At 67.6% G+C, this 56,933-nt stretch carries 50 protein-coding genes and 2 tRNA genes; 14 read left to right on the top strand and 38 right to left on the bottom strand.

Translation table 11 applies throughout. The features are described 5' to 3' along the window. Window positions 1–228: 228 nt before the first annotated feature. The 10 genes from H9634_RS12935 to mfd all read right to left on the bottom strand — a co-directional run bounded on the left by H9634_RS12935 (window position 229) and on the right by mfd (window position 12,368). Window positions 229–305: transfer RNA gene (locus tag H9634_RS12935), tRNA-Leu, on the bottom strand. Window positions 306–542: 237 nt separating this feature from the next. Beyond that, window positions 543–1,916 carry an NAD(P)/FAD-dependent oxidoreductase gene (locus tag H9634_RS12930; RefSeq protein WP_191727192.1) on the bottom strand — a complete coding sequence of 458 codons (1,374 nt, stop codon included), beginning with the start codon at window positions 1,914–1,916 and terminating at the stop codon, window positions 543–545. A 46-nt stretch (window positions 1,917–1,962) separates the two neighbouring features. After that, window positions 1,963–3,324: a S8 family peptidase gene (locus H9634_RS12925; RefSeq protein WP_191727190.1), complete on the bottom strand. Its 1,362-nt coding sequence runs from the start codon at window positions 3,322–3,324 to the stop codon at window positions 1,963–1,965. A gap of 11 nt (window positions 3,325–3,335) precedes the next feature. Then, window positions 3,336–4,325: a Ppx/GppA phosphatase family protein gene (locus tag H9634_RS12920; RefSeq protein WP_191727188.1), complete on the bottom strand. Its 990-nt coding sequence runs from the start codon at window positions 4,323–4,325 to the stop codon at window positions 3,336–3,338. A 46-nt stretch (window positions 4,326–4,371) separates the two neighbouring features. Beyond that, window positions 4,372–4,875, bottom strand: a complete 504-nt coding sequence (locus H9634_RS12915; RefSeq protein ID WP_191727186.1) for a DUF501 domain-containing protein — start codon at window positions 4,873–4,875, stop codon at window positions 4,372–4,374. After that, window positions 4,872–5,441 (bottom strand): FtsB family cell division protein, encoded by a 570-nt coding sequence (locus H9634_RS12910; RefSeq protein WP_191727184.1) that lies wholly within the window; start codon window positions 5,439–5,441, stop codon window positions 4,872–4,874. The genes H9634_RS12915 and H9634_RS12910 overlap by 4 nt, the downstream gene beginning before the upstream one ends. A gap of 300 nt (window positions 5,442–5,741) precedes the next feature. Then, window positions 5,742–7,022, bottom strand: coding sequence for a phosphopyruvate hydratase (gene eno, locus H9634_RS12905; RefSeq protein ID WP_191727182.1), 1,281 nt, complete (start codon window positions 7,020–7,022; stop codon window positions 5,742–5,744). A 63-nt stretch (window positions 7,023–7,085) separates the two neighbouring features. Beyond that, a complete protein-coding gene (locus H9634_RS12900) occupies window positions 7,086–7,859 on the bottom strand; it encodes a tyrosine-protein phosphatase (protein ID WP_225210942.1) in 774 nt (257 codons plus the stop codon). Next, complete coding sequence (locus H9634_RS12895; protein ID WP_191727167.1) at window positions 7,834–8,736, bottom strand: MazG nucleotide pyrophosphohydrolase domain-containing protein; 903 nt, start codon at window positions 8,734–8,736, stop codon at window positions 7,834–7,836. The genes H9634_RS12900 and H9634_RS12895 overlap by 26 nt, the downstream gene beginning before the upstream one ends. Further along, window positions 8,733–12,368: a transcription-repair coupling factor gene (gene mfd / locus H9634_RS12890; protein ID WP_191727165.1), complete on the bottom strand. Its 3,636-nt coding sequence runs from the start codon at window positions 12,366–12,368 to the stop codon at window positions 8,733–8,735. The genes H9634_RS12895 and mfd overlap by 4 nt, the downstream gene beginning before the upstream one ends. A 140-nt stretch (window positions 12,369–12,508) precedes the next feature. Between mfd and H9634_RS12885 the strand changes: the two genes are divergently transcribed. Then, a complete protein-coding gene (locus H9634_RS12885; protein WP_191727163.1) occupies window positions 12,509–13,207 on the top strand; it encodes a rhomboid family intramembrane serine protease in 699 nt (232 codons plus the stop codon). Between the two features lie 23 nt (window positions 13,208–13,230). On the opposite strand, the gene H9634_RS12880 is transcribed toward H9634_RS12885, so the two are convergent. The 10 genes from H9634_RS12880 to H9634_RS12835 form a co-directional block, all read right to left on the bottom strand. Then, window positions 13,231–14,718, bottom strand: coding sequence for an aldehyde dehydrogenase family protein (locus tag H9634_RS12880; RefSeq protein ID WP_225210941.1), 1,488 nt, complete (start codon window positions 14,716–14,718; stop codon window positions 13,231–13,233). Next, window positions 14,711–15,616 carry an NAD(P)-dependent oxidoreductase gene (locus H9634_RS12875; protein WP_191727161.1) on the bottom strand — a complete coding sequence of 302 codons (906 nt, stop codon included), beginning with the start codon at window positions 15,614–15,616 and terminating at the stop codon, window positions 14,711–14,713. Before H9634_RS12875 ends, H9634_RS12880 begins: the two co-directional genes overlap by 8 nt. Continuing rightward, window positions 15,613–16,095 carry a hypothetical protein gene (locus H9634_RS12870; protein WP_191727159.1) on the bottom strand — a complete coding sequence of 161 codons (483 nt, stop codon included), beginning with the start codon at window positions 16,093–16,095 and terminating at the stop codon, window positions 15,613–15,615. The genes H9634_RS12875 and H9634_RS12870 overlap by 4 nt, the downstream gene beginning before the upstream one ends. Then, window positions 16,092–16,907, bottom strand: coding sequence for a DUF3100 domain-containing protein (locus H9634_RS12865; protein ID WP_191727158.1), 816 nt, complete (start codon window positions 16,905–16,907; stop codon window positions 16,092–16,094). The genes H9634_RS12870 and H9634_RS12865 overlap by 4 nt, the downstream gene beginning before the upstream one ends. Before the next feature lie 137 nt (window positions 16,908–17,044). Further along, window positions 17,045–17,956: a LysR family transcriptional regulator gene (locus H9634_RS12860; protein WP_191727156.1), complete on the bottom strand. Its 912-nt coding sequence runs from the start codon at window positions 17,954–17,956 to the stop codon at window positions 17,045–17,047. Window positions 17,957–18,540: 584 nt separating this feature from the next. Then, window positions 18,541–19,134 carry an aminoacyl-tRNA hydrolase gene (gene pth / locus H9634_RS12855; RefSeq protein WP_191727154.1) on the bottom strand — a complete coding sequence of 198 codons (594 nt, stop codon included), beginning with the start codon at window positions 19,132–19,134 and terminating at the stop codon, window positions 18,541–18,543. Between the two features lie 225 nt (window positions 19,135–19,359). Beyond that, window positions 19,360–20,037 (bottom strand): 50S ribosomal protein L25/general stress protein Ctc, encoded by a 678-nt coding sequence (locus tag H9634_RS12850; RefSeq protein ID WP_191727152.1) that lies wholly within the window; start codon window positions 20,035–20,037, stop codon window positions 19,360–19,362. A gap of 278 nt (window positions 20,038–20,315) precedes the next feature. Further along, on the bottom strand, window positions 20,316–21,290 hold the full coding sequence (locus H9634_RS12845) for a ribose-phosphate diphosphokinase (RefSeq protein WP_102163142.1): 975 nt from the start codon (window positions 21,288–21,290) through the stop codon (window positions 20,316–20,318). Next, window positions 21,290–22,747 carry a bifunctional UDP-N-acetylglucosamine diphosphorylase/glucosamine-1-phosphate N-acetyltransferase GlmU gene (gene glmU, locus H9634_RS12840; protein ID WP_191727150.1) on the bottom strand — a complete coding sequence of 486 codons (1,458 nt, stop codon included), beginning with the start codon at window positions 22,745–22,747 and terminating at the stop codon, window positions 21,290–21,292. Before glmU ends, H9634_RS12845 begins: the two co-directional genes overlap by 1 nt. A 38-nt stretch (window positions 22,748–22,785) precedes the next feature. After that, window positions 22,786–22,857: transfer RNA gene (locus H9634_RS12835), tRNA-Gln, on the bottom strand. Between the two features lie 75 nt (window positions 22,858–22,932). Between H9634_RS12835 and H9634_RS12830 the strand changes: the two genes are divergently transcribed. Both H9634_RS12830 and pcrA read left to right on the top strand, forming a co-directional pair. Further along, entirely contained in the window at window positions 22,933–23,334 is a 402-nt protein-coding gene (locus H9634_RS12830) for a hypothetical protein (protein ID WP_191727149.1), read from the top strand. 126 nt (window positions 23,335–23,460) lie between these two features. Then, window positions 23,461–25,941 carry a DNA helicase PcrA gene (gene pcrA, locus H9634_RS12825; RefSeq protein ID WP_191727147.1) on the top strand — a complete coding sequence of 827 codons (2,481 nt, stop codon included), beginning with the start codon at window positions 23,461–23,463 and terminating at the stop codon, window positions 25,939–25,941. Between the two features lie 142 nt (window positions 25,942–26,083). Here pcrA and H9634_RS12820 read toward each other — a convergent pair whose 3' ends face one another. The 4 genes from H9634_RS12820 to purN form a co-directional block, all read right to left on the bottom strand. After that, window positions 26,084–26,266 carry an antitoxin gene (locus H9634_RS12820; RefSeq protein ID WP_191727145.1) on the bottom strand — a complete coding sequence of 61 codons (183 nt, stop codon included), beginning with the start codon at window positions 26,264–26,266 and terminating at the stop codon, window positions 26,084–26,086. Window positions 26,267–26,422: 156 nt separating this feature from the next. Next, window positions 26,423–26,656 carry a hypothetical protein gene (locus tag H9634_RS12815; RefSeq protein WP_225210940.1) on the bottom strand — a complete coding sequence of 78 codons (234 nt, stop codon included), beginning with the start codon at window positions 26,654–26,656 and terminating at the stop codon, window positions 26,423–26,425. A 181-nt stretch (window positions 26,657–26,837) separates the two neighbouring features. Then, entirely contained in the window at window positions 26,838–28,385 is a 1,548-nt protein-coding gene (gene purH / locus H9634_RS12810; RefSeq protein ID WP_191727143.1) for a bifunctional phosphoribosylaminoimidazolecarboxamide formyltransferase/IMP cyclohydrolase, read from the bottom strand. 78 nt (window positions 28,386–28,463) lie between these two features. Next, a complete protein-coding gene (gene purN / locus H9634_RS12805) occupies window positions 28,464–29,090 on the bottom strand; it encodes a phosphoribosylglycinamide formyltransferase (RefSeq protein ID WP_318245114.1) in 627 nt (208 codons plus the stop codon). A gap of 28 nt (window positions 29,091–29,118) precedes the next feature. Between purN and H9634_RS12800 the strand changes: the two genes are divergently transcribed. After that, the gene (locus H9634_RS12800; protein WP_175294304.1) at window positions 29,119–29,571 is read left to right on the top strand and encodes a hypothetical protein; all 453 of its coding nucleotides are present in this window, start codon (window positions 29,119–29,121) and stop codon (window positions 29,569–29,571) included. Window positions 29,572–29,611: 40 nt separating this feature from the next. Here the strand turns inward: H9634_RS12800 and H9634_RS12795 are convergent, their stop codons facing one another. Then, window positions 29,612–30,823: a cell division protein PerM gene (locus H9634_RS12795; protein ID WP_191727140.1), complete on the bottom strand. Its 1,212-nt coding sequence runs from the start codon at window positions 30,821–30,823 to the stop codon at window positions 29,612–29,614. A gap of 161 nt (window positions 30,824–30,984) precedes the next feature. Here H9634_RS12795 and H9634_RS12790 point away from each other — a divergent pair, with 161 nt between their 5' ends. From H9634_RS12790 to H9634_RS12760, 7 genes are all read left to right on the top strand, one after another. Further along, window positions 30,985–32,367, top strand: coding sequence for a proline-rich domain-containing protein (locus H9634_RS12790; protein ID WP_191727139.1), 1,383 nt, complete (start codon window positions 30,985–30,987; stop codon window positions 32,365–32,367). Window positions 32,368–32,469: 102 nt separating this feature from the next. Further along, on the top strand, window positions 32,470–33,432 hold the full coding sequence (locus H9634_RS12785) for an ABC transporter ATP-binding protein (protein WP_318245113.1): 963 nt from the start codon (window positions 32,470–32,472) through the stop codon (window positions 33,430–33,432). Beyond that, window positions 33,429–34,268 carry an ABC transporter permease gene (locus H9634_RS12780; RefSeq protein WP_191727137.1) on the top strand — a complete coding sequence of 280 codons (840 nt, stop codon included), beginning with the start codon at window positions 33,429–33,431 and terminating at the stop codon, window positions 34,266–34,268. The genes H9634_RS12785 and H9634_RS12780 overlap by 4 nt, the downstream gene beginning before the upstream one ends. Beyond that, window positions 34,265–35,179, top strand: coding sequence for an ABC transporter permease (locus tag H9634_RS12775; protein ID WP_191727135.1), 915 nt, complete (start codon window positions 34,265–34,267; stop codon window positions 35,177–35,179). The genes H9634_RS12780 and H9634_RS12775 overlap by 4 nt, the downstream gene beginning before the upstream one ends. 184 nt (window positions 35,180–35,363) lie before the next feature. Further along, on the top strand, window positions 35,364–37,229 hold the full coding sequence (locus H9634_RS12770) for an ABC transporter ATP-binding protein (RefSeq protein WP_191727133.1): 1,866 nt from the start codon (window positions 35,364–35,366) through the stop codon (window positions 37,227–37,229). Further along, window positions 37,226–38,983, top strand: a complete 1,758-nt coding sequence (locus tag H9634_RS12765; protein WP_191727132.1) for an ABC transporter ATP-binding protein — start codon at window positions 37,226–37,228, stop codon at window positions 38,981–38,983. The genes H9634_RS12770 and H9634_RS12765 overlap by 4 nt, the downstream gene beginning before the upstream one ends. 79 nt (window positions 38,984–39,062) lie before the next feature. Continuing rightward, a complete protein-coding gene (locus H9634_RS12760) occupies window positions 39,063–39,671 on the top strand; it encodes a TetR/AcrR family transcriptional regulator (RefSeq protein ID WP_191727130.1) in 609 nt (202 codons plus the stop codon). 9 nt (window positions 39,672–39,680) lie between these two features. On the opposite strand, the gene H9634_RS12755 is transcribed toward H9634_RS12760, so the two are convergent. From H9634_RS12755 to H9634_RS12735, 5 genes are all read right to left on the bottom strand, one after another. Beyond that, window positions 39,681–41,075, bottom strand: coding sequence for an amidase (locus H9634_RS12755; protein WP_191727128.1), 1,395 nt, complete (start codon window positions 41,073–41,075; stop codon window positions 39,681–39,683). A gap of 18 nt (window positions 41,076–41,093) precedes the next feature. Further along, window positions 41,094–42,884, bottom strand: coding sequence for a dipeptide ABC transporter ATP-binding protein (locus H9634_RS12750; RefSeq protein WP_191727202.1), 1,791 nt, complete (start codon window positions 42,882–42,884; stop codon window positions 41,094–41,096). Window position 42,885: 1 nt separating this feature from the next. Beyond that, window positions 42,886–43,731, bottom strand: a complete 846-nt coding sequence (locus H9634_RS12745) for an ABC transporter permease (protein WP_191727126.1) — start codon at window positions 43,729–43,731, stop codon at window positions 42,886–42,888. Continuing rightward, window positions 43,728–44,675, bottom strand: a complete 948-nt coding sequence (locus tag H9634_RS12740; RefSeq protein WP_191727124.1) for an ABC transporter permease — start codon at window positions 44,673–44,675, stop codon at window positions 43,728–43,730. The genes H9634_RS12745 and H9634_RS12740 overlap by 4 nt, the downstream gene beginning before the upstream one ends. 86 nt (window positions 44,676–44,761) lie before the next feature. Then, the gene (locus H9634_RS12735; protein ID WP_191727122.1) at window positions 44,762–46,273 is read right to left on the bottom strand and encodes an ABC transporter substrate-binding protein; all 1,512 of its coding nucleotides are present in this window, start codon (window positions 46,271–46,273) and stop codon (window positions 44,762–44,764) included. Between the two features lie 212 nt (window positions 46,274–46,485). On the opposite strand from H9634_RS12735, the gene H9634_RS12730 reads away from it, so the two are divergent. Beyond that, window positions 46,486–47,397 carry a CPBP family intramembrane glutamic endopeptidase gene (locus tag H9634_RS12730; protein WP_225210938.1) on the top strand — a complete coding sequence of 304 codons (912 nt, stop codon included), beginning with the start codon at window positions 46,486–46,488 and terminating at the stop codon, window positions 47,395–47,397. Here H9634_RS12730 and rdgB read toward each other — a convergent pair. The 5 genes from rdgB to clpS form a co-directional block, all read right to left on the bottom strand. Continuing rightward, window positions 47,364–47,987, bottom strand: a complete 624-nt coding sequence (gene rdgB / locus H9634_RS12725) for an RdgB/HAM1 family non-canonical purine NTP pyrophosphatase (RefSeq protein ID WP_191727118.1) — start codon at window positions 47,985–47,987, stop codon at window positions 47,364–47,366. The two genes, H9634_RS12730 and rdgB, sit on opposite strands and share 34 nt — an antisense overlap. A 68-nt stretch (window positions 47,988–48,055) precedes the next feature. Further along, complete coding sequence (gene rph / locus H9634_RS12720; RefSeq protein ID WP_191727116.1) at window positions 48,056–48,790, bottom strand: ribonuclease PH; 735 nt, start codon at window positions 48,788–48,790, stop codon at window positions 48,056–48,058. 74 nt (window positions 48,791–48,864) lie between these two features. After that, entirely contained in the window at window positions 48,865–49,698 is an 834-nt protein-coding gene (locus H9634_RS12715; protein ID WP_318245112.1) for an MBL fold metallo-hydrolase, read from the bottom strand. Between the two features lie 19 nt (window positions 49,699–49,717). Continuing rightward, entirely contained in the window at window positions 49,718–50,371 is a 654-nt protein-coding gene (locus tag H9634_RS12710) for a DUF2017 family protein (protein ID WP_175294290.1), read from the bottom strand. 16 nt (window positions 50,372–50,387) lie between these two features. After that, on the bottom strand, window positions 50,388–50,705 hold the full coding sequence (gene clpS / locus H9634_RS12705) for an ATP-dependent Clp protease adapter ClpS (RefSeq protein WP_175294998.1): 318 nt from the start codon (window positions 50,703–50,705) through the stop codon (window positions 50,388–50,390). 67 nt (window positions 50,706–50,772) lie between these two features. Between clpS and H9634_RS12700 the strand changes: the two genes are divergently transcribed. After that, on the top strand, window positions 50,773–52,122 hold the full coding sequence (locus H9634_RS12700; RefSeq protein ID WP_191727114.1) for a nicotinate phosphoribosyltransferase: 1,350 nt from the start codon (window positions 50,773–50,775) through the stop codon (window positions 52,120–52,122). Window positions 52,123–52,222: 100 nt separating this feature from the next. Here the strand turns inward: H9634_RS12700 and H9634_RS12695 are convergent, their stop codons facing one another. Both H9634_RS12695 and H9634_RS12690 read right to left on the bottom strand, forming a co-directional pair. Then, window positions 52,223–54,022 carry a DEAD/DEAH box helicase gene (locus tag H9634_RS12695; RefSeq protein WP_191727112.1) on the bottom strand — a complete coding sequence of 600 codons (1,800 nt, stop codon included), beginning with the start codon at window positions 54,020–54,022 and terminating at the stop codon, window positions 52,223–52,225. After that, window positions 54,023–54,283: a DUF3039 domain-containing protein gene (locus H9634_RS12690; RefSeq protein ID WP_165883404.1), complete on the bottom strand. Its 261-nt coding sequence runs from the start codon at window positions 54,281–54,283 to the stop codon at window positions 54,023–54,025. Between the two features lie 41 nt (window positions 54,284–54,324). On the opposite strand from H9634_RS12690, the gene H9634_RS12685 reads away from it, so the two are divergent. Beyond that, the gene (locus tag H9634_RS12685; RefSeq protein ID WP_191727110.1) at window positions 54,325–54,867 is read left to right on the top strand and encodes a flavin reductase family protein; all 543 of its coding nucleotides are present in this window, start codon (window positions 54,325–54,327) and stop codon (window positions 54,865–54,867) included. Between the two features lie 88 nt (window positions 54,868–54,955). On the opposite strand, the gene gdhA is transcribed toward H9634_RS12685, so the two are convergent. Beyond that, entirely contained in the window at window positions 54,956–56,293 is a 1,338-nt protein-coding gene (gdhA, locus tag H9634_RS12680) for an NADP-specific glutamate dehydrogenase (RefSeq protein WP_225210943.1), read from the bottom strand. Between the last annotated feature and the right edge of the window lie 640 nt (window positions 56,294–56,933).

Below are 56,933 nucleotides of genomic sequence, written 5' to 3'. Positions count from 1 at the left end.
GACGATTCCGTCTTCGCCCGGTGCGTGTTCGCTCCTTCGGGCCTGACAAGACACGGTGGAGCGCCCTGCTGCTGGAGTTCAGATTCCTGCGGAAGCTCGCGACGCGAGGTGAACCCTCAGACGACCGTCCCGGCCGCTGAATCACGAAGGCCCGGAATCAAAAAGACTCCGGGCCTTCTGTCGCCGATGTCAAGACTCATCTGTCAACGATGTCCCGACTCAGGACATTGGTGCCCCCAGTGGGACTCGAACCCACACTGAATCGATTTTAAGTCGACTGCCTCTGCCGATTGGGCTATAGGGGCGACGGCTGACAGTCTAACCGAGTCAGCGCCGCCCAACGCCCTCCGCCCCCAGCGTGTATCCCCTGCGCACTGCCATCACCTTCCCCGCGAGCCTGTGCCCTCGATTCGATCCTAGCCGCAGCCCCACCACCTCGGACGCGGAGGAGCACAGGTGCAGACAGCTGCAGACGAAAACACTCGTGGGGACCCCAATGGGATCCCCACGAGTGCTGACGTCAGCTCAGGTGAGCGTCATGGTCAGGCCTTGGCCGGCTCCTTCTTGGGAGCGGGCTTCGAGTGTGCAGCGTCGACGAACGACTTGCGCGGCACATCGAGGTCCTTGAGCGGCATGACGTCGCGGCCGAGGACGAAGTTGAGCGCCCAGTTGCCGAACACCCGGACCTTGCGGTCGATGGTCGGGATGGCGTAGCCGTGGTAGCCGCGGTGCATGAGCCAGGCGAGCACGCCGCGGGCTTCGAAGTCGCCCATCTGCGAGACACCCTGGTACAGGCCCAGACCGGCGACCGAGCCGATGGTCTTGTGGAAGTACTGGCGGAACTCGGTCTCACCGCGCAGCGCGGCGAGCACATTGGCGGCCAGCACCGGGGCCTGGCGCACAGCGTGCTGCGCGTTAGGCACGCAGTAGCCGCCCACGCCACCACCGGAGAGGTCGGGCACTGCGGCGTTGTCGCCTGCTGCCCAGGCGCCTTCGACAACACCCTCATCGCCTTCGACGCGCAGGTCGGCGCGCACGGTCACGCGGCCGCGCTCATCAAGCGGCAGGTCGGAGTCGACGAGCAGCGGGTTGGCCTTGACGCCGGCGCTCCACACGACGGTGTCGCAGTCGAACTCTTCGCCGTTGGACAGCTGGATGTGCTTATTGGTGCAGTCCTGCAGGAAGGTCTCGAGGTAGACGTCGATGCCGCGCTCGCGCATGTGCTCGACGACCCAGCGGGCCTGTGCCTCGCCGACCTCAGGCATGACGCGGCCCATCGCCTCGACGAGGACGAAGCGCAGATCGGCTTCGGTCAGCGTCTCGTACTGGGCGACGGCCGCGCGGGCGAGGTCCTCGAGTTCGGTGAGGATCTCGATGCCGGCGAAGCCGCCGCCGACGAAGACGAAGGTGAGCAGCCGGCGGCGCTCTTCGTCGTCTTCGAGCAGGGAGGCCTCGGAGATGTTGTTGAGCACGTGATCGCGCAGGGCGACGGCCTCTTCGATCCGCTTGAGCCCGATGGCCTCTTCGGCCAGACCCGGGATCGGAAGGGTGCGGGCCACCGAGCCTGCGGCGAGGATGATCTGGTCGTAGTCGAGCTCGAAGGGCTCATCGCCTTCGGGTTCGACGGTGACGAACTTGTCGGAGTGGTTGATCGACCGGACGTAGCCGGTGACGACCTCCGCGCCTTTGAGGTTGCGGCGCAGCGGCACGACGGCGTGACGCGGCTCGATCGAGCCGGCTGCCACCTCGGGCAGGAACGGCTGATAGGTCATGTAGGGGTTGGGGTCGACGACAGTGACCGTCGCTTCGCCGCGACCCAGGTTCTTCAGCAGATTCTGGGCGGTGACGAGGCCGAGGTAGCCGCCTCCGACGATGAGAATACGAGGACGCAGTTTGCTGTTTCGAATCAGTGCCATGACCCCATACTAGCGACCGCCCCAAGGTTTGTGAAAACTTTCACTTTCACTCCGGGGGTGCTGGCGGATCCGCATCAGACCGCGGTGTGCGCCGCATCCGGGCGATCCCGGCGGCGATGAGCCCACCACCTGCCAGGCCCCCGATGATGAGCACGGCCGGGCCCGCCGCCGAGGCGGTGGCCGGTGTGACCTGCGCCTGGCCTTCGCGGGAGGTTTCCTTGCCGGAATCGTCCCCGGGTTCGGCCTGCTCGGAGGTCGCCGGTGCCCGGCGGTGCATCGTCACCCAGTCGGCGAGCTGCTGCCTGGCCTGCGGGACGTCTGCGGGCACCTCGGCGTTGAGCGCTGCGAGAGGAGCGAGGCGGCCGTGGCCGACGACCGGGTCGGGTTGCCCGGGAGTCGTCACGCCTGTGTGCCCGTCGACAGGGGTGGCTGTGGTGTAGAGCTTGGCGACGACCTCATCGGCGGACAGGTCCGGGTCGTCGCTGCGGATGAGGGCTGCGACTCCGGCGACGACCGGGGCTGCGAAGGAGCAGCCGTCGCCGGTGCCGTATTCGCCGCCGGGCAGCGGGACGGGGATGTCCTCGGCTGGTCCCATGAGATCGACGGCAATGCCGGGGGCTGTCGATTCGGCGCGCACCTGCCCGTTGGCGCCCAGTCCCCCGACCCCGACGACGCCGGGCACGGTCGAGGGCGCCCAGGCCTTGCGCGCACCCTGGGAGCGGTTGCCGACACAGGCGATGACGACGACGTCGTGCTCGAATGCATACGCGAAGGCCTCGTCCCAGTCGGGATCCCAGGTCGGGTCGTCCCAGCCGAGGGACATGTTGACGACATCCGCGCCCTCGTCGACGGCCCAGCGCAGCGCGGCTGCGGCCTGCTGCCGGGATGGTGGAGAGCTCTCCGGCCGGTTGCTGCCCAGCCACATCGAGGCGGAGAGGAGGTCGGCGTCCGGAGCCACGCCCATCGGCCCTGGCCCGGAACCGTTGCCGGCGATCACGCCTGCGACGGCGGTGCCGTGGTGGATGATCGACCCGTCGCCGAGAGGGGTGGTGCCGTCCGCACCGGTTTCGGAGAAGTCCTTGGCCTTGACGACGGTGTCGGTGAGGTTCTCGTGCGTGGCTTCGACGCCGGAGTCGATGACGGCGACCGTCGTGCCCTTCCCGGTCGTCGTCTGCCACATCTCGTCGATGCCGTAGTCGTCGATGAACCATTGGCCGGGTCCTGCCTCGGGTTCGGCCGCGCTGGCCGGGCCCGAGGTGAGGGTCGCCTCGGCCAGTGCCGCACCGGTGGCCAGCGCGAGAGCCGCGGCACCGGCGGCGAGCTTCTGCCCGGCAGCCCCTCCAGCCCAGGCAGCCCTGACTCCCCGGGCACGCGGGTGGCCCGTGGCGTCTCGGTCGACGGTGGTCATGACAGCTACCTTCAGGTGCCGGCTCGCTGGATGAGGCCGATAGCGATGCCGTCGAGAATGTCGGTCTCGCTTGCAAAGATCGCCGGAGGCTGCTGGGCATCGGCGGTGATGCGGGCGATGAGCGTGGCGAAGATGAGCGCCCCGGAACCGATGACGTCGACGCGGCCGGGGTGCATGAACGACAGTGCGGCCCGCTCCGCTCGCGGCATGTGCAGCAGATTCTGGCAGGTGGCCCGCAGCTCCTCGGGTTCCAGCCGGGCGGCGTGGATCGCCTCGGGCTCATAGGCTTCGAGTCCGAGCAGCGCGGCGGTGACGGTGGTGATCGTGCCGGCGACACCGATGACGGTGCGCACACCGGAGACGTCGACATCGGTGCGGGCGGCATCGTAGGCGGCGTCGATGTCGCTGATGGTCGCGGTGATCTCAGCCTCGGTCGGCGGATCGGAATGCAGGTGCCGTTCGGTCAGGCGCACGCACCCGATGTCCATGCTGTGCGCCCCGGTCAGCTCAGCCCCGGCGGGCCCGACTGCCCCGGTGACGAGTTCGGTGGAGCCGCCGCCGAGATCCATGACGAGGAACGGGCCGGCCGGTGCCGGGTCGGCGGCCGCCTGCACGCCGACAGTCGCGCCGGTGAAGGACAGCTGCGCTTCTTCGATGCCGGTGATGACCTCAGCCTCGACGCCGAGGCGCTCCCGGACACCGGCGAAGAACTCCGCGCGGTTGGCCGCATCCCGGCTGGCAGACGTCGCAACGAAGCGCACATGTTCAGGTGAATGCGCGCGGATCAGCTCGGCGTACTCCTCGCAGGCGGCGAAGGTGCGCTCCAGGGCTTCGTCGGCGAACCGGCCGGTGGCATCGACGCCCTGGCCGAGGCGCACGATGCGCATCTCGCGTACGACATCGCGCACCTGCAGCGGCCCGCCGTCAGCGGGTGCGGTGATGTCGGCAATGAGGAGGCGGATGGAGTTCGTTCCACAGTCGAAGGCAGCAGCTCGGGTCATGCCACCCAGCTTAGACGCCGCAGGGGAGCTTGCCGGTTCAGGTGACTCACACCTCGGCGACGGGCGGCACCCCGTCCATCATCGACAGGGCGAGATCGCCGACCGGGTTGACGCCGGGCCCAGCGGCCAGGGCGTGGCCGACGAGCGCGTGGAGGCACTTGATGCGGGTGGGCATGCCGCCGGCGGAGAAGTCGTCGATCTCCGGCACCTCGCCGACGCCAGCGTCGATGCCGATCTGCCGGCGGGCGGCCAGGTAGGCGGCATGCGCTGTACGGTAGGCGGCCTGCATATCCTCGTCGGCGGCGAGCTGTTCGCTCATCTGCGCCATCACACCGGCGGCTTCGAGCCGGGAGCATTCGGTGACGTAGTCCGGGTGGGTGAGGTAGAAGGTGGTGGGGAACGGCGTGCCGTCCTCCAGCCGGGGCGCGGTCGCGACGACGAGCGGCTCACCGGTCTTCGAGCGGGCGGCGACGCCGACGACGCCGCGCGGGATCCGGCCGAGCTGGGCGCGGATCGTCTCGAAGTCCGCTGGGGTGCATTCGGTGATCATGGGCTCTCTTCTGTTGCGAAACCGACGGCCTTGAGAGAATCTACCAGCTCGATGTACCACGGCTGCTTGCGCACAGTGCGCTTCTCCCCTGCCCCGGCGGCCGCGGTCTTGGCAGCGGCCTCCTCGCCGGTGTCGTCGATGACGATGTAGACCTCTTCCCCGTCCTTGGCGTAGTGGTAGTCCTCACGGGCGCGCTGGGCGAGGTAGTCGGGATCCTTGAGCTGCTCCTGGCGCTCCTTGAGGTCGGCGACCTCCTGCTCGGTGACTTCGATGTCGCGCTCCAACGCGGCGATCTGCTGGTATTGGGCGATCCCGGTCGAGATCGACGGCAGGAACATCGTCAGCAGCATCGCGGCGATGACGCCGAGGATGATGGTGCGTGCCGGCAGACGGCGCCCGGCCGCGGTCGCGTCGATGTCGGTGCCTGAGAGGTCGACGACCGGCTGGGCCCTGCGCGTGCGGGCAGCAGGCGCCTGGGCCTTGGCGGATTTCGGCTTGCGGGAGGCAGCGGACTTCCGCTTGGCAGCCAGGGCGCGGCGCTGTGCTGCAGATGACGTCGGAGCCATTGCCACCTCATGAGCTGATCAGGGGGAAGAAAGGTGTGTGGCATCAAGTCTGCCTGGCCTTGCAGCCGACAGCCCTCATTTGGTGCGGCGTGTTCGCACGGACAGTTGCGAGATGCGCATATGCGCACCCCCGCCGCCGCCCCACGACCCGCGGCTCGCGCCCCACAACCCACGCCTCGCGCCCCACGCACGAGGTGGGGTGCACACGCTGTCGTGCACCCCACCTCGGGAGCGGGTCGCCTCAGCCGCGCACACCCGCGGCGGGCCGCGGCTGGGAGTGCGGCCGGTGGCCGGCCGGTGTCAGTCGCGGAAGCGCGGGAAGGCCGAGCGTCCGGCGTAGCGGGCGGCGTCAGCGAGCTGCTCTTCGATGCGCAGCAGCTGGTTGTACTTCGCCACGCGCTCCGAGCGGGCCGGGGCGCCGGTCTTGATCTGGCCGGCCTGGGTGGCCACGGCCAGGTCGGCGATCGTGGTGTCCTCGGTCTCACCGGAGCGGTGGGAGATCATGCAGGTGTAGCGGTTGGTCTGGGCGAGCATGACCGCATCGAAGGTCTCGGTCAGCGAGCCGATCTGGTTGACCTTGACGAGCAGCGAGTTCGCGGCACCGGATTCGATGCCGCGGCGCAGCCGCTCGGGGTTGGTGACGAACAGGTCGTCGCCGACGATCTGGACCTTCTCACCGAGTTCGCGGGTGAGCTCGATCCAGCCGTCCCAGTCGTTCTCATCCAGCGGATCCTCGATGGACACGAGCGGGTAGCGCTCGACGAGGTCGGCGTAGTAGGCGGTCATGTCGGCGGCGGTCTTCTTCTCGCCTTCGAACTGGTAGGCGCCGTCCTTGAAGAACTCGCTGGAGGCGACGTCGAGGGCGAGCGCGATGTCCTTGCCGGGCTTGCGGCCGGCCTTCTCGATGGCCTCGATGATGAGGTCGAGGGCCTCGGAGTTCGACTCCAGGTTCGGGGCGAAGCCGCCCTCATCTCCCAGGCCGGTGGACAGGCCGCGATCCTTGAGCACAGCCTTGAGCGCGTGGTAGACCTCGGTGCCCCACTGCAGGGCTTCGCGGAAGCTGGCAGCCCCGATCGGGGCGATCATGAATTCCTGGATGTCGACGTTCGAGTCGGCATGCGAGCCGCCGTTGAGGATGTTCATCATCGGCACCGGCATGATGTGGGCGTTCGGGCCGCCGAGGTAGCGGTACAGCGGCAGGTCCGCGGACTGGGCGGCGGCGCGGGCGACCGCAAGTGAGACACCGAGGATGGCGTTGGCGCCGACCCGGGACTTGTTGTCGGTGCCGTCGGTGTCGATCATCGCCTGGTCGATGAGGCGCTGCTCTTCGGCTTCGAAGCCGGCGATGGCGTTGTTGAGATCGTCGAGCACGGCATCGACGGCCTGCTGGACGCCCTTGCCGAGGTAGCGCTCGGGGTCGGAGTCGCGCAGCTCGACGGCTTCGAACTCGCCGGTCGAGGCACCCGAGGGCACGCCGGCGCGTCCGACGGCTCCGTCTTCGAGCAGCACCTCGACCTCGACGGTCGGGTTGCCGCGGGAGTCGAGGATCTCGCGGGCATTGGCAGCAATGATTTCAGCCACTGTGGTCTCCTTCAAGCCTGATGCATCGGCTGTGGGGCGGGAACGGGGTCTACGCGAATCAGCTTAGTCGACACGCGCGGGGCGAACGAGACCGGCGCGCAGCTCGTCGACCGCCTCGGGGTTCATGCCGTGGGTGCGCAGGTAGCCGGCTACTCCCCCGTACTCGTCGTCGAGCCGATCGAGCACTGCGGTGATGAGTCCGGCTGGTGCCTGGGTGGCGGTCTTCGAGATGTCGGCGACGATCCCGGCCTGGGCGAACTTCGCGCCGAGGGCTGCGACGAATTCGGCGCCGAGGTAGCGTTCGGTCATCGTGTAGTCGGTCACGACGTACTCGCGGTCGACGTCGAGCAGGCTGAGCACGAAGGCTGAGAGCACGCCGGTGCGGTCCTTGCCGGCTGAGCAGTGGATGAGCACCGGGGTGCGCACGCGTGAGGCGATCGTCTCGACACCGGCGGCAAGGCGAGGCCCGAATTCGTCGATCATCGTCTGGTAGATCGTCGGCAGGGTGTGATCGGGCAGTTCGACGCGCGCGGCGTTCGGGTCGAGCGGATAGTAGCGGTTGTCGAAGACCGGCAGTGAGATGTGCTCGACGTCGAGCCCGTCGAGGGCATCGGGGGCGCGGTGGGATTCGCGCTCTTCGCGCAGGTCGATGACGGTGCGCAGGTTCAGCTCCCGCAGCGCTGCCCGGGATGTGTCGGTGAGGTTGTGCAGGCCGTCGGAACGGTACAGCAGCCCGCGGGCAACAGTGCCGCGGCTGGTCGGCCAGCCTCCGATGTCGCGGAAGTTGAACGTGCCCGGGATCGGAATCCGCTCAGCGACGTGCATCTGCTGTGTCATCTCCACCCTCCACGGCCTGCCTGCGGGCCTGCTCGACGGCTGCGTCCTCCACTTCGGAGGTTACCCGACGCAGCGCGGCCTCGGCGTCGAGGCCCTGCGCGTGGGCCTGGCTCACGAGCGCGAAGAGCGCCCGGCCGAGTTCGGCTTCCGCTCCCGAGGCGGTGGGCGCCTGGCCTGGCATGGTGTCCGGACCCGAGGTGTCCGGGCCAGTGGTGTCGGGGCCCGAGGTGTCCGGCTGGTCGAGTGCGAGGCGTTCGATTCGGCCGAGCACCGCCTGGGCGCGGGTGAGGGCGGGGACGCTGGCGGGCAGAGAGTCGAACGAGGCGCGGGCGGCGGCCGCGGCCTGCCGACCAGCGGCGTGCTCCCCAGCGGGATCGGGGTCGGGTGCCAGCTGCCGGGTGGCTGCGCGTTCGGCCGTCTTGATCGCTTCGTAACGGCGTTCGACTTCGTCGATGTCGACTGGCGCAGTCGAGTCGAAGACGTGCGGGTGGCGGCGGATGATCTTCTCTGTCAGCCGTGCATCGACGCGCCGGATCGCCGCTGGCGTCAGGGCTTCACCGGGCAGATCCTCGTGGTCGCGCATCGAGGCGAGTGCCTGCCCGCCGGCGGCCTGCCGGTCGAGCATGGCCGCGTGGAAGAGCACCTGGTAGAGCACGTCGCCGAGCTCGACCTCCACCTCGGCGGCGGTGCGCTCATCCGGGTCAGCGGCGTAGTCGTCAAGCGCGCCGATGAGCTCATGGGTCTCCTCGATGAGGTGCTTCTGCAGCCCGGTGTGGGTCTGGGCGGCACCCCACGGGCAGCGCGCCAGCAGGTAGGCGACGGCCTCAGCCGCCGTCATGCCGGTGGTGTCCGGACGCTGCCAGCGCGGAGTGCTCATGCGTTCGTCTCCACCTTTGCACCGGCCTTCTTCCCTGCACCGGCCTTCTCCTCTGACCCGGCCTTCTCTGCCGACCCGGCCTCCGCCTCGGGAGCGGGCAGGATCGCATCGAGGAACTGGTGCACCCAGTCGATGAGCTCCCGGTCGACGAGGTCCTGCTTGTCGAACCCGACCCCGGACTGCGGCTTGGGCACCTGGATCGCCCGCAGCGCCGGCTTGATGAGCGACTTCGGGTACAGCCGCTTGAGACGCACAATCTGCGAATCGGCAAGCTCGACTGGCGCGAAGCGGATCGTGTTGCCCACCGACAGGATCTCCTGCACGCCGGAGGCACGGGCGCGGATGCGCAGACGGGCGATCTCGGCGAGCACCTCGACCGCCTCGGGGTAGGGACCATAACGGTCGGTGAGCTCGGCGAGCACCTCGGCGATCTCGGCATCATCGGTGGCCGCGGCGAGCTTGCGATAGGCCTCCAGCCGCAGCCGCTCATGCTCGACGTAGTCGGTCGGCAGGTGCGCGTCGATCGGCAGCTCGATGCGCATCTCCGCGACCTCCTCCTCGCCTTCGCCGCGGAAGTTCGCCACCGCCTCGCCGACGAGGCGGACGTAGAGGTCGAAGCCGACGCCTTCGATGTGCCCGGACTGCTGGCCGCCGAGCAGATTGCCGGCCCCGCGGATCTCCAGGTCCTTCATCGCCACCTGCATGCCCGCGCCGAGCTCGGTGTGGGCGGCGACGGTCTGCAGCCGGTCGTGGGCGGTCTCGGTCAGCGTCATGTCGGCCGGATAGAGGAAGTAGGCGTAGGCGCGCTCGCGCGAGCGGCCGACCCGCCCGCGCAGCTGGTGCAGCTGGGACAGGCCCATCCGGTCAGCACGGTCGACGATGAGGGTGTTGGCGTTCGAGATGTCGATGCCGGTCTCGACGATCGTCGTGCACACGAGCACGTCGTAGCGCTTCTCCCAGAAGTCGACGATGACCTGCTCGAGGCGCTGTTCGCTCATCTTGCCGTGGGCGACGGCGATGCGCGCCTCCGGGACGAGCTCGGCTAGGTGGGCGGCGGTCTTCTCGATGTCCTGGGTGCGGTTGTGGATGAAGAAGACCTGGCCTTCGCGCAGCAGCTCACGGCGGATCGCCGCAGTCACCTGCCGGTCCTCGTACCTGCCGACGTAGGTGAGCACCGGGTGGCGGTCCTCCGGCGGGGTCGCCAGGGTCGACATCTCGCGGATCCCGGTCACCGCCATCTCCAGGGTGCGCGGAATCGGGGTGGCCGACATCGCGAGCACGTCGACATTGGTGCGCAGCGCCTTGAGCGTCTCCTTGTGCTCAACGCCGAAGCGCTGCTCCTCGTCGATGATGACGAGCCCGAGGTTCTTGAACTGCACCTCACCGGAGAGCAGCCGGTGGGTGCCGATGACGAGGTCGAGGCTGCCGTCCTTGAGGTCGTTCTTCGTCTTCTCCGAATCGGCTGGGGTCTGGAAGCGGGAGAGCTTGCCGACGGTGACGGGGAAGCCGGAGTAGCGTTCGGAGAAGGTGTCGAAGTGCTGCTGGACGAGCAGGGTCGTCGGTACGAGCACGGCGACCTGCTTGCCGTCCTGGATCGCCTTGAACGCTGCACGCACCGCCACCTCGGTCTTGCCGTAGCCCACATCACCGCAGATGAGCCGGTCCATGGGGATCGGCTTCTCCATATCGGCTTTGACTTCGTCGATGGTGGTGAGCTGGTCGGGGGTCTCCATGTAGTGGAAGGCGTCTTCGAGCTCACGCTGCCACGGGGTGTCCGGGCCGAAGGCGTGCCCGGAGGAGGCGCGGCGGGCCGAGTACAGGTGGATGAGCTCGCGGGCGATCTCCTTGACCGCTTTGCGGGCCTTGGACTTCGTCTTCGCCCAGTCCGAACCGCCCATCTTGTTCACCGACGGTGATTCCCCGCCGACGTACCGGGTGACCTGGTCGAGGGAGTCAGAGGGCACGTAGAGGCGGTCGCCGGGCTGGCCGCGCTTGGAGGGCGCGTATTCGATGACGAGGTACTCGCGGGTGTGGGCCTGCGGCCCGCGGCCCATCGTGCGGGCGACCATCTCGACGAACCGGCCCACACCGTGCTGTTCGTGGACGACGTAGTCGCCGGGTTTGAGGTCGAGGGGGTCGACCTGGTGGCGCCGGCGGCGGGCCGGCAGCCGGCGCATGTCGCGGGTCGAGGTGGCTGCGGCCCGGCCGAGCACATCGGCCTCGGTGAGGACGGCGAGCGTCATCTCGTCGATGACGAACCCGCCGAAGTCCGCGGCCGTCGTCACGGTCACCGCGCCCGAGGTGGTGGGCTCGGTGAGATCGTCGACGAACCGGGCCGGCACATCGGCTTCGGAGAACACCTCGACCATCCGCTCACCGGGCCCGCGGCCTTCCGTGAGGACCAAGACGTCCCAGCTGTCGTGGACGAGGGCGCGCACATCGGTGAGGATCGCTTCGACGTCGCCGGCGTAGCCGCGCGGCTGCCGACCTGGCACCTCGAGCACGGTCTCACCGGTGGACTCGGCCAGTTCGGCATCGCGGGCGAATCCGCCGATCTCCCACCACGGCAGGCTGCGCGCAGCGGCGGCCTCGCGGGTCTCCTCCAGGGTGCGGAAGCTGGCAGGCGACAGGTCGATCGGCACCTTCCCGCCTGCAGCGGCAGACGTCCACGCGGCGGCGAGGAACTCCTCGGTCGTGGCGACGAGGTCCTCAGCCCGGGCGGCGACCTTCTCGGGGGCGGTCACGAGGATCCGGGTGCCGGCCGGCAGGGTGTCGACGAAGGTCTCCATCTCTCCGGCGAGCACCGGGGCGAGGGATTCCATGCCTTCGACAGCGACGCCGTCGGCGATCTTCTCGAGCATCTCGGCGGCCTGCGGCAGCTGTGGGATGAGGGTGCGGGCGCGTGCGCGGACGTCGGCGGTGAGCAGCACTTCGCGGCACGGCGGGGCCCACAGGGTGTAGACGGCGTCGTCAACAGTGGGCAGGGAGCGCTGGTCGGCGACGGAGAACGGGCGGATCTCGTCGACCTCGTCGCCGAAGAACTCGATGCGCAGCGCCTGGTCGTCCGTCGGCGGGAAGATGTCGAGGATGCCGCCGCGCACCGCGTACTCACCGCGCCGGGAGACCATGTCGACGCGTGAATAGGCGAGGTCGGAGAGCTGTTCGGCGAGGTCGGCGATTTCGACTTCGTCACCGACTTTCAGCTGCACGGGTTCGAGGTCGCCGAGCCCTGTGACAAGCGGCTGCAGCAGCGCCCGGATCGGTGCGATGACGACGCTCAGCGGTGAATCGCCGGGGTGGCTGAGGCGGCGCAGCACCGACAGTCGGCGCCCGACGGTGTCCGAGCGCGGGGACAGCTTCTCGTGCGGCAGCGTCTCCCAGCTGGGGAACACCGCCACAGAGCTGACCGGCAGGTAGTCGGCGAGCGCGCGTTCGAGGTGGTCGGCCTCCCGGCCGGTGGCGGTGACGGCCAGCAGCGGCCCGGCTGCGGCGGCCTCGGACATGAGCGAGGGCCACAGCCCGGTGATCGCGCTGATCGAACCGCCTGCCGCCGAGGTGTCGGCGAGCGCTGCCAGGGCAGCACTGTAGGCGGAGTTGGTTTGCAGCAGGCGGGAGATTCCGGTCACAGACACGCCGTAAAGTCTACTCGGCTTCCGTGTCCGGCGGGCCCGCTCCGGCGGTGAGGCTCATGACACCAGTGCGGAACCTGCGGCCCGCGCTGCCCGGCTCCGCTGTGGAGGGCCCTCTCAGTTTCGCTTGCGAGAATGCGCCCATGAGCTTCGAGCCCTCTGACCTCAACCGCACGCCTGCCCGGCGGACCGGATCGAGAATCCGGTCCGATCTCGACCTGTCCGGTTCGAATGTCGGGGCTCGACTTCTGCAGCCGATCGTGCTGCTCGGGCTCATGTGGGTCATCGCCGCCGCCGACTTCGTGCTGCCGGGTTCATTCAACGGTTTCGGAGTCCGCTCATGGAATCCGACTGGTCTCATCGGCATCGTCTTCTCTCCGCTGCTGCACTCGGGCTGGCCGCATCTGATCGCCAACACGGTCCCGTTCCTCGTCCTCGGGCTGCTCGTCGCTGCCGAGGGCGTCCGCCGCTACTGGTTCGCCACCGCCGTCATCGCCGTTGTCAGCGGGCTCGGCGCCTGGGCGGTCAACTTTCCCGGCACGCTGACCGTCGGCGCCTCGGGTCTCGTGTTCGGCTACTTCGGCTACCTCATCCTGCGCGCGGTCTTCACCGATTCGATCCTGCGCCGACTGATGTTCGGCGTCATCGGCCTGCTCGTCATCATCCTCTACGGCGGCTCGATGATCACTGGGGTGCTGCCGCTGTTCCCCGGCATCTCCTGGCAGGGCCACCTCTTCGGGGCGATCGGCGGCGGGCTGGCTGCCTGGATGGCCGGGCAGCCGCGCTGGCACTCCCTCAGCGGTGAGACCACCGCCCCGCGCCGCACCGGCGGGCTGTACTGAGGGCCAGCATCGTCTCGTTTATCTCAGTATCCGCCGATCGGGTTCGGATGTTCTGACGTTTCGACCCAGATAGAACGCGGCTGGCTGTACTCATAGAGCCCCTCTTGTCCGCTGGAGCGCCCGTATCCCGAGTCTTTGAATCCGCCGAAGGGCGACATGACGTGAATTGTCTTATAACTGTTGACCCATACGGTCCCGGCGGTCAGTTTTCCTGCTACTCGGTGCGCACGTGCAACATCGGAGGTCCACACAGCGCCAGCAAGCCCAAATCTGCTGTCGTTTGCGAGGTTGACCGCTTCCGTCTCGTCCGAGAACGGCAACGCCGCGACGACCGGGCCGAAAATCTCGGTTCTGGCTAGTTCAGCATCGTTGGACGATGGTTCCAGGATTGTCGGTCGGATATAGAATCCTGCTTCATCCGCCCCAGTGGTCGTCGGGCCGTAACCGCCGAACGCGGTCTTGCCGTCGTACGAATCAAGGAGGCTTTTCACCCGCTCGAACTGAGCCCTGTTCTGAAGTGGGCCCATCTGGACATCGGGATCCTCAGGGTTGCCGACCCGAACCTGTGCAGCGATGTCACGCAGTTTGCGAATCACCTCATCGTAAACAACGTCATGGATGAGCAGTCGGGAACCGGCCACGCAGCTCTGTCCTGCCCCAGAGAAGATTGCTCCTGCTGCCCCACGCGCTGCACGCTCGAGATCCGCGTCGGCAAAGATGATGTTCGCAGACTTCCCACCGAGTTCAAGAACGCAAGGCTTCAGGTGCGATGCGGCCTTCGCGGCGATGATGGCGCCCGTGTGTGGCGAGCCGATGAAGATCACTTTGCGGATTTCGGGATGTTCGACGAGCGGCTCGCCCGAGGTCAGCCCAGTGCCGGAAACAACGCTGAAGAGGCCTGCCGGCAGGCCTGCTGCGTGAGCCAGCCCGGCAAGAGCGGTTGAGGTCACCGGCGTGTGTTCGGATGGTTTGATCACGATTGCGTTCCCAGCAGCTAAAGCTGGGGCCACCTGCCACCCGCACGTGAAGATCGGAGCATTCCACGGTGTGATCGCAGCGACCACTCCATAGGGCACTCGTTGGGTGTAATTGAGATGCGTCGTCGGTACAGCGAGCACGTCACCGGTCTGCTTGTCACACCAGCCGGCGTAGTATTCAAACATCTCTGCGACAGCTTGCACCTCAGCCCGCGCATCGTGGATCGGCTTCCCGGTGTTCTGTGCTTCCAACCGCGCCAGTTCGGGGAGGGCATCGCGCACTGCACCACCGACCGCGTGCAGACGTCGGCCCCGCTCTGCGGCCGTTAGCCCGATCCATTCTCGCTGCGATTCGACTGCACGGGCGACACACGCGTCGACCTGAGCTCGCAGAGGCTCTCGATAGCGAAGGAGGCTCTGCCCCGTGGCCGGATCGTCGATGCTGATCTCTCTGCCTTCACCGAGTACCACCTCGTCCCCAGTGGAGACGCCGATTGCAGGGGCACCTGGCATATCAGGACGATGGTCAGTCATTCGGGGTTTCCTCCTGGACAGCTCTGTTTGATGTGACGATGCGATTGAAGTCTGCGTCGGCGCCGAATGCCTCCTGCGCTCTCTGCCATTGCAGCAGCGCGGCATTGAGAAGTGGAGCATCTACGCCCAGCACCCCCGCAGTCCCTGTTGCGAGCCCGACGTCCCGGGCCATCAAACCGGTGGAAAACCCGCTGTCGAAGGTGCCAGAGAGCACCCACTCGGGCACATTGAGCTCTGTAACGGCGCTGCGACCGGAAGCCGCATTCACTGCTTCGAAGATCTTCGCCGGAGGTGCGCCCCAGGCTTCAGCCAGAGCCAAGGCTTCTCCGGCCGCAGCCAGATGGACGGCGCACAGCCCATTGTTGATGAGCTTGGCCAGCTGACCATTGCCGGGGCCTCCCACCTCGGTGCAGCGACTGGTGAGCGCAGTGAGAACCGGAGTGGCACGCGCGACAGATTCCGCGCTGCCGCCGACGAATGCCGTCATCGTTCCACCACGTGCGCCTTTCGGACCTCCACTGACCGGTGCATCGACGAATCCGACTCCTAGGTCGTCGAGCCGGCGCGCAAGCTCCTGCGCAACTCGCGGATCTCCTGTCGACATATCGAGGACAACACTGTTCGACCCGTTTCGTGCAGCCAGATCTTCGGCAATGCCGTTGGCTCCGATCAGCACTTCACGGGAGATGTCGCTTGACGGCAGCGAGAGAACCACCGTTGGGGCCTGCTGCGCGACATCCTCGAGTTCACTGGCGATGATCCCACCAGCCTGGAGATCTTCACTCACTCCGACGGGATCGACACCGTAGACGTGATAGCCGTGGCGAAGGAGCGTGGCAGCCATTCCGGCGCCCATCCGGCCAAGACCAATGACGGCAACTGCTGGGGACTGATTCATGAAACTCCTAGCATGAGTTCGGCGATGAGGACGGACCCAATGTAGGTACCGAGCAGGACGAGGACACCGACAATGAGGATTTTCCAGCCAGACGTACGAGCAATGGAGATCTCACGAGCGGTTATCGCCATCGCTGCATACGCCAGGCACGGGGGAGTCAGCGCAAGGAAATCGATGTTCTCAACCCAACGGAGGACCGCTCCTGCCCAGGGTGTCCCGGGAATGGTCGCGGCAATTCCGACGATTGATACCCAGGCTACAGAAGGTAGTTTGAGCATCGGCAGCAGACGGGCGATTACGACTCCGGCAACGCCAATGCCCGCGAGCACGGTGAGACCGCCGATGATCTGTCCGATTCCAAGATCAGTCGCCATCAGTTGCAACGGAATGCACATAATAGTGACCAGTGCGAGTAGTGTGACTTCGTGGCTCAACTTAAGCGCTTCGGTTGGTTCCGCGACGGCGACTTGCTGGCTCATGTCATTGCCTTTCCTCGACGAGCTTCAGGGCTGAAGCGTCGATAGATCCACTCAACGAGGGGAAGTGCGATGAAGAGGCTGGCGTACATGCCTGTCGCGTAGGTCAGAAGGTTGCTCGCACCGGCGAGAGCGATGAGAGTGTCTGCCTGCGCTGGCACGGCTGCAGCCAACGCCCCTGAACACGCAGCCATCATCGAACCGCTGCCGACACCGCACGCCATTGCGAGTGCCCGCGGATCGAAGACGTCAGTCGAGGCCAGTCCAGAAGCCAGCACCGAGAATACGATGGTTCCGACCAGTGTGCCGACGACGTAGACTCCCATCACTCCGGCACCTTCAGGGCTCTTTAGCCCATATCGGTCCGCGACGATCGCCAAGCTTGGTTCTCGGGCCACCGAGAAAGTCGCTCCGACGGATTCACGGCCCATCTTCAGCACCCACAGCGCCACTGGCAGCGCGAACACGATCGTGAATAGGTTTCCGAGCTCCTGTAGAAGGAGAGCTGGCCCGGCGGCGATGATATCGCCGAGCGCAGGTCCGACAGTTGTGCCGAACTTCGCGATGAATGGAATGATCGCCACCACTACGCATGACGATGCAGCCGTGATGTGACGCGTTTTCAGTAAACCAACTGTGCGTCCGACGATGTTGGAATTCGTCAGCAGACCGAATGCGAAGGCGAAGAGGAGCGGCAACAGCAGGATGCTGCCGAGCCCTACGGGAATATCTACGATGCCGATGAGCTGAGCTAGCACGACGATTATGAGCGCCGCCGCATGCAATCGCGGTGACAATAGTTCTTGCAGTCGCATCGCGCCCCCATTGGTCGATGATTGTTGAGTTCCTTCGAACGTAACAACGGACCCGGATGGGCAGTAGTACCCAAAATCTGCATCACGCGGTTGCCCTCACAGGCAACGCCAAGATGGAAAATGCCGTCCGGCAGATGTTAATTGGCGTTGAGATCCTGCACGTAACGGCTTAGACGCGCTTCCAATTCACTTGCGGCAAGCGACACCGGCCGACCAACCTGAGCAAGCAACGACGCTGTAACCTGGCTGACGCTCGCGGCCGAAAGTGGGCGAGAAACCAGGTTGGCATACGGACGGGTAACGAAACCCGGCAGCAGAACGTAGCCCGCGCCGGAAGCTGCAAACGCAACAAGTGCGTTCACCGACCCAGTCTCCATCCGTACTCGAAACGCTGTACCTTCATCACGTTGTAAGTCATCCGTCAGTGCGCGCAGACCGAAACCCGGAAGCAGGAAGGCACCTGCATGCTCGGCTAGCATCGCGCAGGTGACCATCGAGACTTCAGCAAGCGGGTGATCGGGGCTGACCGCGACGGCAAGACTGTCCGTGCTCTCAGCGATCACGCTGAGCGCGGCATCCGGAACCACATGCGCGCCAATTCCGTAGTCGACATCGGCATCAATCACAGCCTGGCGAATATCACTCGTGCCGGCGTTGAGCACCTCGACGGATACGGCAGGATGTTCAGCGAAAACGCTGGGAAGGACTTCCTCTATCAAACCGGTGAGGAACCCTTCGCCTACAGCGATTCGGACTTTGCCTGAGAGTTCGTTGCGGGCGGCAGATAGTTCATCTGCCAGTGTGGCGTCCAAATCCTCCCGGGCCCGCACGTACCGAAGCAGTGCTTCGCCTGCCGGAGTCGGTCGCACTCCAGTGGCGTGCCGATGCAGCAGCTCTTCACCTACGCGCTGTTCCAGGCTGGCGATCGTCCGGCTCAAAGCCGGAGGACCGATGAAAAGGCGCCTGGCAGCAGCTCGGATCGACCCGGCACTGACAACTTCGGCAAAATAGGTCAGCGCACGATCATCGGTGATGCTGAGGTCGGTCATATCAGCAGGATACGCCGCCGTGATGAGTCAGCTGCGCGTCCCCTGCTCCGACCCCATACCCGGGGCATCCTCCCAGCGACTCCACTAGCCGGCAACAACACCCGCATAGCTCAACCTGGCCCTTCTTCAGCCGCATAACTCAACCTGGCCCTTCTTCAGCCGCATAACTCAACCTGGCCCTTCTTCAGCCGCATAGCTCGACCTGGCCCTTCTTCAGCTGCCAGGGAAGCACAGCAGCAGCCCGCCTACTGCCCATCGGATTCGGTGAGCGGGAATGGATATCCTCTAAGGTGGCCTCGCCGCTGTTTCGCTATAGTGAAGCCGATTGCACTGAGGGCCGCGTTCTCATACCCGCCCACTGCCGAGTGAAGCTTCTCCCTAGCATGCAGCCCGTTGCAGCTGAGCAGGGCTAACGCTGAGCAAAATCACTGATGAGAAGAGCTAGGGCTGAGCCAAACGCAGAGCTGACCAAGGTCAGAAAGGTTGTTCATGGTTGTGGCGCCGGAAACCATGAACAACTTTTCTAACTTTCACGGCGGCCCACATTACCCAGCGGCCTTGGCCTGAGGCGCAGTCTCAGCCCTTCAGCGGGAGTGGTACTTCTGCTGGGTCTCCGTCAGCCCTTCGGTCACGAGCATCTCGACGGCATCGGCGAGATCGCTGATGAACATCGGCAGAGTCTTCTTCTCATCGGTGCTGAAGGGCCGCAGCACGAACGATGCGGTGTCCATGCGGCCCGGCGGGCGGCCCACCCCGGCACGCACCCGCAGGTAGTCCTTGGTGCCGAGTGCCTGGGTGATCGAACGCAGCCCGTTGTGCCCGCCTTCTCCCCCGCCACGTTTGAGTTTGATGGCGTCGAAGTCGAGGTCGACGTCGTCGTGGATGGCGATGAGGTTGGCCGCGGGCACTGAGTAGAACTTCAGCAGCGCCTGCGTCGGCCCGCCGGTGACATTCATGTAGCCGAGCGACTTCGCCAGCACCACGCGCGGTCCCGGCCTCCCGCCGATGCTGCCGAGCCGGCCCATCGCCGCGAGCGCGCCGTGCTTGGTCTTGGTGAGGTTGAGGCTCATCCGGTCGGCGAGTTCGTCGACGGTCATCTGGCCGATGTTGTGCCGGGTCGGGGCATACCGCGCCCCGGGATTGCCCAGCCCCATGACGAGCCACGTCTCATCGGCCATCGCCGTCCTCCTTCGTCATCGCCGGCCTCGATCCTGCCGGTCATGTCTACGGTAGCGAGTGAGTGAGCCTCGCGTGGCTTAGATCAGGCTTACCTGTCGTGCCTGACCGGGCCCGAGGCGGTGGTGGGGTGAATGCCGCAGCGGCAGGCCCCCGGACGGGAACCTGCCGCTGCATGCTCAGAGGTGAGCCGGCGCTCTGCCCGGCATCTCAGCTGAGTGAGAGGATCACTCCTCGTCGTCGCCCTCAGCCTCGGCGTCGCCGCCCTGGGCCTCGGCGTCGTCCTCAGCCGGAGCACCGGTGGCTGCAGCGACCTCTTCATCCACCGCATCGGACTCGAGTTCGGCCTCGAGCTGCTCTTCGGAGAGTTCAGCGGAGATGTTGACGATGAGCAGCTCGGGATCGTCAACGAGTTCGGTGCCCTTCGGGACGGTGACATCGGAGGCGTAGACGTGCTCGCCGACCTCGCGGCCTTCGATGGAGACCTCGACGGACTCCGGCAGGCTGGTGGCTTCGGCCAGCAGGCGGATGACCTGGTTGTCGACCGAGACGACGGTGCCGGGCGCGGCTTCGCCCTCGACGACGACCGGGACCTCAACCTCGATCTTCTCGCCGCGCTTGACGATAATGAGGTCGAGGTGCTCGATGTTCCAGGTCACCGGGTGACGCTGGATGTCACGGGCGATGGCCAGGCGGTTCTTCGAACCGTCCGGGCTTTCGATCTCCAGCAGGGCGTTGGGCATCTTCATCGCCATCATGGTGGCGTGGCCGTCGAGTGCCAGGTGGATGGGGTCCTCGCCGTGGCCGTAGAGGACAGCGGGAACCTTGTCTGCGCGGCGGAGCCGCCGGGCAGCGCCCTTGCCGAAGTCTTCGCGGCGTTCTGCGATGAGCTTGAAGTCAGCCATTTTCTTCTCCTTCGTGGTGTGAGCACCACGGCGGACGAGCCTCGTGGTCGCTCCCGGGCCGGCACCGAGGTGGTGGCGGTGGCGCTGTGCGCCGGAGAAGGGGGCTTACGAGAACCGCGTCGATCACGGAAACATGGGTTTCCCTCGCCGAGGTAACTCATCAAGGATACTCGCCTGGCGCCTCGGCGGCAAAACGACTGCGCACCTCGGCGGCAAAACGACTGCGGCGCCCCGGCCGGTGCCGGGACGCCGCAGGAAGCCTGAGACTCAGACGAAGCTCATTCGATCTCGAAAAGGCTGGTGACCGAGCCGTCTTCGAACACCTCGTGCACGGCGCGGGCGAGCAGCGGGGCGATCGAGAGCACGGTGAGCTTGTCGAACTTCTGCGAGTCTTCCAGCGGCAGCGTGTTCGTCACGATGACCTCGGAGGCGCACGAGTTCTTCAGCCGCTCGACAGCCGGGCCGGAGAACACCGCATGGGTCGAGACGATGACCACGCCCTTCGCACCGGCTTCCATGCAGGCATCGGCTGCCTGGACGATGGTGCCGCCGGTGTCGATCATGTCATCGACGAGCACTGCGGTGCGTCCTTCGACGTCGCCGACAACGCGGTTGGCCTTCGTCTGGTTGGGCCGGTTGATGTCGCGGGTCTTGTGGATGAAAGCCAGCGGCACTCCGCCGAGAGCTGAGGACCAGTTCTCGGCGACCTTGATGCGGCCGGCATCCGGGGACACGACGGCCAGTTCGCCGGGATGGTTCTGCTTGACGTAGTCGGCCAGGATCGGCAGGGCCACGAGGTGGTCGACCGGTCCGTCGAAGAAGCCCTGGATCTGCGCGGTGTGCAGGTCGACGGCGATGAGCCGATCGGCGCCGGCGGCCTTGTACATGTCAGCGACCAGACGCGCGGAGATCGGCTCGCGGCCGCGGTGTTTCTTGTCCTGGCGGGCGTAGGGGAAGAACGGGGCGATGACGGTGATGCGCTTGGCCGAGGCGCGCTTGAGCGCATCGACCATGAGAAGCTGCTCCATCAGCCAGTCGTTGATCGGCGCGCAGTGGGACTGCATGACGAACACGTCCGAGCCGCGCACCGACTCGGAGTAGCGGACGTAGATCTCACCGTTGGCGAAGTTGTAGATGTCGGTGGGCAGCAGTTCAGTGCCCAGACATTCGGCGACCTGTTCGGCAAGCTCCATGTTCGCCCGGCCGGTGACGAGGACGAGCTCCTTCTCACCGGCTGCCGTAATCTTATTCACTACTCCGACTCCTTCTGCGTTTGCTGAGCAGCCTCGGCAGCCTGGGCGGCAGGCGTACCTGGACGATTCTTCACTACCCAGTCTTCAACATTACGCTGAGGTGCGACCGTGATGGCCAGCGCCCCAGGCGGAACATCCTTGCGGATCACGGTGCTCGCACCCGAGTAGGCGCCGTCGCCTACGGTGACGGGGGCGACGAACATCGTGTCCGAGCCGGTGCGGCAGTAGGAGCCGATGGTGGTGTGGTGCTTGTTGATGCCGTCGTAGTTGACGAACACGGAGGCAGCGCCGATGTTGGTGTACTCCCCGATCGTCGCATCGCCGACATAGGACAGGTGCGGGACCTTCGAGCCGGTGCCGATCTTGGCGTTCTTCGTCTCGACGAAGGTGCCGATCTTGCCCTCGGTGCCCAGTTCGGTGCCCGGGCGCAGGTAGGCGAAGGGCCCGACGTTGGCGTTCTCGCCGATGACGGCCAGCTGGCCGTGGGTGCGCACCACCTGGGCGCCGGCGCGCACTTCGGTGTCCGTCAGCGTCGTGTCGGGTCCGATGACCGCACCCGAGGCGATGTCGCAGGCCCCGTAGAGCTGCACACCGGGCAGGATGGTCGCGTCGGCGGCGAGCACCGCATCGGCATCGATCCACGTGGTGTCGGGGTCGACGACGGTGACGCCGGCGCGCATCCAGTTCTCGATGACGCGCTTGTTGAGCTCCTTGCCCAGCTGGGCGAGCTGCACTCGGTCGTTGGCTCCCTCAACCTGCCAGAAGTCCTCGATCGTCCGGGCGGCGACAGCCCCACCGGCGGCGCGGGCGATGCCGATGACATCGGTGAGGTACTTCTCCGCCTGGGCATTGTCGGTCGAGACCTGGGCAAGGGATTCGCGCAGCACGGTCGCGTCGAAGGCGTAGATGCCGGAGTTGATCTCCGTGATCTGCTTCTCCTCGTCGCTGGCGTCCTTCTCCTCGACGATGCGCTCGAGGTTGCCGCCGGCGTCGCGCACGATGCGCCCGTAGCCGTGCGGGCGGGCGACCTCCGCGGAGAGCACGGTGACCGCGCCGGAGCGCTGCTCGTGGAAGCCGACGAGATCCGAAAGCGTCTCAGCGGTCAGCAGCGGCACGTCGCCGTAGGTGACGACGACAGTGCCGGTGAGGTCCTCGGGCAGCTGGGTGAGCGCGCATTCGGCGGCGCGTCCGGTGCCGGGGATGTCGTCCTGGTCGGCGACGAGCACCTGCCGGTCGATCGCCTCGGCGATGGCCGAGACATGCTCGGCGACCTGCTCGCGGGCGTGCCGGAGGACGACGACGAGATGCTGGGGCTGGGCACCGGCGGCGGCATTGATCGCATGGTGGAGCAGCGACCGCCCACCGATCGGATGCATGACCTTCGGTGTGGCGGATTTCATTCTCGTGCCTTCGCCGGCGGCCAGCACGATGACGGCTGCGGGGCGGTTGACGGTCATGTTCACTCCTTCATCCGGGTGGCCGGATCGTCGACGCGCTCCGCCCATAGGATTCGAACCTATACTGCACGGCTCCAAAGGCCGGCGTGCTGCCATTACACCAGGGCGGATCATGCAGTCCCGGCCGCCCGCAGACCCCGGGGCCGCGATTACTCGGGCACAATCTTGCCACTAGAATGAAGCCTATGGAAATTCTTCGCGATATTCTCCTGTTCCTGCACCTGCTCGGCATGGCGATCATCATCGGCGGCTATTTCGCCACGATCCGCCGGCCCCATGTCATGCCCGGCATGCTGCACGCCGCCTACCTCCAGCTCATCACCGGCATCGGGCTCGTCGGCGTCATCGAGATGGCCGGTGACCCGTCTGCCGCCTTCCACATGAAGGTCGGCATCAAGGCGCTGCTCGCGATCGCCGTGGCCGTCACCGCGTTCATCGGCAACCGCAAGCAGAAGCGCGCCCACGCTACCGCAGGTGCCGGCGAACCGGCCGCTGCGACCGGCCCGGAGCCCAGCGCCGGCCTCGCCCACGCGACGTTCGCACTCGCCCTGCTGGCTGTGCTCGTCGCCGTGTTCGTCAACGTCTGAGCCGACTGCCGCTCAAGGAGATGCCGGCGCCCCGCCACGGGGTGCCGGCATCGTCGTCTTCTCCCCCGCGCCCGAGGCGGTCGGCACCTTGGCCGTGTCTGGCCCGGTTGGTAGATTGCTAAGACCATGTCTTCACTCTTCGAGTTCCTCAACACTGCCCCGGATTCTCCTCCGCCGCACGCTGCGCTGCCGGAGATGCCCGTGCCCGAGGCGGCAGGTGAGACGGGGGCGACAGGCGCCCACCGCCTCGGCGCCGGTGACCCGGCCGAGCTGCTCGATGGGCTCAATCCCGAACAGTCTGCTGCGGTCACCCATGCCGGGTCGCCGCTGCTCATCGTCGCCGGTGCCGGTTCGGGCAAGACGACGGTGCTCACCCGCCGGATCGCCTATGCGCTGCGCACCGGGCGCGCTCATCCCGGTCAGGTGCTGGCGATCACGTTCACGAACAAGGCCGCCAAGGAGATGCAGGAGCGCATCGGCGCGCTCATCGGCCCGCAGGCGCGCGGCATGTGGGTGTCGACGTTCCATTCGGCGTGTGTGCGGATCCTGCGGCGGGAGGCGAAGACGCTGGGCATGAAGTCGAACTTCGCCGTCTACGATGCGCAGGATTCGCTGCGGCTCATCACGCAGGTCGCCCGTGAGGCCGATGTCGATGTCAAGCGCTTCACCCCCAAGTCGCTGCAGCACCGGATCTCGGCGCTGAAGAACGACCTCATCACCGCTGAAGACTATGCCGGGCAGGCGCGGATGGACAATCCGGCCGATCAGGCAGTCGCCGAGGTGTACCGCCGGTACGCTGAGCGGCTGCGGCTGGCCAATGCGTTCGACTTCGACGACCTCATCATGGAGACGGTGCATCTGCTCGGCGCCTTCGCCGACGTCGCCGCCTACTACCGCAGCCGGTTCCGGCACATCCTCGTCGATGAGTATCAGGACACGAACCCGGCCCAGTATGCGCTCATCCGAGCATTGGCCGGGGCTGATGCCGATCAGCTCTCGGCGGAGCTGACCGTCGTCGGCGATGCCGATCAGTCGATCTACGCCTTCCGCGGGGCGACGGTGCGCAACATCGTCGAGTTCGAGAACGACTTCCCGCAGGCGCGCACGATCCTGCTGGAGCAGAACTACCGGTCGACGCAGAACATCCTCTCTGCCGCGAATGCGGTCATCGCCAACAATGAGGGCCGCAAGGACAAGCGGCTGTGGACGGCTGCCGGTGACGGTGCGCCGGTCGTCGGCTGGGTGGCGGAGAACGAGCAGGCGGAAGCGCAGTTCATCGTCGACCGGATCGATGAGCTCATCGACCAAGGCGACACCGTCTACGGCGACTGTGCGGTGTTCTACCGCACGAACGCCCAGTCCCGTGCGATCGAGGATGCGCTTGTGCGCGCCGGCATGCCCTACCGGGTCGTCGGCGGCACCCGGTTCTATGAGCGCAAGGAGATCAAGGACGCTCTTGCCTACCTGCGGGTGCTCGCGAACCCGGCTGATGACGTCAACCTGCGCCGCATCATCAACGTGCCCAAGCGCTCGATCGGCGACCGGACGGTCGCGATGCTCGGTGCGTTCGCCGAACGCGAGCGGGTGACCTTCTTCGAGGCGCTCGAACGCGCGGACGAGGTGCCGGGGCTCTCCAGCCGGGCGAAGGGCCCGCTGGAGAAGTTCCGGGCGCTTTTCGCAGACCTGCAGTCGACGGCGGAGGGCGCGCAGGTCGCCCGCGTGCTCGAATCGGTGCTCGAGCAGACCGGGTACCTGGCCGAGCTGCAGGCCAGCACGGATCCGCAGGACGAGTCGCGGGTGGACAACCTCGCCGAACTCGTCGCCGTCGCCGAGGCCTTCGATGCCCGCGGTGAGGGGGCGACACTCGATGACTTCCTCGAGCTCGTGTCGCTGTCCTCGGATGCCGACGAGATCCCGGATGAGGAGTCCGGGGAGGTCACGCTCATGACCCTGCACACGGCCAAAGGCCTGGAGTTTCCGACCGTGTTCCTCACCGGCATGGAGGACGGCAGCTTCCCGCACCAGCGCTCCTTCAACGATCCGTCAGAGATGTCCGAGGAGCGCCGGCTGGCCTATGTCGGGCTGACGCGTGCGCAGAAGCGGCTCATCCTCACCCGTGCGGAGACCCGCAGCATGTGGGGGCAGCCGCAGTACAACCCGCCCAGCCGGTTCCTCACCGAAATCCCCGCCTCGCTCATCGAGTGGGAGAGCACCGGCACCCTGTCAGCTGAGGCCCTCACCGCTGCCTCCGGTGGTCATGGTGCCGGCGGTTTCGGCAGTTCGTACGGCGGCGGGTTCACCGGCGGCTCCTACGGCGGCGGGTTCACCGGCGGGTCGAGTTCGTTCCGCTCCAGTTCGGCGGCCGGGCGCAGCTCGTCGTCGCGTGCGGCGTCGAAGTCACCGGGCACCGGGTTCCCCAACCGCATCCGGCCCAACCGCGAGGTCGTCCAGGTCGCTGCCGGCGACCGGGTCTCGCATGACTCCTTCGGCCTCGGCACCGTCATCGAGGTCAAGGGCAGCGGTGACAAGACCGTCGCCGTCGTCGACTTCAAGTCGCTGGGCACCAAACGGCTGCTCATGCGCTATGCCCCGGTCGAGAAGCTCTGACGGATCCGAACCGCCTCGGGCGCGGTGAGCACGACGCAGGCCCAGCACCGTGCGGTGCTGGGCCTGCGTGTCAGTCTGTGGCCTGAATGTCAGCCTGGGGCCTGTGTGTCAGCCCGTGGTCTGCGTGTCGGTCAGAAAGACGTCACTCGTTGCCGAGCTTGCCGTCTGCGGCATCGCGGCCCTTGTTGATCTGGTCGTCGAACTTTCCGCCGGAGGCGTCCGAGGCCTTCTGCGTCGCCTGGTCGAGGCCCTTGTCAGTGGCCTGCTCGCCCTTGTCCGAGTTCATGGCGTCCTTCGCCTTGTTGCCGAGGTCTCCGAGTCCCATGTCAAACTCCTTCTCAACATCGCGTTCCGGTCAGGTGACCGGCTGTGGATTCCACGTTTGCAGGTCAGCGTCCGGCTGTAAAGACTTCCGCGCGAGTGGAAACGCGGTGTTCACGCCGTCTTCACGCAGCCGCCGGTGCCTGGCCGCGGCGGTGGTTCAGTGGCCGGGGACGACGAGGCTGAGCCCGGCGAGTGCACCGGCGAGGATGAGGATGGTGATGACGTCGGCCCGGCGCGGCCGGTTGACCCACATCTCCCCGAGTGGGCCGGGCAGCATCCGCAGGCCCGCCAGCAGGAACAGGCCGGCGGCCAAGGTCAATCCGCCCAGCCGGAAGCTCAGCAGCGCAACGGCTGCTGACAGGAAGATCCAGATGAGGCTGGCCAGCAGCACCCAGTCGCGGCGGGTGGGGTTGGAGTAGCGGCGCTTCCAGTAGATCCAGCGTTTGGAGAACCAGTTGCGTCCGCGCCCGCGCGGCAGGGGCCGGCGCTGATGGCGCGGCGGCTGCCCAGCTGCCGTCGGCCCAGCAGCCGGCGCTCGGTCGGCCGGCCGCCGGGACGCGGCGTGTCGGGGTTCAGTGGAAGAAATGGCGGGTTCCCGTGAAGTACATCGTCACTCCGGCCTGCTCGGCGGCTGCGATGACCTCCTCATCGCGGATCGATCCGCCCGGCTGCACGATCGCGGTGACACCGGCGCGGGTCAGCACTTCGAGCCCGTCGGCGAACGGGAAGAACGCATCCGAGGCGGCCACCGATCCCGCGACCCGGTCGCCTGCGCGCTGGACGGCCAGCTGCGCGGAGTCGACCCGGTTGACCTGGCCCATGCCGACTCCGACGGAGGCCCCGTCGGCGGCGAGCAGGATCGCATTGGACTTCACCGCCCGGCAGGCCCGCCACGCGAAGGCGAGATCGCGCAGCGTCGCCTCGTCGACGGCCTGCCCAGCGGCCAGGGTCCAGTTTGACGGGTCGTCGCCGTCGGCCTGGAAGCTGTCGCGGTCCTGGATGAGCACACCACCGGAGATCTGGCGGAACTCCTGGGCATCGGGCTTCCAGTCGCCGAGTTCGAGCAGGCGCAGGTTCTTCTTCGTCCTGAGGATCTCCAGCGCCTCGGGGGCGAACGAGGGGGCTGCGAGCACCTCGGTGAAGATCGGCTTGACGGATTCGGCCATCTCGACGGTGACCTCGCGGTTAGCGGCGATCACCCCACCGTAGGCCGACACCGAGTCGCAGGCGTGGGCCTTGCAGTGGGCCTCGGCGATATCAGCCGCAGTGGCGATGCCGCACGGGTTGGCGTGCTTGATGATCGCCACCGCAGGTGCGTCGAAGTCGTAGGCGGCCCTAATCGCGGCGTCGGTGTCCTGGTAGTTGTTGTACGACATCTCCTTGCCGCCGAGCTGCTGGGCCCCGGCGATGCCGCCGCCGGCTGCGGTCTGGTAGACGGCAGCGGCCTGGTGCGGGTTCTCGCCGTAGCGCAGCCCGTGCTTCTTGCTCGCGGTGATGCCGAAGATGTCGCCGGGCTCCTCGCCGTCGGTGAGTTGTCCGGCCAGCCAGCCGGCGACTGCGGCGTCGTAGGAGGCGGTGTGGGCGAAGGCCTCGGCTGCGAGCCGGCGCCGGGAGGTCAGGTCGAAGCCGCCAGTCTGCGCAGCGGTGACGACATCGCCGTACCGGGCGGGGTCGGTGACGATCGCGACACTCGGGTGGTTCTTCGCCGCCGCGCGGACCATGGCCGGGCCGCCGATGTCGATCTGCTCTACGCAGGCGTCGAAGTCCGCACCTGAGGCGACGGTGTCGGTGAACGGGTAGAGGTTGACGACGACGAGGTCGAAGGCGTCGATGCCGAGCTCAGCCAGCTGTGCGCGATGGTCGTCCTTGCGGGAATCGGCGAGGATCCCGGCGTGCACCTTCGGGTGCAGGGTCTTGACGCGGCCTTCGAGGCATTCGGGGAATCCGGTGACGTCCTCGACCGGGGTGACGTCGATTCCCGCCGCAGCGATCTGCTTGGCCGTCGAGCCGGTCGAGACGATCGACACCCCGGCCTCGGCGAGCCCGCGGGCCAGGTCGGTCAGGCCGGTCTTGTCGTAGACGCTGATGAGTGCGCGGCGGATCGGACGGTGAGCTTCCACAGCAGGCTCCTTCGGACGGAATGGGCGGAGGCGGACAGGTGATGACGGAGTCGGACAGGTGATGAGAGGTGAGCTGGTTCAGTCGATGCTATCGCGGCCGGAGAATCCGGTGACGCGACGGCCTGCCACGTGCAGATCCCCACTGGCCAGGTGTGTGAGGACGTCGACGAGCAGGCGGCGCTCGACCTGCCGGATGCGCTCATGCAGGGTGTCCTCGGTGTCATCGGCTTCGACGAGGACCGGCTGCTGGGCGATGATCGGGCCGGTGTCGACGCCTTCATCGACGAGGTGGATCGTCGAGCCGGTGACCTTGACGCCGTAGGCGAGCGCATCGCGGACTCCGTGCGCGCCGGGGAAGGACGGCAGCAGGGCCGGGTGGGTGTTGATGATGCGCTGTGGGAATCGCGAGATGAAGTCGGGCCCGAGGATGCGCATGAACCCAGCCGAGACGACCCAGTCGGGCTGATAGTCGGCCACCGCCTCGGCCAGTGCCCGGTTCCATTCGTCACGGGAGGCGAAGTCGCTCGGGGCGACGACGAAGGTGTCGAGACCGGCGCCTCGGGCACGGTCGAGGACTGGGGCGTCGGGCCGATCGGAGCCGACCGCAGCGAGCGTGACATCGGCGGCGGGTGCGGCGGTGGTGAAGGCGTCGATGACAGCCTGGGTCAGGGACCCGGATCCGGAGGCGAGGGTTACGAGGCGCACGGCTGTCATTGTATGTCAGACTGTTGCGGTGAGTCCGATCGAGCACAAGCCCAGCCAGAACGACCAGCGACCCTCTGCCGAGAAGCCCAGCGGCGATGAGGAGCTGGTGATGAAGCGCAACCGTGAGGGAATGATCTTCACGCTGCTGCTCGGCGCTGCGCTGCTGGCCTCGCTGTATCCGCTGCCGGCGAAGCTGTTCTCCGGCGTCTTCGCGATCGCTGCCCTCGTGTGGGCGGTGCGCTACTTCATCGCCGGGGTGCGCTCGAAGCAGGCCGGCGGCTGGATCGTCATGGGTGTGCTCGGGGCGCTGGCGGCCGGCTGGATGATCCTGCAGGCGATCGGCATGGCGGTGCTGTACCCGCAGCAGAAGGCCTACGAGGACTGTGTCGCCTCCGCGCTGACGGAGCAGGCCGCAGTCGAATGCCAGACCGAGCACCGCTCGCAGCTGACGAAGATGCTCGAGGACCTCGGCGCCGGCTGATCAGTGACCGCTGCTGAGTCTGCCTGCCCTGTGTGCCGTCTCAGTCCTGCGGCTGCGCCCGGCGGGCGGCGAGGATGAGCCCATAGCCGGCCCACAGACCGGCGATGACGAGTCCGCCGGTGATGAGCGGGAACAGCAGCGCCGGCACTCCGAAGACCTCCAGGCCGCCGGGCCCGAGCCCACCGGTGGAGAACAGCCCCCACATCCACATGAGCACGAGCAGCTGCGCTGAGGCGACGGCGATGACCGGCAGGTCGACGTGCTGCCAGCTGCGGCGCAGCGTCACGAGCAGCACGCCGATGATGAAGAGCAGTACTGGTGCCGCGGCCAGGAAGGCCGGCGGGTCCTCCGGGATGATCGCCAGCAGCGGCACCGCCGGGCGCGGCCCATCGGCTGCTGAGAACGCCGAGGCGGTCTCGGCTGCAGACAGGTTCACGCCGGCACCGCTGAGCCAGGCGAGGGCGACGGCGAGGATGCCGGGCAGGTAGAGCAGCTGCACCGCCGACAGTCCGATGGCGGCCACGACCGGGGCGCTGTAGAGGTCGACGACGTCTTTGACCTCCTCGAACTCGACGGCGAGTCCGACGGCGACGCTGAGTGCTGCCAGCCCGGCCAGCCACCAGCCGGCGCGCACGCTCACGCGGTGTGCGTCCTCCAAGGCTGCGGTCCACTGCTGGCCGAGTCTGGCGGACAGGCGGGAGTCCGCGGCGGCTGCCTGCGGGTACAGTCCGGCGCCGAACACGATCGCGGTGCCGCTGAGCAGTGCGACGCGGGTGAAGCCGATGAGGCTCGGCGTCGCGGCCCCGAGTGCGAAGCCGAGCCCGACGGCGATGAGCAGGAACGCTCCGGCGATCGACAGGTAGGCGCTGGTGCGCGGAGCGCGGTGGGCGGTGAGCTGGCCGGCGTGCTGCAGGCGCGCATTGGCGTCGAGCGCGGTGGCGGTGCGGGAGGCGGAATTGCGCAGCAGCAGCCAGACGATAAGGCACAGCAGACTGGGCGGGAAGCTCATGAGCGCCTCACCGGGCCTGACGCTCAGCCCGGTGGCGGCAGCCAGGCCGGTGAACGCCCAGCCGGGGATCGCGGCGAGCGGACACTGTTCGGCGATGCCGATGAACCAGGCGATCGCTGCGAGCACGAACGCGATGGTGATGAGCACGAGGAGGATCCGCACGGCTTCGAGCACGCCGATGACCGCTGGGTGGCGTCCGAGATGCCGGGACCCGCGGCCGCTGCTGTCAGGTGGGGAGCTCACTTCCCCTATGGTGCCCGACGTGGCCGCCGGACACGGAATACCGACACACCGGGTGTTGCGACTAAAGTGGTAGCGTGAGCCACTATCGCGGTGACCGTCGGCGCTGACCGCCGACCGCGTCATTGTCGTACACCAGCGCTGAAGACAAGGTTGCGAAGCATATGAACTCCGGCCCTACTCCCCCGCCGATGCCCCCTCAGCCGCCGCACGGTCCCGGCGGCTCGTCCGGCGCCGGCGCACCCGGCCCTAACTCCGGCGGCCCCCAGGGGCCCTACTCCGGCGGCCCCCAGGGGCCCTACTCCGGTGGACCGCAGGGACCTTACTCCGGCAGCCCGCAGGGGCCTTACTCGGGTGGTTCCCAGGACACGGGTCCGACCTACAGCGCCGCACCGATCGGCTCGAACCCCACGGGCGGGGCGAGTGCCGCCTCGGGCCCGGCAGGCGGCAGTGTCCCGCAGCCGGCCCCTGCCCCCGGTTATGCACCCGGCCCCGGTGGCCCGCACCAGGCGGATGGGCAGCAGAAGGGGAAGAAGTCGAAGCTGCCGCTGTTCCTGTCGCTGGGCGCTGTCGCTCTCGTCCTCATCCTCGTGCTCGTCGGCTTCTTCGTCGTACGCAGCGTGAACAACAACAAGTACGGCCCGGACACGGTCGCCGAGGAGTACCTCGCCGCGATCGAGGCCGGCAACATGGACAAGGCCAACGAGATCACCAAGGCCACCGCCCCTGACGGCGCCAGCGAAAAGCTCCTCGTGCAGCCGATCGTCGACGGTTCACAGGACAAGATCACCGACACCAAGGTCGTCGAGACCACCCGCAACGGCGATTCGGCGAAGATCCACACCCAGTACTCCCTCGGCGGGCAGCCCTACGACCTCGTGCTCACGGCGACGAAGGACGGCCGGCAGGGCATGTTCTTCGACAAGTGGAAGCTCGAACCGCCGGTGCTGCCGACGATCGCCCTCGAAGTGCCGCCGATCAGCGGCTCGACGATCAACGGCCAGGAATTCACCCCTGAGGCCGGCCGGGTCGAGTACGCCGTCTGGCCGGGCCGCTACGACGTCTCGACCCCGGAGAGCAAGTACATCACCTCTGCTGAGGGCAATGCGACCGTCGGCTTCGCCGATGAGGAGGCCCCGCAGGCTGCGACCGTCAAGCTCTCCGTCGAGGCCACCGATGCCTTCGATACCGACGTCAAGAAGCTGGTCGAGGACAAAGTCAAGGAGTGTGCCAAGGAGAAGAAGACCTCCGTCGACGGCTGCCCGATGGTCAACATCAGCTGGAATGACGACAAGGGCAAGGAAGCCGCCGACAAGGTCAACGAGAAGACCATCGAACGCTCAATCGAGAAGATGCCCTCGATCCGCACGATGCTCAGTCCCGACGGCTCCGGCGGCTCCTTCTACACCGAGTCCGACAAGGTCGGGAAGATGAAGATGAAGGCCAAGTCGAAGGACGGCCGCTACCGCTGGGACGGCACCGTCGACTTCGAGACCAACGGCTCGGTCAAGATGGACGGCGACAAGCTCACCGTCGACTTCTACTGACCTGGCACCCCTCACAGCCGACCTGACCTGCGACATCGCCGGTCAGGTCAGCTGTTTCGACTCCGGCTGACCGGCGCCGAGGCGGTGGTACAGTCGTGGACTGTGAGTGCAGACACGTCCCCGGCCGGCCAGGTGAGCGAACCAGAGCCGGTCATCTCCGCCTCGGGCCTGGCGAAGAGCTACGGCGACTTCGCCGCCGTCGACGGCATCGACTTCACCGTCACTCCTGGTGAGAGTTTCGGCCTTCTCGGCCCGAACGGGGCCGGGAAGTCGACGACGATGCGCATGATCGGTGCGACGCTGCCGCGCACCGGCGGACAGCTGAGTGTGCTCGGCCTCGATCCCAACGTCAACGGCCCGCAGATCCGCGCTCGGCTCGGCGTCATCCCCCAGCAGGACAATCTCGACGAGGAGCTTTCGGTCTTCGACAACCTCGTCTTCTACGCCCGCTACTTCGGGTACCCGCGCGCCTACGCCAAGGCGAAGGCCGATGAGCTGCTCGACTTCGCCAATCTGCGCGAAAAGCGCAGCGCCCGGGTCGATGAGCTCTCCGGTGGCATGAAGCGCCGGCTGACGATCGCCCGGTCGCTGGTCAACGATCCCAGCCTGCTCATGCTCGATGAGCCGACCACCGGGCTCGACCCGCAGGCCCGGCACATCCTGTGGGACCGGCTCTACCGGCTCAAGCAGCAGGGCGTCACACTCGTGCTCACGACCCATTACATGGATGAGGCCGAGCAGCTGTGCGACCGGCTCATCGTCGTCGACCACGGCCGGGTCATGGCCGAGGGAGCGCCGAGCGAGCTCATCCGCCGCTACTCGACCCGCGAGGTGCTCGAGCTGCGCTTCGGCATCGACCGCAACGAAGAGCAGGCCCCGGCGCTCGAACGGTACTGCGAGCGCATCGAGGTGCTGCCTGACCGGCTGCTGCTCTACAGCGGCGACGGCGACGCCGCACTCGCCGCGATCCGGGAGGCCGGGTTCGCTCCGCTGACTGCGCTCGTGCGCCGTTCCAGCCTCGAGGATGTGTTCCTCAGGCTCACCGGACGGAGCCTCATCGAATGAGCACCGGCATCGACGCACCCGGCACGCATGCCGGCCAGCACCAGAGGGTGCGCCGGGTCGGCCCGTGGCTGGTGGCCGAGAAGCAGCTGCTGTTCTCCCTGCGGTTCATCAAGACGGCCCTGGCCGTCACGGTGCTCACCCCGGTGTTCTACATCTTCTCCCTCGGTCTGGGGCTGGGCACGGTCGTCGACTCCGCCCAGCCTGACGGCGTCGGCGGGGTGCCGTATCTGCTCTTCGTCGCCCCGGCGATGCTGGCGACAGCAGGGATGATGTTCGCCGTCGAGGAATCCACCTACCCGGTGATGGCCGGGTTCCGGTGGAACCGCGGCTACTGGGCGGCAGCCGCCACGACGCTGACCCCAGCGCAGATCGCGCTCGGCGCGGCCCTGGCGACGGCCATCCGGGTCGCTGTGATCACGACGATCTACTTCCTCATCATCGCCTTCGTCTTCGACGCCGTGCCGAACCCGCTCACCGGCTGGCTCATGATCCCGCTGGCCGCCGTGGGCGGGACTGCGCTCGGCTTCCCGGTCATGGCCTTCACCGCCACGCTCACGCGCGACTCCGGTCAGTTCGCGCTCATCCAGCGCGTCGTCGTCATGCCGCTCATGCTGTTCTCCGGCACGTTCTTCCCACTGGCGAACCTGCCGCTGTCGGTGCAGTGGATCGGCTGGCTGTCCCCGCTGTGGCACACCACCGAACTCGGCCGGCTGCTGTCCTATCACCAGCCGATGCCCGGGGTCATGATCGCCGTGCACCTCGCCTGCATCTTCATCCCCAGCGCCGTCGGCCTGCTCGTCGCGATGCGCCTGTTCACCCAGAGGCTGACGTCATGACGCAGCCGCCCAGCCCACAGCGCCCGCCCAGTCCGCACAGTCCGCGCAGCCCACACACGCAGGCCCTGCCAGCCGACGGCGAACCGTCAGGCAGCACTGCTGCCAGCGCACTGGCCGCTCCGCGCCCGGGCCGGGTGCGGGCCTTCTACGCCGGCAACGCCCGGGCTGTCGTCGCCCGCGGCTTGCAGGTCTTCCGGCACAATAACTCCATCCTCGTCGCCTCCGGAGTGCTTGAGCCGATCCTCTATCTGCTGGCGATGGGCTTGGGGCTCGGTTCGCTCATCGGCCGCGTCAAGTACGCAGGCGTCACGATCTCCTATGCCGCCTATATCGCACCAGCCCTGCTGGCCGCTTCGGCGATGAACGGCGCGGTCATGGACTCAACGGTCAACGTGTTCTTCCGCCTCAAGCACGGCCGGCTCTACGAGGCGATGCTCACCACCTCGCTCGGCCCGCTCGACGTGGCCCTCGGTGAGATCCTCATGGCAGTCTTCCGCGGCTTCCTCTACGCCTGTGGCTTCGTCGCCGTCATGTTCGCCCTCGGGCTGCTCGCCTCCCCATGGTCGCTCACCGCACTCGGTGTCGCGATGCTCATGGCCTTCGCGTTCGCCGCAATCGGCATGGGGATCACGAGCTTCTTCTCCGGCTGGTACCAGCTCGACTGGATCTTCGTCATCCTGCAGCCGCTGTTCCTGTTCTCCGCCACCTTCTACCCCATCGATGTCTACCCGGCCGCCGTACAGTGGGTGGTCCAGGCGCTGCCGCTGTGGCACGGCGTCGAGCTCATGCGCCTGTCGATCCTCGGGGCAGCGACCAGCTCGGCCTGGATCCACATCGTCTACTTCGCCGGCATGATCGTCATCGGTCTGGCACTGACGTCGACGAGGCTGCAGAAGCTGTTCCTGCGCTGACCGCCGGCACCACCGGCTCGCACCCTGCCCGTGCGGCAGTCACCGCTCCCGAGGCGGGGGTCGCCTGTCTGCACACCCGTGCCACCGCCGCCGCCCATCGGATGAGCACGCATGCGCGCCCCTTCACTTAACAGTGAACACCCTTAAGTGTTAGGTTAGGCTCACCCGACCAGAAAGAGTGACGATGACCGCTCACCTCGAGGCGGCTTCGCCCGGCAGCTCGGCTGCCGAGGCCACCCCCGCCGCCGATATCCCCGCACCTGAAGAATCCCCTGCCGAGAAGGACAGACGCGGCCGTGCCGCCCTTGCCCAGCTGCTGTCACCGGTGCGCGGCCGCCTGCTCACCGGCCGCCTGCTCGGTGCCCTGGCAGGCATCGTGGCCGTCGCCCCCTACGTCGCGCTCGTCGAACTCGGCCGCGCCGTGCTGCCAGCGCTCAGCGGCGCACCGGTCGACGCCGCACGCGTCAGCGCCATCGTCGTCTGGATCCTCACCGGCGTCAGCCTCCAGGCCACGCTGACCTTCGCCGCACTGCTCATCACCCATTTCGCCGACCTGCGCCTGGAGGTCATCCTGCGGCGGCGGATCATCGAGCGGATCGCCCGTGCCCCGCTGTCCTGGTTCGGCGAGCACACCTCAGGCCAGGTGCGCAAAGCTGTGCAGGATGACACGAAGGCGCTGCACACGCTGGTCGCACACGCCCCGGTCGAGCAGATGCTCGCCGTCGTCACTCCGCTCGCACTTGCCGTCTACGCCTTCATCATCGACTGGCGGCTCGGGCTGCTGGCGGTCGCCGCGGTCCCGGTCTACCTCGCGATCCAGGCCTTCACCATGCGCGGCATGGGCGCCAAGACCGCAGCGATGGACACGAAGCTCGGCCATGTCGCCTCGGCGATCGTCGAGTTCTGCGATGGCATCGGCGTCATCAAGGCCTTCGGCCGCACCGGCACCGCCCACGAGCGCTACCGCCGGGCCGCCGACGACTTCAGTGTCTTCTACATGGCCTGGGTCGGCCCGCTCATCCGCATCTCCGCGATCAGCGAAGCGGCGATCAGCGTGCCGGTCCTCGTGCTCCTCAACGCCGGGCTCGGTTCACTGCTCGTGACGTCCGGGGCGGTCACCGCCGCCGATGTCATCGCCACCACGATGATCGCACTCATCCTGCCCGCCACGATCCAGACACTGGGCACCACGGTATGGCACTACCAGACCGCCGGTGCCGCTGCCCTGCGCCTGTCCGCGCTGCTGGAGACCGAGGAGCTCGCCGCCGTCCCGCCTGCGGATTCTGCAGTGCCCGCAGCCGGGTCGCCTGCACCCGAGGTGCCGGGCACCGTCTGCTTCGACGGCGTGTCCTTCTCCTATGGCGCCGACGCCGAGGCCCCGCTCGCCCTCGCGGATGTCTCCCTGACGCTGGAGCCGGGCACCGTCACCGCGCTCATCGGCCCGTCGGGGTCGGGCAAGTCGACGCTGGCCCTCATGCTCGCCCGCTTCTACGATCCCACCTCAGGCGCCATCCGCATCGGCGGCCGCGAAATCCGCTCGCTGCCGCCGGGGCAGCTGTATCGCATGGTGTCCTTCGTGCTGCAGAGCCCGCAGCTCATCACCGACACCATCCGCGAGAATGTGCGTCTGGCCGTCCCCGATGCCGGGGACACCGCGATCTGGCAGGCGCTTGAGCAGGCGCAGATCGCTGCAGAGATCCGCGCCCTGCCCGGTGGGCTCGACACCGTCATCGGGCGTGACACGGAGCTCTCCGGCGGCCAGCAGCAGCGCATCGCGATCGCCCGGGCGCTGCTGGCTGACGCGCCGATCCTCATCCTCGACGAGGCGCTGAGTGCCGCCGACCCCGACTCCGAGGCGGAGATCCAGCAGGCACTCACCGGCCTCGTCACCGGCCGGACCGTCCTCGTCATCGCCCACCGCCCCGAATCGGTCCTCGGGGTCGACCAGATCATCCGGCTCGATCGCGGCCGCATCGCCGAGCGGCTGACGGGCAGCGCCGTCACCGATGATGCCGTCGTCTCCCTCATGGCCTCCGGAGGTGCCCGTTGATCCCGTTCCTGCGCTCTGCCCGCCATCTCATGACGCCAGCCGGGCGGCGCCGACTGTCGTGGGCGATGCTCTTCTCGGCTCTGGCCGGCCTGTGCGAGGCCGCGGCACTGCTCGTGCTGCTGCCGCTCATCACTGCGCTGCTCACCGGCGCGGCCTCAGCCGGCCTCAGCTTCACCGGATGGCTGTGGGTGCTGGCCTGTGTCGCCGTGGCCGGCGCGATCACCCGCTATGTGGAGGCGACCATCGGCTACCTGGGTGCCGGTGACCTCATCCGCAACGCCCACCGGCTGCTCGGCGATCGGCTCGCGATGCTTCCGATCGGCTGGTTCACCCGGCAGCGCGCCGGTGAGCTCTCACGCCTGACGACCAGCGAATTCATGACCGTCGCCTCGGCACTCGCCCACACCGTCACGGCCCTCATCCGGCAGAGCACGGCCGTCGTCGCGGTCGCGGCCGGCACCTGGCTGTGGGACTGGCGCCTGGGTCTCGTCTTCCTCATCAGCGCACCGCTGGCGGTCCTGCTGCTGTGGTGGGGTACGAGACTCTCACGGAGGGCACACCGCGTCCAGGCGCCGTCGACGAATGAGCTCTCCTCCCGCATCGTCGAGTTCGCCGCCTGCCAGCCGGCACTGCGTGCAGCCGGCCGAGCAGGATCCTTCACCCCGCTCATGCGCGCCAGTGCCGCGAACGACCGCGCCCGGATCATCGAGCTGTGGCTGCTGACCGCCGGCGTGCTGCTGAGCAATATCGCCCTGCAGGTCATCACCGTCGGGCTCATCGTCACCACTGCCTGGCTGCTGACTGCCGATCTCCTCACCGCAGCCGCAGCCGTGACCTTCGTCGGACTCGCCCTGCGCTTCACGAAGAACCTCCAGTCCGCAGCCGACAGCGTCATGGCCGTCGTCCAGGCGATGCCGCCGATGGAGCGAGCGCTGGAGATCATGCAGACTCCGGTGCGGAAAGAACCGCCGGCCGCAGCTTCCCTGCCGGTGCCAGGCGAGGTCCGCCTCGACGAGGTGAGCTTCGGCTACCGGCCCGGCACTCCGGTGCTCACCGATATCAGCTTCACCGCCGCACCGACGACGATGACGGCGATCATCGGCCCATCGGGCTCGGGGAAGACGACGGTCGCCCGGCTCATCGCCGGATTCTGGCAGGCTGACAGCGGCACCGTCTCCGTCGGGGGCACACCGCTGCACGTGCAGACGACCGAGCAGCTCATGGCCCAGCTGGGCATCGTGTTCCAGGACGTCTATCTCTTCGACGACACGCTGGAAGCCAATATCCGCATCGGCCGTCCTGATGCAGACGAGGCAGCGGTGCGCGAGGCCGCCGATCTCTCTGGTGTCACCGAGATCGCTCAGCGGCTGCCCGGCGGCTGGCAGACCCGGGTCGGCGAGGGCGGGCGAGCACTGTCCGGCGGGGAGCGTCAGCGCGTCTCGATCGCCCGGGCGCTGCTCAAGCAGGCCCCGATCGTCCTGTTCGACGAGGCCACGAGCGCACTCGATGCGCAGAATGAGGCTAATGTGCTCGCCAGCATCGATGCGCTGCGACGCCGCTCGACGGTCATCGTCATCGCACACCGGCTCTCGACGATCTCCCGCGCTGATCAGATCATCGCGCTCTCCGACCACGGCACGATCGCCGAGACCGGCACACACGACGAGCTCTACGCCGCAGATGGCGCCTATCGCCGCTACTGGGATCACCGGAGACAGGCCGCAGGCTGGCGGCTGACCGGCCCGCGCGCGTGACCGGCCGTGCGGCTGACGGACTCGCGCGCATGACCGGCACGCGCGCATGACCGGACGGGAACCCGATACCCTGGTGCGCATGACGAAGAAGAGCGGTCCAGCCCCGCGCTTCAGCATCGGCGATGCGGTGGCGGCAGCGCTCGACCTCGGCATCGACCAGTTCACGATGGCGCAGGTCGCAGCCCGCCTGTCCGTCACACCGCCGGCGCTCTACCGGGTGGTCAGCAGCCGCGATGAGCTGCTGCGGCTCAGCTTCGCCGCTGTCGCAGCCGACATGCGCCCGCCGGATCCCGAGCATTCGTGGCAGCAGCAGCTGCGCGATTTCGCTGAGGCGCTGTGGGATCTGTGCGAAGCCCACCCGGGCATGCCGCGGGCCGTCATCGGCACCCCGCACCTGCATGCTGAGGTGTGGAGGCAGCTGAGCCGGTTCGCCGATGCGGTGCAGGCTTCCGGCTGCCCGCTGTCGCGTGAGACCGTCGTCTTCGCTCTCGACTTCCTCGGCGACACTGTCGCGACCACGCATATGAGCATCACTGCGATGCGCAGCCCGAAGGACACCGGAAGCACCGAGCATGCCACCGGCAGTTCACCGTTCATGGCCGAGCCCTCGGCGACCGAACGCGGCTACCTCGAACGCAAGATCGGCTTCATCATCACCGGCCTCGAATCCGGCTGGTCACCGACCTGAGCAGATGGTTCAGACACCCACCGTGCGCGAGGCGGTGGGCACCTCGAGTGCGGATTCGAACCATTCCGAGAGGCTGAGCACCCCGCGGTCGTCGAACCGGCGGCCTGCGACCTGCAGCCCGATCGTCCGGCCATCAGCCGTGTAGCCGGCCGGCACGGAGGAGGCGGGCTGTTCGGACATGTTGTAGGGCACGGTGAACGAGATGTGCTGCATCGGCTGGGTCGCGTCGTTGAACGGCATCGGCCAGTCGGCCGGGAACGCGGCCATCGGTGCGACCGGTGAGAGCACGAAGTCATAGCCTGCGGTGGCTTCGACGGTGCGCCGGCGCATCTCCTGGATCGCGTGGTAGCAGCGCAGCAGCTCGGTCGCTGAGATATCGGCCCCGGCCCAACACCACTGGGCGACATAGGGCAGGATCCTGCGCCGGTCGGCATCGTCGAGGGCTTTGAAGTCCGCCCAGGAGCGCACCCGCCAGAACCGGTCGATATCGATGAGCAGCTCCTGGTCCATGAACGGGGTGATCCGCTCGACGCTGGCCCCAGCACTCTCGAGGGCCGCAGCGGCGGCATCGACGGCGGCGGCCACCTCGGGATCGGTCGCACTGCCGCACCCGGCATCGGTGTGCACCGCGACCTTGAGCCCGGCGACGTCGAAGTCCTCATCCCGGTAGCTGTCCGCGGTCGCCGGCAGCTGGGAGTAGTCGCGGTCATCGGGCCGGCCGATCACCTCCATCGCGTCGATGACGTCGCTGAAGCGGCGGGCCAGGGGGCCTGCGCACCGGCCCAGGTAGGGAGCTGAGAGCGGCACCCGTCCGAAGCTCGGTTTGAGGGTCGCCAGTCCCAGCCAGGTGCCCGGCAGGCGGATCGACCCGCCGATGTCGGAGCCGATGTGGATCGGCCCGTAGCCGGCCGCGGCAGCCGCGCCGGCGCCAGACGACGACCCGCCGGTGGTGAGCTCGGGGTTCAGCGGTGAGCGGGTGATGCCATGCCGGGAGGACACTCCCGAGGACAGCATTCCCCAGTCGGGCATGACGGTGGAGGCGAAGAGCACTGCACCGGCCTCGAGCAGCCGGTCGGTGATCGGGGCGTTGGCCTCGGCGACGATCGGTTCGCCGGCATTGTGGCCGCCGGGCATCCCGACGCCGGCCCAGGCGATGTTCTCCTTGATCGTCACCGGCACTCCGTCGAGATCCGAGCGCGGCGCGCCTGCCTGCCAGCGGGCCGCTGCCGCCTCGGCCGCCTGCCGGGCGGAGTCGAAGTCGGTGTGCCACAGCGCGTTGACCGTAGGTTCGCATGTCTCGACGCGCTCCTTGACGGCGTCGAGCACCGCGACCGGGTCGGTGCGGCCTGCGGCGTAGGCGGCGCGCAGTTCGGCGGCGCTGGCATCGGCGAGCGTGGTGTCCATGGCGGTCCTTCCGTGCTCTCAGCCGGCCCGCTCATCGAGGGCGGCGGCGAGTGTGGGTGTGGCGGCGACGAGTGAGGCGGTGTACTCGTGCTGCGGGTGGTCGTAGATCGAGGCGACGTCGCCGGATTCGACGATCCGGCCGTCCTTCATGACGACGACGTCGGAGCACAGGTGGCGCACGACTCCGAGGTCGTGGGAGACGAACACGAGGGTGAGCTCGTAGTCCTCGACGAGGTCGGTGAGCAGGTTGAGCACCTGGGCGCGGACGGAGACGTCGAGAGCGGAGACCGGTTCATCGGCGACGAGGATCCGCGGGCGGCACACGAGCGCACGCGCAATCGAGATGCGCTGGCGCTGCCCGCCGGAGAACTGGTGCGGATACCGGGCGCGGCTGCAGGCGTCGAGGCCGACGGCCTCGAGCGTCTCGCTGACCTTCTCCCGCCGCTGGGCTGCCGGCACGCCCATGGCCACCAGCGGTTCGGCGACGATGTCGGCGACCTGCATGCGCGGGTCGAGGCTGGCGAACGGATCCTGGAAGACGATCTGCAGCTCCTCGCGCATCGCCCGCAGCTGCGCCTGGCTGGCCGAGGCGATCTCGCAGTCCCCGACCCGCACGTACCCGCTGGTGAGCGGCTCGAGGCCGGAGAGGATCCTGAGCAGCGTCGACTTGCCGGACCCGGATTCGCCGACGATCCCGAACCGCTGCCCGGCCCGGATGCTCAGCGTCACATCGGTGAGCGCATCGACGGTGTCAGCCCTGCTGAACAGCCCGGACTTCGTGCGCTGATAGGTCTTGTGCAGGCCCTCGATCTCGATCAGCGGCGCCTGCTCCTGCGCTCCCGGGTCGTTGGCCGTTCCCGAGGCGGTGGCGACCTGCTGTTCGCCGGTGACCTGCGCCTCGGGCGGGGTGAAGCGTGCCCGGCTGAGCCGGGCGGCATCGTAGGCGCGGGCGGTGGCGATGGTGAAGAGCCGGCCGTCGTCGTCGGTGGCCGTCAGGTCGGAGGCGGCGAGCAGCCCGCGGGTGTAGTCGTGCTGCGGGTCGGTGAAGATCTGCTCGGTGGCACCGGCTTCGACGATCTCGCCGTGGTACATCACCATGACCTTCTCGCACACTCTGGCCACGACGGCCAGATCGTGGGTGATGAACAGCAGCCCCGTGTCCGAGGTGGTCACCGCGTTCAGCACGAGGTCGAGGACCTGCCGCTGGACCGTGACGTCGAGGGCGGTGGTCGGCTCATCGCAGATGAGCAGCTGCGGGTCGTTCGCCAGCGCCATCGCAAGCATCACCCGCTGCCGCTGCCCGCCGGAGAGCTGGTGCGGGTACGCCCGGGCGGTGGCCTGCGGGTCGGGCAGCTGGACGAGGCCCAGCAGGTCGATCGCGCGCCTCGCCGCGTCGGTCTTCGACTGGGTGCGGTGGATGCGCATGACCTCAGCAACCTGGGCGCCGACGCGCATGAGCGGGTTGAGCGCACTCATCGGCTCCTGGAAGACCATCGACATGTTCAGCCCGCGCAGCCGGGCGATCTGCCGGTCGGAGCGCTCAAGCAGATCGCCCTCAGTGCCGGCGAGGGTGATCGACCCGGTGGCGGTGAGCTCCTCGGGCAGCAGGCCCATGACCGCTGAGGCGGTGAGCGATTTCCCGGACCCGGATTCGCCGATGAGCCCGACCCGCTCGCCGGGGGCGATGGTGAACGATGTCGGGTGCACGAGCGTGGTCTGCGCGGTGGTGATCGACAGGTCGGTGACCTCGAGCAGGCTGCGTTTGCTCACCGGTGCCGGCGGAGCGGCGGCGCTGGCGTGGGCGGGCATGTCAGTCACGTCCTTTCAGCTTCGGGTCGAAGCGGTCGCGCAGCCCGTCGCCGAGCAGATTGAAGCCGAGCACAGCGGCGGCGATGAACAGGCCCGGCCACAGGGCGAGCATCGGATGGGAGGACAGGTACTGCTGGGACTCCTGCAGCATCCGGCCCCAGGATGGGGTCGGCGGTTGGGTGCCCAGGCCCAGGAAGGACAGCCCCGCCTCGGCGAGGATCGCCAGGGCGAAGGCGACGGAGGCCTGCACGATGATCATGCCGGCGATGTTGGGCAGCACGTGGAACACGGCGATCGGGCCGATCCGGCGGTTGGCCGCGCGGGCGGCCATGATGTACTCGGTGCTCATCACCTGCAGGGTCCCGGACCGGGCGACACGAGCGAAGCCGGGGATCGAGGCGATGCCGAGGGCGACCATCGCCGGCCCGGTGCCGGGACCGAACACGGCGGAGAACACGATCGCCAGCAGCAGGGCCGGGAAGGCCAGCAGCAGGTCGTTGCCGCGCATGATGAGACCGGACAGCCACCCGTAGGGGGTCATCCCCGCGAGCACACCCAGCGGCACCCCGATGAGGGCGGCGATGGCGACGGAGACGACGCCGACGAGCAGGGTGATGCGCGCGCCGTACATGATCCAGGTGAAGGTGTCGCGGCCGTACCGGTCGGTGCCGAAGATGTGGTCGGCTGACATGCCCTGCAGTCGGTCAGCGGGCATCGCCTGGGTGGGGTTGTACGGCGTCCACAGATACGACACGAGCGCCATGCCGATGACGATGCCGATGAGCACGATGCCGATGACGAGCGAGGCGTCGGCCCTGCGGCGGCTGGCGACGAGACGGGTGGTCATGCGGCCCTCCTGACGCGCGGGTCGAGGACGGTGTAGAGCAGGTCGACGATGAGGTTGAGCAGCAGGACGAGCACCACGAGGACCATGACGATGCCCTGGACGGTGACGAGGTCGCGGTTGGCCACAGCCCGCACGAGTTCGGAGCCCATGCCGGGGATGACGAAGACCTGTTCGATGACGACGGCGCCGATGAGCATCGTGGCCAGCTGGATGCCGGCAACGGTGACGACGGGGATGGCGGCGTTGCGCAGCCCGTGGCGCACGAGCGCCTGCGTCTTCGTCAGCCCTTTGGCGCGGGCGGTGCGCAGGAAGTCCTCGCGCATCACCTCGAGCACGGCCGACCGGACGTAGCGGGTGAGGATCGCCGCCTGCACGAGCGCCAGCGCCAGCACCGGCAGGGCCAGCCGGGCGAGGAACCGGCCGAAGCCCTCGATCGGGGCGGCCCAGCCGCTGGAGGGGAGCCAGCCGAGGCCCAAGGAGAAGATCATGATGAGGATGATGGCGGCCAGGAAGTTCGGCACGGCGATGCCGACCTGGCTGGCCGCTGAGATCGCGGTGCCGAGCGTGCGCTTCTGGAACACCGCAGCCAGCGAACCCAGCGGCACGGCGATGAGCAGGGCGACGGCCATCGAGGCGATGACGATGATGAGGGTGACCTGGATGGAGTCGGCGATGACCGGGGTGATCGGTGCGCGGGTGACATAGGAGGTGCCGAAGTCGCCGGTGAGCATGCCGGAGATCCAGTCGAGGTACTGCACCGGCAGCGGCCGGTCGAGACCGTACGTGCGCTCGAGCTGGGCCACCGCCTCGGGGGTGGCGTTGGTGCCCAACGCCACCTGGGCAGCGTTGCCGGGCAGCACCTGCATGAGCAGGAACACGATGACCGAGGCAGCCGCGGCGGTGACCGCGAACTGCAGCAGCCGGCGGATGAGGTATCCGGCCATGCCACCTCCTTGTGGACCGCAGCCGCGCGGGGCCGGGGCTGCGGGTCAGATGAGCGGGGCGGGCCGGGGCTACCGGCCCGCCAGGGTCACTTCCAGGCCAGTGTGGCGATCGGGAAGGAATCAGAGACGAAGTTCTCCGGCAGTCCCTCGACCTTGGCGTCAGCGACGATGAGGTTGGGGAACAGGAACAGGAATCCGGCCGCGGCGTCCTCGGTGATCGTGCGGGCGACGTCCTTCATGCCTGAGACGTACTCCTCCTCGGTGCCGGTGTCGGCCTTCTTCGCGGCGTCTTCGATCTGGGAGTAGTCATAGCCGGTGTAGTAGCCGTCGCCGAACACGGTGAGCATGTCGTTGGCCTCGACGTGGTTGATGACCGACATGTCGTAGTCGTGGTTAGTGAAGGTCTTCTCCAGCCACACCGCCGGGAACTCCTGGGTCTCGATCTTCGGCTTCAGCCCTGCCTCTTCGAGCTGGGAGACGACGATGTCGGCGACCGCGGTGGCGTAGGGCAGGTTGGGCACGGTGTAGGTGAAGGACTCCCCTTCGATGCCGGCCTCCTTGACGAGCTCCCGGGCCTTGTCGACATCGTGCGGGTACACGTCGGTGAGGTCCTCGTAATAGGGGGCGGTCGGTGGGACCATCCCGCCGATGAGGGTGCCGTAGCCGCCCCAGGCGGTGTCGAGGATGGCCTGCTCGTCGATGGCGTAGAGGACGGCCTCACGGGCCTTCTTGTCGGCGAAGATGCCCTCGGCGTTGTTCATCGACAGCACGACTTCGCCGTTCGTGGTGCCCTCGACGACCTGGTAGTCATCGGGTGATTCGAAGTCGCCAGCCAGTTCGGGGGCCTGCAGGCTGGCGAGCACGTCGACTTCGCCGGACTTCACGGCGTTGACTGCGGCGACGGGGTCCTTGTAGTACTTGAAGGTCACCGTCTCCAGATTCGGCTGCCCGCCCCAGTAGTCCTCGCGGGCTGCGTAGACGATCTCCTGACCGCGGGTGAAGGACTGCACCTCATACGGGCCCGTGCCGACGGCCTTGTTCGCCAGGTCGTCGACGGCGTCTTCGCTGAACACCGCGCCCACGGCGCTGGCGAGGTCGTACAGCCAGCCGTTCGAGGGGTCGGTCAGCGTGATCTCGACGGTCGCGTCGTCAGGGGTGTCGATCGAGTCGATGACGGCCATCTTGGCTTTGAGTCCGTTGGTCCAGGCATCGGAGTTGACCCGCTCATAGGAGAACTTCACATCGGCGGAGGTCAGCTCGTCGCCGTTGGAGAACGTCACCCCGTGCTGCAGGTGGAAGGTGTAGGTCTTGCGGTCTTCGGAGACGTCCCACGATTCGGCGAGCGCGGGCTTGAGTTCGCCGTCCTGGTCGATGCGCACGAGCGATTCGTAGACGTTCTCCATCAGTGCCTGCGGGATCGCCGCACCGCCGGTGGTGGTGAAGTCGAGGTTGACCGGCTCGGCGGTGTGCGCGACGACCATGTCGGTGCGCTTCTCCTCCCCGCCTGAGCCGTTGTTGCCGGCTCCTGCGCTGCAGCCGGTGGCGGTGAGCACAACGGCGGCCAGTGCTGCCGCCCATGCAGTGAGTCGTCGCGTCATGTTTCCCTCGAGTCTCGTGTGTAGTGGTGACCGGCCCCGCGGGCCTGGATTCACCTTAACGGACGCTCAACGCCGGCTGAGAGATCGTCTCGCAGTGTGTCCTGTTCCACATCCGCGCCCGAGGCGGTCCTCGCCTTGCTGCCGGCCGCTGAACACGCAGGTGCGGGTTAGGCTGGGGTGAGTCCGCTCATCCTCACGACGGGATCCTCATGATGTCAGCCTGGATTCGCTCATCCCCGCTCTTGGCGTTCACGGTCCTGGCCTATGCCGGTTCATGGCTGGCGTGGAGCCCATGGTGGCTGGCGCGCAACGGTGTGGGCCTGCTGCCCTATGAGCTGCCGTATGCGGCGGTCACCGGCATCAATCAGCTCGGCCTCTTCGCCGGGCCGTTCGCCGCAGCCCTCGTCGTCACCGGCGTGCGCTCCGGACGTGCGGGTCTCGCGCGTCTGCTGGCCTCGCTTGTGCGGTTCCGGGTGCGCGGCCGCTGCTACGCTCTGGCGCTCATCGCGATTCCGCTTGCCGCCGGGGTCGGCTGCCTCCTCGTCTTCGGCGTCGATCCGGCAGCGGACTTCGGCGGCGGGTTCCTTGTGGTGTTCCTCGTCGGCAGCTATCTCCTGTTCCTGCTCGGCGGGCCGCTGCAGGAGGAGCCGGGCTGGCGCGGTGTCACCCTGCCGCTGCTGCAGCGCCGGCATCATCCGCTCGCCGCCGCCGTCATCCTCGGGTTCATCCACTGCTTCTGGCATGCCCCGCTGTTCGCGACCGCCGAGTGGGACACCGCACGCAGCGGGATCGGCTACTGCATCGCCTACCTGCTGCTCATCCTCGCCTTGTCGGTCGTCATGTCCTGGGTGTTCAACGGCTCGCGGGGGTCGCTGTTGCCCGCTGTCTTGGCGCACAACGGGCTCAACTGGGCGATGCTGACCGCCGGTGGGCTGACGGGGGCGACGGCCACGACATGGCCGGCGGCACTCGGCATGAGCGCGCTGGCGCTCATCGGGATCGTGCTCACCGGCGGCCGGCTTGGCTTCGATCCGGCGGCCCCTGCCGACCCTGTCGTTCCGGTCAGCTCAGACGATCAGCGTGCCGGCACTCAGTTGCCGGAAGATCGTGCGGCGAGCAGCTGAGCGAGACTGCGCAGCGCTGCACCGCGGTGGGAGATCATGTTCTTCTCTGCAGCGCTGAGCTGGGCTGCGGTCACATCATGACCGTCGGGGTAGAAGATCGGGTCGTAGCCGAAACCGTGGTCGCCGACCGGCTCCCGGCCGAGCCTTCCGGTCATCCGTCCTTCGGCGACCACCGCCTCGGGCGCTGGCCCTTGGGCGGGGTCGACGAACACGGCTGCGCAGCAGAACGCGGCCTGCCGGTGCTCATCGGGTACATCGGCCAGCTGGGCGAGCAGCAGCTCGTAGTTGGCGACGTCGTCACCGTGACGTCCGGACCAGCGGGCTGAGAAGATGCCCGGTGCCCCGCCGAGCACGTCGACGGCCAGCCCCGAGTCATCGGCGATCGCCGGCAGCCCGGTGTGCGCGGCTGCCGAACGGGCCTTGAGCTCAGCATTGGCGGCGAAGGTCACCCCGTCCTCGACGACCTCGGGCAGGTCGACGTCAGCGGCGGTGAGCACTGTGATAGGCCGGTCGAGGCCGTCACGCAGGATCTCTTCGAGCTCCTTCCGCTTGCCCTCATTGCGGGTGGCGATGACGATGCGCTCGAACATGCAGGCTCCTGTCGATCAGGCGGTCAGTGGGTCAGTCGGCCGGCCGGCCGGTCGGTCGGCAGCGGCCGTCAGCTGCGCGGGCGGTCGAGGGCCTCGCGCTGCAGTTCGGTCAAGCGCGCGCAGCCGGTCTCGGCAAGGCTGAGGAGGGTGTCGAGTTCGGAGCGGTCGAAGGCCTGCTGTTCGGCGGTGCCCTGGATCTCGACGAATCGGCCGGAGCCGGTCATCACGACGTTCATGTCGGTATCGGCTGCCGAGTCCTCGACATAGGGCAGGTCGAGGGCGGGGGCGCCGTCGACGATCCCGACGCTGATCGCAGCGATCGAGTCGGTCAGCGGTTCGGCAGCGGCGGGGATCCAGCCGCGGGACCGGCCGGTGTCGATCGCGTCGGCCAGTGCGACGTAGGCGCCGGTGATGGCTGCGGTGCGGGTGCCGCCGTCGGCCTGGAGGACGTCGCAGTCGAGCTGGATGGTGTTCTCCCCCAGCTTGTCCATGTCGACCACGGCACGCAGGGCCCGGCCGATGAGCCGGGAGATCTCATGCGTGCGACCACCGATCTTGCCTTTGACGGATTCGCGCGGACTGCGGTCGTGGGTGGCCCTGGGCAGCATCGCGTATTCGCCGGTGACCCAGCCGCGGCCGGAGCCCTTGAGCCAGCGGGGCACACCCTCGGTCAGGGAGGCCGCGCACAGCACGCGGGTGTCGCCGAACTCGATGAGCACGCTGCCTTCAGCGTGGGTGAGCCAGTCGCGGGTGATGCGCACCTCGCGCAGTTCGTCGTGGGCGCGGCCGTCAGGACGGGTCATGGGGTCTCCTTGTGCGAGGCGGGTGGGGCTGGCCGCCGCGCCGGAGGTGGGAGCGGCGGCCGTATGTCTTCAGGCTACAGCTGCCAGGTGTTGCCGGGGCGGGCGAGTTCGATCGGCCCGGAGAATTCGGCGGCGGCTTCGGCGCGGACCATGCAGGCGTCGGTCCACGGCGGGATGTGGGTGAGCACGAGGTTCTTCGCCCCAGCAGCATCGGCGACCCGGCCGGCGCGCAGGCCGGTGAGGTGGATGCCGCGGGCGGCGTCGCGGTCCTCCTGGAAGGCGGCCTCGCAGACGAACACGTCGGCGACGCGGGCGGCTTCGACGAGGCCGTCGCACTCATCGGAGTCACCGGAGTAGGTGATGACGTGGCCGGCCTGGTCCTCGATGCGCAGCGCATAGGCTTCGACGGGGTGTTCGACGAGGAACGCGGTGATCGTCAGCGGCCCGATGGTGAAGGAGGCTCCGGGGGTCAGGTCGTGGAAGGCGAACACCGTCGACAGGTCCGTCGGGTGCGACTGGCCTGCGACCGGGCTCAGGCCCGGCTCAGTGTGGTAGGCCGCTGCCAGGCGCTCGTGCGTGCCGGCCGGACCCCAGACGGGCAGGGAGGCGCGGATCGCGCCGGTGTCGGTGTGGGCGTCGCCGCAGTTGAAGTACTTCGGGTCGTAGCTGCGGTAGACGTAGAGCCCGGTGACGTCGAGGCAGTGATCGGGGTGCAGGTGGGACAGCACGACGGCATCGAGGCTGCTGGGGTCGACGTAGTTCTGCAGCGCGCCGAGCGCCCCGGATCCCAGGTCGATGACGACCCGGTACTCCCGGTGATCGACGGCGGCCTCCAGCAGGTAGCAGCTGGCAGCCGAGGCGGGCCCGGCAAAGGAGCCCGAGGTGCCGATTGCGGTCAGTCGCATCATGCCTGTTGTTCCTCCTCCATCAGGCGTGTTCCTCCTCGTCGGCTGCGCCGGGGCCGAGGCCGGACAGCAGGATCGACGTCAGACGCTCCTGCGCCCAGGTGAGGAAGTCGTAGACGGTGAGCATCGTGGCCTGCTGGTCATCGAGCTCATCGGCGGCCTCCCGGGCGTAGAGGTCTTCGACATCGGATTCGCTGGCCATGCTCATCCGGGTGGCGAGCACGAGCCGGACGTCGTTGAGCGCCATCGACCAGGCCCGCGTGTGCGCTTCGTCCAGTTCGATCCGGCCGGTCAGCGACAGGTCGTACAGGGCGATGCGGATGTTGGCGAGCTTCGATTCGCGCAGGTCGTGTTCGGTCAGCCTGCGGAACTCCGCTGAGCGTTCGGCGTCATCGCCGTCGACGTCGGGCAGCAGCCGCAGCACGGCCGGGTCCTCGGGCCGTTCGGCCGTCGAGATGCCGACCAGCCGGGCGAGGTCATCGGCGCTGACCTCGCGTGCGCCGCTCTCCCCCGCCTCGGGCGCGGCGTCGGCCTCCGGTTCACCGGCGGGTGCATCGAGCTCGTCCTCGCCGCCGAGCATGACGGCGACGTCGGAGAGCAGGGAGCGGAAGATGTGCTTCTCGCCGGGTTCGAGGTCGAGCACGGCGAAGGCACGCGCAGTCGAGTGGATCTTCATCAGCGGCCCTCCGGGCTCACACCTCACCACCGGTCGGGGCGGGCCGGCAGGTGGCCCACAGGCCGAAGCCGTGCATGGCGGCGGTGTCGCGCTCCATCTGCTCGCGGCTGCCGGTGGCCACGACGCTGCGGCCGAGTTCGTGGACTTCGAGCATGAGCTTCTCGGACTTCGCACGCGAGTATCCGAAATAGCTCTGGAATACGTACGTCACGTAGCTCATGAGATTGACCGGGTCATTCATCACGATGCATGCCCACGGCGCATCCGGCCGAGTCTCATGCAGAGTCTCAGCCTGGGGATCGATCACCGCTTGGGATGAGTCGCCGGTTGACATCACGCCTTTCACTGTAGGCGAATTCATGGTTCACCCAGTAATCCTGCAGTGGCCTATCATCGTTCCTATGAGTGATCTCACACCGGCTTCCCCGCGGGGTTCTGCCCCGTTCCGCCCGTCGACGGCGCTGCTGACCGACCATTATGAACTCACCATGCTGCAGGCCACGCTCGACTCGGGCCGCGCTGAGCGCCGCAGCATCTTCGAGGCCTTCGGGCGCCGGCTGCCGGCCGGGCGCCGCTATGGGGTGGTCGCCGGCACCGGCCGGATCCTCGAGATGCTCGCCGACTTCACGTTCACGTCCGAGGAGCTGCAGTTCCTCGAGTCGAGAAAGGTCGTCGATTCGACGACGCTGGACTGGCTGGCTGACTTCCGGTTCTCTGGTGACATCCGCGGGTACGCCGAGGGCGAGGTGTACTTCCCCGGCTCACCGCTGCTGAGCGTGGAGGCGACCTTCGCCGAGGCGGTGGTGCTGGAGACGATGATCCTCTCGGCTCTCAACTACGATTCCGCAGTCGCCTCGGCGGCCTCGCGGATGAGCCGGGTCGCCGGCTCGCGGCCGTGCGTGGATATGGGCTCGCGCCGCACCCACGAGCAGTCGGCCGTCGCCGCTGCCCGGGCGACTGTCGTCGCAGGCTTCACCTCGACGTCGAACCTGGAGGCCGGGCGCCGCTACGGGCTGACGACCGTCGGCACTGCCGCGCACTCCTTCACGCTCATCCACGATTCCGAGCGTGAGGCGTTCGAAGCCCAGGTCCGGTCGCTCGGCTCCGATACGATCCTGCTGCTCGACACCTATGACGTCGATGAGGCGCTCACGACCGCCATCGAGGTCGCCGGCACCGAGCTCGGCGGGGTCCGGCTCGACTCCGGTGACCTCGGCATCCAGGCTGCGGAGGTGCGCGAGAAGCTCGACGCGCTCGGGGCGATCAACACGCGGATCACCGTCACCAGCGATCTCGACGAGTACGCGATCGCCGGCCTGGCAGCCGCTCCGGTCGATGCCTACGGCGTCGGCACCCGGGTCGTCACCGGCTCCGGCGCGCCGACGGCGAGCCTGGTCTACAAGCTCGTCGCTCACAGCGATGACGCAGGCGAGTGGGTGTCGGTGCAGAAGAAGGCGGCCGGGAAGTCGTCGACCGGTGGGATGAAGGAGGCCGCGCGCATCATCGACGGCACGATCGCTGTCGAGGAGGCGATCGGCATCCCGCGTCTGGAGCTGCCTGATGACCTCGAGGCCCGTCCGCTGCAGGTGCCGCTGGTCACCGGCGGTGAGATCGACCATGCGTACACCGGTCCCGAGGGGGTGCAGCGTGCCCGTGAGCGTCACGCCGCCTCGATGGCTGAGCTGCCGCGCACCGCGCACCGGCTGCAGGCCGGCGAGCCGGCGATCCCGACTGTCTTCTACAGCGCCTGAGACGAGGTACCGGTCTGCTGCGCTGCCCCTGGCCGCGCAGCAGCGGCCCGTCTCAGCGGCGGCCCGTTTCAGCGCCGGCCGATCTCAGCGGCGGCCCGTTTCAGCGGCGGCCGACGAACCAGGCCTGCAGCTTGGTGATGCGGGCCTGGATCTCCTTTCGGCTTGCCTCAGCGACCGGCGGTCCCCCGCAGGCCTTGCGCAGGTCGACGTGGATGGCGGCATGCGGCTTGCCCGTGCGCCTGGCCCACGCTCCGACCATCGTCTGCAGTTTGCTGCGCTCTTCCTTCAGCAGCCGGTGATCGTGTTCGGCCAGCTCCGCGGTCGGCACCGCCGTCTGGTTCGTCGCTCCTGAGCGGGCTCGCCGCTTCGTCTGCTCGGCCTGGCGGGTGCGCAGGAGCTCGGTGACCTGTTCGGGTTCGAGCAGGCCGGGAATGCCGATGAAGTCGAGTTCGTCCTCGGAGCCGATCATGCCGCCGGAGCCGAACTCGCCACCGTCGAACAGCACCCGGTCGAATGAGGCCTGCGAGTCCAGCGCCTCATAGGAGCCGAGCAGGTCATCGGAGGCCGATTCGCAGGCATTGGCCGCAGCGAGCGCCTCATCGTCGAAGACGACCTCGTCCTCGGCGTCGGGGTCGGGCCGGCGGTCGAGGGCGTGGTCGCGCTGGAGCTCGAGCTGATTGGCCAGGGCCAGCAGGATCGGCACGGAGGGCAGGAAGATCGACGCGGTCTCACCGCGGCGCCGGGCGCGCACGAAGCGGCCGATCGCCTGGGCGAAGAACAGCGGGGTCGAGGACGAGGTCGCGTACACGCCGACGGCCAGACGGGGTACGTCAACGCCTTCGGAGACCATCCGCACGGCGACCATCCAGCGGCGCTCGGAGTTCTGAAACTCCTCGATCCGCTTCGAGGCGCCCTCTTCGTCCGACAGCACGACGGTGACCGGTTCGCCGCAGATCTCGCGCAGCTGCTTGGCATATGCGCGGGCGACCTCCTGGTCGGTGGCGATGACGAGGCCGCCGGCATCGGGCACGCTGCGCCGGACTTCGGACAGTCGCAGGTCAGCGGCTTTGAGCACCGCAGGGATCCATTCGCCCTTCGGGTTGAGCGCGGTCCGCCAGGCCTGGGCGTGGATGTCCTTCGTCGCCTCGGCGCCGAGCACTGCCGACATCTCGTCACCGGCCTTGGTGCGCCAGCGCATCTCACCGGAGTAGGTCATGAACAGCACCGGGCGGACGACGCCGTCCTTGAGCGCCTGGGCGTAGCCGTAGGTGTAGTCGGCCTTCGAGGTGCGGATGCCCTCCTCGTCGGGGACGTATTCGACGAACGGAATCGCAGCGGTGTCCGAGCGGAACGGCGTACCGGTCAGGGCGAGCCGGCGCCGGGCTGGGCCGAACGCCTCGCGCACGGCGTCACCCCATGACAGGGCGTCACCGGCGTGGTGGATCTCATCGAGGATCACGAGCGTGCGGGCGGCCGCGGTGCGGTTGTGGTGCAGCACCGGCTTCGCAGCGACCTGCGCGTAGGTGACAGCCACGCCGTGGAACTCCTTGCCGTGGCGGCCCTGGGAGTTCTTGAAGTTCGGGTCGATCCGGATGCCCACGCGCGAGGCGGCATCGGCCCACTGGGTCTTGAGATGCTCGGTCGGGGCGACGACGGTGATCCGGTCGACTTTGCGCTGGGCGAGCAGCTCGGCTGCCAGCCGGAGCGCGAAGGTCGTCTTGCCGGCTCCCGGGGTCGCGACGGTGAGGAAGTCGCGCGGCTCCGTATCGAAGTAGCGTTCCAGGGCTTCGGCCTGCCAGGCACGCAGTTTGCCGGCCGTTCCCCACGCGGCGCGTTCGGGAAAGGCTGGTGAGAGGTGTTCGGCTGCTGAAGTTCCTGGGATCCGTGTCGGACCCGACATTTACTCCTGCGGTCCTTCAGGCATCGATTCGTAGATCTCCTTGCACTTCGGGCAGACCGGGAAGCGCTCAGGATCGCGGGTGGGGATCCACACTTTTCCGCACAGCGCGATCAGCGGGGTGCCGGTGACCATGGACTCCATGATCTTGGCCTTCGGCGCGTAGTGCGAGAACCGCTCGTGATCGCCGGGCTCAGCAAGCTGGTCCTGTGTCTGGCGCTCGATCGTGGCGGCGCCACCGGTTGCGGGCATCGTGTCGGACATAGCCACCATTCTAGCGCTGGTCGCTGGCTAGACTAATCGGCATGGCCGACAGTGACGCACTCCTCTCCTTCTCCCCCGCGCCCGAGGCGCCGACTGGCGAGGAACTCATCCGCACCTACCAGCGCGTCGCCGGGCAGATGGTCCGGCCGGTGGCGGTGGTGACGTGCCTGCGCGGCCGGCAGCCGCATGCGATCACCGTCGATTCGTTCCTCGACGTCTCCTATGATCCGCCGACGATGGCGGTGAGCATCTACTCCGGTTCCCGGATGATGGAGTCCCTGGAGATCGCCGAGGCGATGACGATCAGCGTGCTGGCAGCAGAGCAGAAGAACGTCGCCCAGTGGCTCGGGGAGCCCGGCCAGCCGCTGTACGGAGTGCTCGATGCGGTGCCGACGGCAGCGGCGCCGTCGGGGGTGCCCTATATCGCCGGTGCCGCTGCGGTGTTCGACTGCCGGATCGCTGCCCGCCTGGAAGTCGCCACGCACACGCTCGTCGTCGGTGAGGTGAGCGGCTGTGCTGAGACGGTCGGGGCACGGCCGCTGGCGCGCTGGCAGGACGGTTACGGGACCGTCACCGGCCGTTGAGATGCACGCAGCGCCGGTGCCCTGCAGGCACCGGCGCTGTGCGACGCGCAAGGTTCAGACGATGCCGACGCTCAGACGGCTCCGCGGCTCAGACTACGCCGAGGCTGTGCATCGCTTCGGCGACGCGGACGAAGCCTGCGATGTTCGCGCCGGTGACGAGGTCGCCGGGCTGGCCGTATTCGTCTGCTGCTGAAGCGCAGCGTTCGTGGATGCCGGTCATGATCTCATCGAGTTTGTGCTCGGTGAAGTCGAAGTCCCAGCTGTCGCGTGAGGCGTTCTGCTGCATCTCCAGGGCGCTGGTGGCCACGCCGCCGGCGTTGGCTGCCTTGCCGGGACCGAAGAGCACCTTGTTGTCGCGGAAGATCCGCACGGCTTCAGGGGTGCAGGGCATGTTCGCGCCCTCGGCGACGACGCGCACGCCGTTGCCGACGAGCATCTGCGCCGATTCGCCGTTGAGCTCGTTCTGGGTGGCGCACGGCAGCGCCACGTCGGTCTTGATCGACCACACGTTGCCGCCTTCTTCGAACCGTGCGCTCTCTCGCCGCTTGGCGTATTCGCCGACCCTCTCGCCCTCGACGAGCTTGACCTGCTTGAGCAGCGCGATATCCATGCCCTTGGGGTCGTGGACGAAGCCTGAGGAGTCCGAGACGCCGATGACAGTGGCACCGAGCTCCTGAGCTTTCTGGGCGGCGTGGACGGCGACGTTTCCGGAACCGGAGACGACGACGGATTTGCCTTCGATCGTCCGGTTGGTCTCTTTGAGCATCTCGCGAACGAAGAACACGGTTCCGAAGCCGGTGGCTTCGGTGCGGACCATCGAGCCGCCGTAGCCGAGGCCCTTGCCGGTGAGGACTCCTGCTTCGTAGCGATTGGTGATGCGCTTGAACTGGCCGAAGAGGAACCCGATCTCCTCTTCGCCGACGCCGATGTCACCGGCCGGCACGTCGGTGTATTCGCCGATGTGCCGGTAGAGCTCGGTCATCATCGACTGGCAGAACCGCATGATCTCCAGGCGGGACTTGCCCTTGGGGTCGAAATCGGAGCCGCCCTTGCCGCCGCCGATCGGCATGCCGGTCAGTGCGTTCTTGAAGGTCTGTTCGAAGCCGAGGAACTTGATGATGCCGGAGCTGACGGTCGGGTGGAACCGGAGGCCGCCCTTATAGGGGCCGAGGGCGGAGTTGAACTCGACACGGTAGGCGCGGTTGATCTGGACTTCCCCGTTGTCATCGACCCATGGAACGCGGAATATAATCTGCCGTTCGGGCTCGCAGAGCCGCTCAACAGCGGCGAGGGCGAGGAACTCGGGATGCTTGTCGACGACAGCACCAAGCGAATGCAGGACTTCGTGGACAGCCTGGTGGAACTCGGACTCGCCGGGGTTGCGGCGCAGCACGGTGTCGAACAGTGGCTGTAGATTCGGGTGCAATGACATGAGTCGATTGTAAGTGTTGCACGCGATGGTCCGTGCAGTGGGTCGGATTCTGGATCTTCGACGGCCCTCAGCACGATCAGCCGGCGCCCGCGATCGAGGCAAAACAGCAGGTCAAAGGACTGCATGACGAGACGCCGTGGAGTCCAGCGCGGCGAGCCGACCGCGGAAACAGCGTTCCGAATTCCGGACACGGCCTGCATAGACCTGCAAGACAATGAGAAATCATGCACCCAGTTGCGCGCACCGTTCATATCCTGCAGGGCGACGGCAGTGCATGCCGCAGGACGACGGCAGTGCATCCCGCAGGACGATGGCAGAGAGACCCACGGCGATCCGAGCACACCCACGCACGAGCTCGTGCAGCGGCCGCGTCGCAGCGCTGTTCATCATCAGCAGCACGGCCGATGCGCAGAATGCCTCAGACCGCCGCCGGGGCCTCAGGCGCCTCGAACGACTCGGCGGAGCGGTGATTCAGCCTCGCAGACCGTGGCAAGGGTGGTGAATAAGTGCGAGCCCGGGGAGCAGTGCTCAACCCGGGCTCGACTTTCTCTATGTGAAATTGCGGCGGTGTCTTACTCTCCCACACCCTGTCGAGTGCAGTACCATCAGCGCTGGCAGGCTTAGCTTCCGGGTT

Source organism: Brevibacterium gallinarum, assembly GCF_014836885.1.
GTDB lineage: Bacteria > Actinomycetota > Actinomycetes > Actinomycetales > Brevibacteriaceae > Brevibacterium > Brevibacterium gallinarum.
The sequence above is the reverse complement of the archived record's forward strand: the minus strand, read 5'-3'. Positions and strand labels throughout refer to the sequence as shown.

Excerpts from the sequence above, each read along its gene's own strand:
- H9634_RS12930 (WP_191727192.1), bottom strand. The coding sequence starts at position 1,916 with ATGGCACTGATTCGAAACAGCAAACTGCGTCCTCGTATTCTCATCGTC.
- H9634_RS12925 (WP_191727190.1), bottom strand. The coding sequence starts at position 3,324 with ATGACCACCGTCGACCGAGACGCCACGGGCCACCCGCGTGCCCGGGGA.
- H9634_RS12920 (WP_191727188.1), bottom strand. The coding sequence starts at position 4,325 with ATGACCCGAGCTGCTGCCTTCGACTGTGGAACGAACTCCATCCGCCTC.
- H9634_RS12915 (WP_191727186.1), bottom strand. The coding sequence starts at position 4,875 with ATGATCACCGAATGCACCCCAGCGGACTTCGAGACGATCCGCGCCCAG.
- H9634_RS12910 (WP_191727184.1), bottom strand. The coding sequence starts at position 5,441 with ATGGCTCCGACGTCATCTGCAGCACAGCGCCGCGCCCTGGCTGCCAAG.
- H9634_RS12900 (WP_225210942.1), bottom strand. The coding sequence starts at position 7,859 with ATGACACAGCAGATGCACGTCGCTGAGCGGATTCCGATCCCGGGCACG.
- H9634_RS12895 (WP_191727167.1), bottom strand. The coding sequence starts at position 8,736 with ATGAGCACTCCGCGCTGGCAGCGTCCGGACACCACCGGCATGACGGCG.
- H9634_RS12885 (WP_191727163.1), top strand. The coding sequence starts at position 12,509 with ATGAGCTTCGAGCCCTCTGACCTCAACCGCACGCCTGCCCGGCGGACC.
- H9634_RS12880 (WP_225210941.1), bottom strand. The coding sequence starts at position 14,718 with ATGACTGACCATCGTCCTGATATGCCAGGTGCCCCTGCAATCGGCGTC.
- H9634_RS12875 (WP_191727161.1), bottom strand. The coding sequence starts at position 15,616 with ATGAATCAGTCCCCAGCAGTTGCCGTCATTGGTCTTGGCCGGATGGGC.
- H9634_RS12870 (WP_191727159.1), bottom strand. The coding sequence starts at position 16,095 with ATGAGCCAGCAAGTCGCCGTCGCGGAACCAACCGAAGCGCTTAAGTTG.
- H9634_RS12865 (WP_191727158.1), bottom strand. The coding sequence starts at position 16,907 with ATGCGACTGCAAGAACTATTGTCACCGCGATTGCATGCGGCGGCGCTC.
- H9634_RS12860 (WP_191727156.1), bottom strand. The coding sequence starts at position 17,956 with ATGACCGACCTCAGCATCACCGATGATCGTGCGCTGACCTATTTTGCC.
- pth (WP_191727154.1), bottom strand. The coding sequence starts at position 19,134 with ATGGCCGATGAGACGTGGCTCGTCATGGGGCTGGGCAATCCCGGGGCG.
- H9634_RS12850 (WP_191727152.1), bottom strand. The coding sequence starts at position 20,037 with ATGGCTGACTTCAAGCTCATCGCAGAACGCCGCGAAGACTTCGGCAAG.
- glmU (WP_191727150.1), bottom strand. The coding sequence starts at position 22,747 with ATGACCGTCAACCGCCCCGCAGCCGTCATCGTGCTGGCCGCCGGCGAA.
- H9634_RS12830 (WP_191727149.1), top strand. The coding sequence starts at position 22,933 with ATGGAAATTCTTCGCGATATTCTCCTGTTCCTGCACCTGCTCGGCATG.
- pcrA (WP_191727147.1), top strand. The coding sequence starts at position 23,461 with ATGTCTTCACTCTTCGAGTTCCTCAACACTGCCCCGGATTCTCCTCCG.
- H9634_RS12820 (WP_191727145.1), bottom strand. The coding sequence starts at position 26,266 with ATGGGACTCGGAGACCTCGGCAACAAGGCGAAGGACGCCATGAACTCG.
- H9634_RS12790 (WP_191727139.1), top strand. The coding sequence starts at position 30,985 with ATGAACTCCGGCCCTACTCCCCCGCCGATGCCCCCTCAGCCGCCGCAC.
- H9634_RS12780 (WP_191727137.1), top strand. The coding sequence starts at position 33,429 with ATGAGCACCGGCATCGACGCACCCGGCACGCATGCCGGCCAGCACCAG.
- H9634_RS12775 (WP_191727135.1), top strand. The coding sequence starts at position 34,265 with ATGACGCAGCCGCCCAGCCCACAGCGCCCGCCCAGTCCGCACAGTCCG.
- H9634_RS12770 (WP_191727133.1), top strand. The coding sequence starts at position 35,364 with ATGACCGCTCACCTCGAGGCGGCTTCGCCCGGCAGCTCGGCTGCCGAG.
- H9634_RS12760 (WP_191727130.1), top strand. The coding sequence starts at position 39,063 with ATGACGAAGAAGAGCGGTCCAGCCCCGCGCTTCAGCATCGGCGATGCG.
- H9634_RS12755 (WP_191727128.1), bottom strand. The coding sequence starts at position 41,075 with ATGGACACCACGCTCGCCGATGCCAGCGCCGCCGAACTGCGCGCCGCC.
- H9634_RS12750 (WP_191727202.1), bottom strand. The coding sequence starts at position 42,884 with ATGCCCGCCCACGCCAGCGCCGCCGCTCCGCCGGCACCGGTGAGCAAA.
- H9634_RS12745 (WP_191727126.1), bottom strand. The coding sequence starts at position 43,731 with ATGACCACCCGTCTCGTCGCCAGCCGCCGCAGGGCCGACGCCTCGCTC.
- H9634_RS12740 (WP_191727124.1), bottom strand. The coding sequence starts at position 44,675 with ATGGCCGGATACCTCATCCGCCGGCTGCTGCAGTTCGCGGTCACCGCC.
- H9634_RS12735 (WP_191727122.1), bottom strand. The coding sequence starts at position 46,273 with ATGACGCGACGACTCACTGCATGGGCGGCAGCACTGGCCGCCGTTGTG.
- H9634_RS12730 (WP_225210938.1), top strand. The coding sequence starts at position 46,486 with ATGTCAGCCTGGATTCGCTCATCCCCGCTCTTGGCGTTCACGGTCCTG.
- rdgB (WP_191727118.1), bottom strand. The coding sequence starts at position 47,987 with ATGTTCGAGCGCATCGTCATCGCCACCCGCAATGAGGGCAAGCGGAAG.
- rph (WP_191727116.1), bottom strand. The coding sequence starts at position 48,790 with ATGACCCGTCCTGACGGCCGCGCCCACGACGAACTGCGCGAGGTGCGC.
- H9634_RS12715 (WP_318245112.1), bottom strand. The coding sequence starts at position 49,698 with ATGATGCGACTGACCGCAATCGGCACCTCGGGCTCCTTTGCCGGGCCC.
- H9634_RS12710 (WP_175294290.1), bottom strand. The coding sequence starts at position 50,371 with ATGAAGATCCACTCGACTGCGCGTGCCTTCGCCGTGCTCGACCTCGAA.
- clpS (WP_175294998.1), bottom strand. The coding sequence starts at position 50,705 with ATGTCAACCGGCGACTCATCCCAAGCGGTGATCGATCCCCAGGCTGAG.
- H9634_RS12700 (WP_191727114.1), top strand. The coding sequence starts at position 50,773 with ATGAGTGATCTCACACCGGCTTCCCCGCGGGGTTCTGCCCCGTTCCGC.
- H9634_RS12695 (WP_191727112.1), bottom strand. The coding sequence starts at position 54,022 with ATGTCGGGTCCGACACGGATCCCAGGAACTTCAGCAGCCGAACACCTC.
- H9634_RS12690 (WP_165883404.1), bottom strand. The coding sequence starts at position 54,283 with ATGTCCGACACGATGCCCGCAACCGGTGGCGCCGCCACGATCGAGCGC.
- H9634_RS12685 (WP_191727110.1), top strand. The coding sequence starts at position 54,325 with ATGGCCGACAGTGACGCACTCCTCTCCTTCTCCCCCGCGCCCGAGGCG.